The organism is Amycolatopsis sp. M39, assembly GCF_001651785.1.
Lineage (GTDB): Bacteria > Actinomycetota > Actinomycetes > Mycobacteriales > Pseudonocardiaceae > Amycolatopsis > Amycolatopsis rubida.
The window spans coordinates 1-56,358 of the sequence record NZ_LWSF01000025.1 but is presented as its reverse complement, the minus strand read 5'-3'; the positions used below and the strand labels follow the sequence as shown (position 1 = coordinate 56,358).

The following is a 56,358-nucleotide window of genomic DNA, read 5'->3' as shown; positions in this document are numbered from 1 at the left end:
GGTACGCGCGGTGGTCGAGCAGGAACTCGTGCACGACCTTGTCGATGTCGTCGGTCGTCGCGCCTGGTTTGACCGCCTTGCCGCCCTCTTCGAGCGCCTGTGCGGCGATCTTCGACGCGACCCGCATCGCCTCGATGACCTCGGGCGTGCGCACTCCGTTGCCGGTGTCCCGTTTCGGCGCCGGCCGGTCCACGTACTCGGGGCGGACGATGTCGGCGGGGACGGCACGGCGCGGCGTCTGGACGCCGGGCTTCAACGGGGCGCGAACGGACATGTCCCCAGCCTACGACCTCGCCCGGCCGCGGCGCAGCCAGCTCAGAACAGCACCGTCGCGTACTGCCCGACCTGCTGGAAGCCGATCCGCCGGTACGCCGCCAGCGCGGGCGCGTTGAACCCGTTCACGTACAGGCTTGCGGTCCGGCCGAGGCCGTGGACCAGGCGGTTCACCACCGCCGCGGTGCCCGCGGTGCCGAGCCCGCCGCCGCGCCGGTCCGGATGCACCCACACGCCCTGGATCTGGCCGACCCGCGCGGACATCGCGCCGATCTCGGCCTTGAACACGACCTCGCCGTCCTCGAACCGGGCGAACGCGCGTCCGGTGGAGATCAGCTCGCTGACCCGGGCGCGGTAGCTGGCTCCGCCGTCGCCCGCGCGCGGGTCGACGCCGACCTCCTCGACGAACATCGCCACCGCCGCGGGCAGGTAGCGGTCCAATTCGTGCGGCCGGACGGTGCGGACCTGCGAATCGGCAGGCACCAGCGGGTCGCCTTCGAGGGCCATCAGGGGCTGGTCGCCGCGCACCTCGCGGGCTGGTCCCCATTCCGGGGACAGCTCGTCCCAGAGCCCGAGCACCTGCGGCGCGGGCCCGACGAGCGAGGAACAGGTGCGCTGGCGGCGCAGGGCCCGGTCGGCGAAGGACCGCAGCGCCGAAGCGTTGCCGCGCAACGGGATCAGGTTAGGCCCGGCGAAGCACAACCCGGTCAGCCGTCCGGCGCGCACCGGACGGGAATCAGCCGCCCACAGCTCGCCACCAAGACGCCACGGGTCGAGACCGGCCGCCTCGACCCGGGCGCTGACCATGCAGCTGCCCACCGGGTCGGCGGCGAGTGCAGCGCGCACCGCCGGATAGTCCCGATCATCGAGCAGCCGTGCACCTGCAAGCCGCAACACGGGGTCCAGAGTGCCAGATGAACCGGGTGAACGGAACGCGAGCCGGCCGACACGCTGAGATGAACGGCCCTCGCACCCGAACGGCGGCGCCCCGGCGGGCTCCGCCGCCGACAACGCCCGGCTCCAGGGGGAGGCGCCTCCGGAGCCTCCCCCTGGAGTCCGTGAGGGTTCCCCTCACGGACGGCTGGAACGGCCGCCGGGCATCAGTGCTGCCGCGGAACCAGGTGCAGCAGCCGCGAAGCGTGCGGTGCCAGCGTCGCGGTGAAACTGTCCCGGCTCACTCCCAGGTTCCGGTGCGTCCACAGGTCCCGCACCGCTGCCGGGCCGCGCAGCCCCAGGTCCGGCCAGGAAGCGGTCACCGGGGCCTCTGTCGAGCCCAGGTTGAACAGCGCGACCGTCACCCCGCCGCGACCGTCGGGGCTGAACCACACCTGCTGCTGGGTCGCCTGCGAAACCGGACGCGCCGGCCGTCCTGCCTGGTCGACGGCCAGCACCTCGCGGTTGGTGAGCAGTTTCAGATCGGCCGGGTCAAGCTTGGTCAGGTCGGTGCCGAGCAGCAGCGGCGAGGCTTCGATCGCCCACAGCGTCATGACGCTCTGCCGCTCGTCCGGGGTGATGCCGTTCGCGTCACCGTTGCCGATCTCGATGGAGTCCAGGTCGTTCCAGTGGCCCGGGCCCGCGTAGCGCGTCCACTTGGGAGCGTCGGCGAAGCGCAGTTTGACCCGGACGTCCCAGTTCGTGAGGCCAACACAGTGCGAGTAGCACTCGATGTCGCCTTCGATCCGCCAGCCGTTGCTGTAACGCTGCCAGGTCGCGGCCTCGGCGATGCTGAGCGAGTTCGACAGTTCCCAGTGGATCGCACGGCCGCTGGCCCGGATCGCCGCGTGCCACTGCCGGAGGTCCTCGCGGTTGTCCGCGGGGATCTTTCCGCCGCCAGGTCCGACGAAGTCCATCTTGATGTAGTCGACGCCCCACGACGCCAGCAGCCGAGCCTGCGAACGGACATACGCGGCCGCGCCGGGCTTGCCGAAGTCGAGTTTCGCGGATTTGTCGTCCGCGGTGTTGCCCGCGCCCGCCATGACGATGTCGTGCACCCGGTACGGCGTGCCCTCGACCGGCGAATCGGCCGCGACCGCTTGCGCCGGAACGCCGGGCACCAGGTAGATGCCGAATTCGAGGCCGCGCTGGTGCAGGTACCGGGCCAGCGACGCGATGCCGTCCGGGAACTTCTTCGGGTCCGGCGCGACCCGGCCGAACTCGTCGACGTGGTCGTTCCAGCCCGCGTCGATGTTGAGATAGCGGTAGCCGTACGCGGCGAGCCGGTCGTGCATGACGTCGGCCTGCGCCTTGAGCGTTTCCTCGGTGAACTTCCGGCGCAGCGCGCTCCAGCTGCTCCAGCCCATCGGCGGCGTTCTCGCCACCGGCGTCCAGGACTCGATCGAGTGACTGTCCGCGGCTGCGGTTCCCGCCAGCGCTCCGGCCAGCACCGCCATCGCCGCGGCCAGCACACCGATCCGACTTCGCTTCATCGCGACCACCTCTCCCGGGGATCGCTTCGTTGTACGCGCGCCGAACCTGAGTCAGCAATGATTCATCGGATCACTGATCGCTAACCGGGACAGCACCCGCCGACCAGATCAACCCTGTTCACCACCGTGAATGCCAGGAATATCCCAGGAAGACCTCTCGACACGACCGCAAATAGATCCTATCTTTCTTGCGGCGCGCCCCAGCGTCGTTCACTGGCGAACACGGAGGTCCCGGATGAAGTTCAGACCAGCGCGCACCCTCGGGCTCGCGGTAGCGGCGCTGACCGCGACCGCGCTGCTGCCCGCCGGTGCGGCCGCGGCGTGGCCGGGCAGCCAGGACGTGTACGTCTCGCCGTGGGGCAACGATTCCGGGTCCGGCGCCATCTGGTCTCCGGTGCGCACGCTGCCGCGCGCCCAGCAGCTGGTCCGGCGACGCGCACCGCACCTGAACTCCGACCTGACCGTGCACGTCGCCTCCGGTACTTACCGGCTCGACAAACCGCTCGAACTCGACGCGGCCGATTCACCCGCGGACGGCCACCGGGTCGTCTGGCAGGGCTCGCCGGGCACCGTGGTCAGCGGCGGCAAGCAGGTCACCGGCTGGCATCCGGTCGCCGGACGCCCTGGTCTCTACTCCGCTCCCGCGCCCGCCGGGCTGGAGAACACTCGCCAGCTGTACGTCGACGGCGTCCGCGCGCAGCGAGCGTCCGGACGGCTTCCAGTGACGGTGAAGGCGACCGGCACCGGGTACACCGCGTCCGCGGACACCATGGCGCACTGGCGAAACCCGAGTGACCTCGAACTGGTGTACACCAGCGGCGAGGAACTGTGGAACGTCGAGCGCAATGGCCTCGGCCAGTGGACCGAGCCGCGCTGCCCGATCGCCTCGGCGCGGGGCACGACGATCACCATGGCGCAGCCGTGCTGGGACAACTCGACCCGGCGCGTGATGTTCGCCGACATCCCCGGCCGTTCGGTCAACATGGTCGGCCCGGGCGATCTCACCAACGGACGGCAGCCGTCCTACGCGGAGAACGCGTTCGAGCTGCTGGACACTCCCGGCGAGTGGTATCTCGACCGGTCCGCGCACACCGTGTACTACCTGCCGCGCAAGGGCGAAAACCTGCACTGGGCCGATGTCGAGATGCCCGCGCTGGAGAAGCTCGTGGACGGCCGCGGCACCGCCGAAGCGCCGATCCACGACATCTCGTTCCGCGGCATCCAGTTCTCCTACGCGACCTGGCTCGAACCGTCGTCGCCGGAAGGCTTCTCCGAAATCCAGGCCGGCTACCGGATCACCGGCGAACGCGGCTGGGCCACGCAGGGTCTGTGCCAGTTCACCCCCGGCGGCACCTGCCCGTACGCGGACTGGACGAAGGAACCCGGCAATGTCTCGATGTCGCACGGGCACCGGATCGAGTTCCGGGACACCGTGTTCGCACACCTCGGCGCGGCCGGGCTCGACCTCGGCGAAGGCGCGCAGGACAGCAGCGTGTCCGACAGCGTGTTCACCGACATCTCCGGCAACGGCGTCGAGATCGGCGGGGTCAGCAAGCCCGCCGCGGCTGGCGCGGACCTGACCGCGCGGGTCAAGGTGACCAACAACCACCTGTACGGCATGCCGCGCGAATTCACCGGCGGAGTGCCGATCGTCAACGGGTATTCGCAGGACAATGTCGTGTCGCACAACCAGATCGACCACGTCGCGTACTCCGGCATCTCGATGGGCTGGGGCGGCTGGCCGGACAAGATCAAGCAGGCCGCGACGCCGAACGTCTCGCGCGGCAACGTGGTGTCGGACAACCTGATCCACGACTACATGCTTTCCCTCGACGACGGCGGCGGCATCTACACCCAGGGCATCACCGGCCCGTCGCAGGCGGAGGGCGAGAAGGTGACCGGGAACGTCATCTACGACCAGTGGGGCCTCGGCAAGTCGGTCTACACCGACAACGGCTGCACCTACGAAACCGTTTCCGGCAACGTGCTTTACCACGCGGCGTACGCCAACGTCGCCTCCACGCACGTGGACTACCGCGATTCGCTCGGCAACAACGACCCGACCGTCATCTCCGGAAACTACTGGGAGCAGGGCGATCCGGACGGCACCAAGAAGGGTGTCATCACCTCGGGCAACCACCTGCTGAACAACCCGGCGGCCGCACCCAAGTCCATTGTGGACAACGCGGGGATCGAACCGGGCCACCGCTGGGTGCTGAACCGCCGGACCGACGGCGCGTCCGCTCCGCAGGCTCCGACGCGGATCGGCACCTTCTCGGTGTCCGGCCGGCTGTACGCGACCTGGAACCCCACTGTCGCGGAAAACGGCGCGCCGGTGCAGGACTACGTGCTGACCGCTTCGGACGGCAAGCACAGTGTCACCAGTTCGGTGTCTGCCAAGGACTTCGCGCAGACCGGATACACGGTGATCCCGAAGCTGACGGACGGCCGGACGTACACGGTCACGGTCGCCGCGCGCAATCGGCATGGGGTTGGCCTGCCGTCGCTGCCGTCCGCGCCGGTCACCGTCGCGCAACCGGGGACCCAGCTCGCTGCCGTCCCGACCGGGGCGAAGGCGCTGCCGAGCACCGACGCGGCGAGCATCCGCTGGACGCCGCCGAAGGAAACCGGGTCGACCCCGGTGATCGGCTACCGGATCACCGTGTCCGACGGCCGCACCATCGAGATCACCGGACGAGACACGATCGTCAGCCAGCCCACGCAGAAGGGCCTGACCCGCGTCGTGGACGGGCTGAAGTCCGGCACCGCGTACACGTTCACCATCGCCGCCGTCACCGGAAACGGCGCCGGCCCCGCGGTGACGGTGCACGCCACCACCGCGTAACCCGGTGGTCGGCGCGTACCGGACCGCCCTGCCGGTGCGCGCCGATCACCCTATCCGGAAGGCCCTTCGATACGCCCCCGGCGTCGTCCCCACCTGCGCCCGGAACCGGCGCCGCAGGTTCACCGCGGACACCAAGCCGACCCGCGCCGCGATCGCGTCCACCGGCAGATCGGTCTCCTCCAGCAGCCTCCGCGCCTNTCCGCGCCTCGGCCACCCGTCTCGACAACAGCCACGCACCCGGGCTCGTCCCGAACTGATCGGCGAACCGGCGCGCCAGCGTCCGCGGCGAAATCCGCAAGCGGGCAGCCAAATCCTCCACCGACAGCGGCGTGCCCAACCGCTCCCCCGCCCAGTCGAGCAGCCCGTCCAAGGACGCGTACGCGGACGCCTGCCGCGGCACGTACTGCACCTGGCCGCCTTCGCGATGCGCCGGCATCACCATGTGCCGCGAGATGAGCGCCGCGTGCGCCGCCCCGTGATCGCGCCGGACCAGGTGCAGGCACAGGTCGATGCCCGCTCCCGCACCCGCGCTGGTGGCGACGTCGCCGTGGTCCACGTATAGCACGTCCGGTTCCACCCGGACTTCCGGGAAATCCCGCCGCAACTGTTCGAGCCGCGCCCAGTGCGTCGTCGCGGTTCTTCCGGTCAGCAGCCCGGTTTGGGCCAGCGCGAAGGAGCCCGAGCAGATCGTGACCAGCCGCGCGCCTCGCTCGTGCGCGCGGAGCAACGCCCGGCGCACCTTCGGCGAGAGCGGCGTTTCGACGGGCGTCCAGCCGGGGATCAGCACCGTGTCCGCCTTCGAGAGCGCCGAAAGCCCGCTGGAGACGTGGATCTCGTATCCGGCCGTGGTCGGCACCGGCCCGGGGTTTTCCGTGCACACCTCGAATTCGTAGTGCTGCGGCACCCCGCCCCGGGTCGTGCCGAACACCTCCGCGCCGCAGCCGAGTTCGAACGTCGACTGCACCGGCTGGACGAGAGCCACCACGCGATGCATGGCAAGAAAGTACCCGATGACGTCTTTTCTGACACTGTCCTGCCGGTGCCGGGGAAGCCAAGCTGGGACCCATGCACTCGGAAATCCTCGCTCAGCCGGGCTACATCTCGGTCCCGGTCGGCGAAGCCCCGGTGAAGGACCTGTTCCCCGGCATCCGCCTCCGTCCGCTGTGGAAGGGCGAAAACGGCGCGCACGCCAACGTGGTCGAGTTCGATCCCGGCAGCACGTGGCCCGAACGCGACGTGCACGAGCCCGGTCCCGAAGAGGTCTTCGTCGTGTCCGGGACTTTCAACGACGGTGCCCGCGACTATCCGGCAGGCACGTTCATTCATGCCCCGGCGGGGTCGTGGCATGTTCCGGCGACGGAGAGCGGCTGCACGTTGTTCGTGTTCTATCCCGAGGGGTAGTCGTGAGCGGCAATCCCGGTTCTCACCGGGATAACCACTCCCGAGTCCCCTCAGCGCCGCGGTAACTCCCGATAGTCCAAGCGTTCCCCTCGGGGTCGCGGACAGTGAACGTGTGCGAGCCGTAGTCGGTGTCGTGCAGCTCCATGCTGATTTCGGCACCGGCTTCGCGCACACGGGCGTGAATCTCGTCCACCCGGTCCGAGACCACGTACACCGCGCTGGCCCCGGGTTTCATCTCGTCGTGCACGCCGTCTGCTGGGCCGCCGCAACTGCCCAGCATCACCGCGCCGCCTTCGGGCCAGCGGAGTTCGGCGTGCGCGACACCGTTTTCCCCGGGCACCACGAGGGTTTCTTCGAAGCCGAGAACGTCGGCGAGGAAACGGATCGCGCCGCGGGCGTCGTTGTAGCGGAAAGCGGGCCAGACCGCTGGTTGTGGCGTCATGCTCCCGATTCTGCGGCAGCGGTCTTCGTTTCGTCTTGGAGAAACGGGAGCTCCTCCGCCATCCAAGTCCGCGGCGAACACCCCGCCAGCGCGCGCCATTCGTTCGAGAAGTGCGCCTGGTCGTAATACCCTGCGGCATAAGCGATCCCGGCCAGATCGCGATGCCCGGTACGCAGCAACCGCACCGCCCGCTCGAACCGCAGCACGCGTGCCGCCTGTTTCGGGGCCAATCCCAGCTCCGCGCGGAACCGCTCCCCCAGATGCCGGCGGCTCCAGCCGACCTCGTTCGCCAGTTCGCCGACCCGCACCAGCCCGCCGCTGCGCCGCAACTCGTGCCACGCGCGGTCCAGCTCCGGCGGCTGTTCGGCGCGCTCGACCGCACGCGCGGCCAGCACCTCGTCGAGGATCGCGAACCGGGCGCGCCAATCGCCGGCCGAGGCCAGCCGGTCCGGCAGGCGGGCGAGGTCGCCGCCGAAGTCGGCGAGGTCGGTCACCCGGCCGGTCAGCTCCGCGGCGGTGACGCCGAGCAGCGTCCGCGCCCCCAGCGGATCCAGCTCCAGCTGCACCCCGCGCTGCACCCGGCCCTGCGTGATCAGCGCGGGTGCGGTGTGCAGGCCGCCGACCACGCTCTGCAGCGCTCCCGCCCCGGCCAGCCCGGCGTACCGGATCGGCTCTTCGAGGCTGATGGCCAGCGTGATGTGCCGCGAGGGCAGCCCGCGGTGCACTGCGAAGCCGACGTTTTCCTGCGCGTAGCCGATGTAGCGCGTGACCAGGCCCCGCAGCACCGGATGCGGCGGCCGGGCGGCCCAGCTGTGACTCACGCGACCAGGCTAACCCCGCCCCGGGCGAATTCTGCTACCACGGGAGAGCGGTCCCCACGATGAGGAGAAGCCCGATGACGATCCAGGAACAGGCCCAGCAGCTCGAACTGCTCGCCGACCAGGTGCCGACCGGAATCGCCCTCGCCACCAAGGGCGAACTGGAAGATCTGCAGGCCCAGGTGCTCGGCTTGCTCGGCGAAACCGGCTCCGCGACGACGATCCAGGGGTCGGTGCAGATCGCGATCCGGCAGATCGACGAGGTCGCGGCCTCGCTGGAGAACGTCCGGATCCAGATCCGCGAGGCCGCCCAGCATCACCTGCGCGGCTGACGTGGCCGGGCTGCTGGCCGCGCACGCCGGCGAGTTCGCGGAGGTCGCGCTGACCAACGTCGTGCGCGAGTATCCGCATTACGAGAGCCACTGGCGCATCGACGACACTCCCGTACCGGCGATCCGCGAGCTGCATCCGTGCTTCTACGGCAGCTTCGACTGGCATTCGTGCGTGGAAATGTTCTGGGTGCTGGTGCACCTGCTGCGCCGATACCCGGCGCTCGTCCCCGCCGACGAGATCCGCGCCCTGCTGAACGCGCACCTGACCGAGCCTGCGCTGGCCGCCGAAGCCGCGTACTTCGCGCCGGAGCGGCACCGCACGACCCAGCGTCCGTATGGCTGGTCGATCCTGGTGGCGGTGACGTTCGAGACCGCCACCTGGGACGATCCGGACGCCGCGCGCTGGTCTGCCGCACTGCAACCGTTGAGCAGGCTTTTCGTGACCCGCTTCCGCGACTGGCTGCCGAAGGTCACGTACCCGATTCGGTACGGGCTGCACGAAAACGGCGCTTTCGGACTCTCTCGCGCGCTTCCCCACGCTCGTTACCTCGCCTCCCGCGGCGAGCCGCAGTTGCTGCGGGCCCTCACCGAAACGGCCTGGCGCTGGTTCGGCTCAGACCGCGGCTACCCCGGTGCCTGGGAACCGTCCGGAGCCGATTTCCTCAGCCCGGCCCTGGCCGAAGCCGAGCTGATGAGCCAGCTGGTGCCCGATTTCGGCGCCTGGCTGGAGGCTTTCCTGCCCGGAATCGCCGACCGGAACCCGGCGGCGCTGTTCACCCCGGCGGTGGTGACCGATGCTTCCGACGGGTTGATCGCTCACTTGCACGGGCTCAACCTCCACCGCGCGTGGTGCTGGCAGCGGATCGCGGCGGCGTTGCCGGAGGGGGACGACCGGGTCGCGGCGATCGACGCGGCTTCGCGCGAGCATGCGCAGGCCGCGCTGCCGCAGGTTACGGGGGGTCCGTATGCGGTGGAGCATTTCCTGGCTTACTACGCACTGCTTCTGCTGAGCGACGCCGAAGCGGGGAAGGCCTGATCTGTGTCGGATCCGTGGTTATCCATCGAAGTGCTCGACGGAGAAGTCCCGGCGAGCGATTGGCGGCGCACCTACTCCGACGCATTGCGCAAAGCCGCGATCACCGACCGCGCTGTGCGATGGTCCTGGCGGACGCACGAACGCGGCGTCGTCTTCGAGATCGCCTTCACAACCGAGGCGATCCGCGACGAATTCTGCGACCAGCCGTCAGTCCGGACGGCGCTCGGCGCTGTGCCGGATCCGCGCCACGGGATCACCATCGCCTCCGGCAGTTAGCTTTCCGGCAACGGCTCCCGATGCTCCGCCCGCAATCCGTCCAGGGAAACCAGCAGCAGCCGGTTCCACATGTGCGGCCGGCACGCGTCGGTGAACTGCGCCGCATACCCCAGCGAAATCAGCAGCAGCACCAAATCATCCGTCGTAACCCCGGGTCTCAGCAGCTGCGCCGCACGGGCCCGCAGCTCCTCCAGAACCGCGCGGAGCTGCGGGATCCCGGTCGGATCGGGGTCGGTCCAGGTCAGCGCGAAGCTCTCCATGAGCGCGCGGTGCCGGGCGCAACCGGACAACGCCTGCCGATAGAAGTCCGTCAGCGCCGCCCACGGGTCCTCCGCCTCGACCGCCGCCTGGCGCGCGGACTCGGCCCACCGGGAGAAGTCCTGGTCCAGGACCGTCCGGACGAGGTCTTCCTTCTTCGGGAAATGCCGGTACAGCGTCCCCATGCCGACCCCGCCGCGCCGGGCGATCTCGCGGACGTCGACCGCGGCTCCCTGTTCCGCCATCACCTCGGCGGCGGCTTCGACGATTGCCTCCCGGTTGCGGATCGCGTCCGCGCGCGGGGCGCGACGGCGGGTGGGGGTGTGCGGTTCAGCCACGGCCATGCGCCGAGCATACTCGCTTACCCGGAGCACATGCTCCGTCTAGTGTGCTACTTTGCGGAGCAAGTGCTCCGCCTAGCGAAGGAGAGGTCGTGCCCACCCTCGACGACTGGAATGTCCGGATCCTCGCCGAATTCCGGGAGAACGCCGGATACGTCGCCTGGAGCAGTCCGGAGGAATTCGCGGCGGGCCGGCCCGTTCCGCCGTACCTGCCGGGATTTCCGGAGCGGGGGATGCCGCTGATTCTCGTGCACCACGTCGGGGCGAAAACCGGGAAGGCGCGGATCAGCCCGCTGTTCTACCGGCCGGTCGGCGACAGCTGGGCGGTCTTCGGCACGCACGGCGGCAGTCCGCGCGATCCCGCGTGGTACCGCAATCTCATGGCGAATCCGCGGACCGTCGTCGAAGCCGGCGCGGAAGAGATCCCGGTCGAAGCACGGCTGACCGCCGGGAAGGAACGCGCCGAGATCTGGGCGGGCCAGATCGCGCAGGTCCCGAAATTCGCCGAGTTCGAAGCCGCATCCGGGAGGCAGGTCCCGGTCGTCCTGCTGGAACGCCGCTGAAACGAAGGGGCTCCCCGACCGAAGCCGAGGAGCCCCTTCGCGGAGAGAGAACTCAGCCGACGGTGACGCTCGGCGCGCCCTCGCCGATCGACTCGCCGGATTCCTCGGCGATGCGCATGGCCTCTTCGATCAGGGTCTCCACGATCGCGTGCTCCGGCACGGTCTTGATGACCTCGCCCTTCACGAAGATCTGGCCCTTGCCGTTGCCGGACGCGACACCCAGATCGGCCTCGCGCGCCTCGCCCGGGCCGTTCACTACGCAGCCCATCACCGCGACGCGCAGCGGGATCTCCATCCCCTCCAGCCCGGCGGTGACCTGGTCAGCCAGCGTGTACACGTCGACCTGCGCACGCCCGCACGACGGACACGAGACGATCTCCAGCTTCCGGGGCCGCAGGTTCAGCGACTGCAGGATCTGGGTGCCGACCTTGACCTCCTCCACCGGCGGCGCGGACAGCGACACCCGGACGGTGTCGCCGATGCCCTGGCGCAGCAACGCGCCGAACGCGACGGCGGACTTGATCGTGCCCTGGAACGCGGGCCCGGCCTCGGTGACCCCGAGGTGCAGCGGATAGTCGCACTGCTCGGCCAGAATCTCGTACGCCCGCACCATCACCACCGGGTCGTTGTGCTTGACCGAGATCTTGATGTCGTGGAAGTCGTGCTCGGCGAACAGCGACGCCTCCCACATCGCCGACTCGGCGAGCGCCTCCGGAGTGGCCTTGCCGTACTTCTCCAGCAGCCGCTTGTCCAGCGACCCGGCGTTGACGCCGATCCGGATCGGCGTGCCGCGGTCCTTCGCGGCCTGCGCGATCTCCTTGACCTGGTCGTCGAACTTGCGGATGTTGCCCGGGTTCACCCGCACCGCGGCGCAGCCCGCCTCGATCGCGGCGAACACGTACTTGGGCTGGAAGTGGATGTCGGCGATCACCGGGATCTGCGACTTCTTCGCGATCGCGGGCAGCGCCTCGGCGTCGTCGGCCGACGGGCACGCCACCCGCACGATGTCGCAGCCCGCCGCGGTCAGCTCGGCGATCTGCTGCAGGGTGGCGTTGACATCGGAAGTCAGCGTCGTGGTCATCGACTGCACCGAGATCGGGTGGTCGCTGCCGACTCCCACCGACCCCACCATCAGCTGGCGGGTCTTGCGACGCTCGGAGAGAACGGGCGGGGGCAGAGCGGGCATACCTAACGCGACGGTCACGCTTCCAGCGTACCCACCCCACCCGGGCGCGTTTCAACGAAGTCAGCCGACGCGGTGAGCAGCGTTACCCCCGGTCGGGCGGCCGGGGACGCCCGCGTGCCCCGGCCGGTACGCGCGGTTACTGCAGGCGGATCGGATTGACGATGTCGGCCGTGACCGTGAGCAGCGTGACGCCGCCGCCGATCACCACCAGGACCATCGTGATCGCGGACAGCTTCGTGTAGTCGACCGGGCCGCCCGCGGGTTTGCCGCGCAGGCCGCGCAGCCAGTCGCGGACGCGTTCGTACCAGACGATCGCGATGTGCCCGCCGTCCATCGGCAGCAGCGGCAGCAGGTTGAACACGCCGATGAAGAAGTTCAGGCTGGCCAGCAGCAGCAGGAAGACCTGCCACAGCCCGGCCTCGACCGCCTCGCCGCCGAGCCTGCTCGCGCCGACCACGCTGACCGGGGTGTCCGGGTCGCGCTCGCCGCCGAAGATCGAGTTGAAGACCGCCGGGATGCGCTTCGGGAAGGCCATCAGGCCGTCCCACGTGCGGGCGAACATGTCGCCGGTGAACGACGCCGCGCCGCCGAACGCGCCGCCCACGCTGTAGTGGATGGCCGTGGCGCGGGCGATGCCCACCGCGCCCACCGAATGGGTGCCGCCGTTCACGGCGGGCCGAGTCACCTTCGGAATGTCGACGGTAAACGTCCGCTCGGCCCCGTCGCGTTTCACCACCACCGGCACCGGACCGGAGAGCGACTGCACCTGGTTCACCATGTCGTCCCAGGTCGGAGTGGGTTTGCCCGCCACTGACAGCACCTGGTCCCCCGGGAGGATCCCGGCCTTCTTGGCTGGCGCCGGGTCGCCCGGCTTGCAGACCGGGTTGTTGGCCTGGTCGACCGTGGTGGCGTTCTGCACGCAATCGGAGACCTGGGCGGCGATCGGCTTCATGTCCACGTTCGGCAGGCCCATGGTCGCGGCCATGACGAACAGCACGATGAAGCCGAGCAGGAAGTGCGTGATGGAACCGGCCGACATCACGACGGTCCGCTTCCAGGCCTTGAACCGCCACATCGCGCGCGGGGCCTCTTCGGGGGTGACCTCGTCGAGCGCGGTCATGCCCGCGATGTCGCAGAAGCCGCCGAGCGGGATCGCCTTGAGGCCGTACTCGGTCTCGCCGCGCCGGAAGGAGAACACCGTCGGCCCGAAGCCGACGAAGTACCGGCGGACCCGCATGCCGAACATCCGGGCGGTGACCATGTGGCCCGCTTCGTGCAACGCGACCGAAACACAGATCGCGAGCGCGAAGAGCACCACGCCGATCACATAGGCAAGCACGGGCCCTGCACCTCACCCCTCAGCCGCGGCCCGCGATGCGGTGGCGGCAGGTTCGTTCGTCTTCCACGGCTCCAGGCGGTGAGACCACCCGAGAAAGTTCCGGGTTCAAGTATCCGCCGCCAGCGTGAAGCCAGTGTTGCATCGCCCGGCGCGGCCGCGCGCACCGGTCGCGCTCATCCCAGCAGCTCGGCGGCCCGCGTGCGAGCCCACTGCTCCGCGGCCAGCACGTCCGCGACGTCGCGGGGTTCGCGCCGCCATTCGCCCGCGTCGGACACCACCTGCGACACTGTGTCCACAATCGAGAGGAACTTGGCCTTGCCCGCCAGGAACGCGGCCACCGATTCCTCGTTCGCCGCGTTGTACACCGCGGGAAGGCAACCGCCCGCAGCACCCGCTTCGCGAGCCAGCTCGACAGCCGGGAACGCCTCGTTGTCGACCGGTTCGAAGGTCCAGCTCGCCGCCGTGTCCCAGGAGCACGCGGCGGCCGCGCCGGGCACGCGGTGCGGCCAGTTCAGCGCCAGCGCGATCGGCAGCCGCATGTCCGGCGGGCTGGCCTGGGCGATCGTGGAGCCGTCGGTGAAGGTGACCATCGAGTGCACGATCGACTGCGGGTGCACCGTCACGTCGATCCGCGCCGGTTCGATGCCGAACAGCAGCGACGCCTCGATCAGCTCCAGGCCCTTGTTCACCAGGGTCGCCGAGTTGATGGTGATCAGCCGTCCCATCGACCACGTCGGATGCGCCATCGCCTGCTCGACGGTGACCTCGCCGAGGTCCGCGCGCTTCCGGCCGCGGAACGGGCCGCCGGACGCGGTGAGCACGAGCCGCGCGACCTCGTTGTCCCCGCCGGAACGCAGCGCCTGCGCCATCGCCGAATGCTCGGAGTCGACCGGCACCAGCTGTCCCGGCTTGGCCGCGGCGAGCACCAGCGGTCCGCCGGCGATGAGGGATTCCTTGTTGGCCAGCGCGAGCGTCGCGCCGGTGGCCAGCGCGCGCAGCGTCGGGTCGAGGCCCTGCGAACCGGGCAGCCCGTTGAGCACGACGTCGACCGGCACCGAGTCGATCAGCTCGGCCACCGCGTCCGCACCGGCGAGGATGCGCGGGAGGCGGAACTCGCCCTTCGCGTACCCCCTGCGCTGCGCCTCGGCGTACAGGGCGAGCTGCACGTCTTCGACTGCCGTGGGCTTTGTCACGGCGATGGCCGCTACTTCGTGCGCGATCGCCTGCTCGGCGAGTGCCGCCGGATCGGAACCGCCGGCAGCGAGGCCGGCGACAGTGAACAAATGCGGGTTACGTGCGGCGACGTCGAGCGCCTGGGTCCCGATGGACCCGGTGGAGCCCAGCACGAGGACGCTTCGCGAAGTAGTCATCAGCAAGCATTATGGCCCGGGTCGTGTCCGCGCGGCGGCCAGCGGTGTGGGATCATGCGAAGGCACAACATCAGGGGAGTTTGAAGGAGTGGTCGTGGCAGGCAAGGCGGTCGAGAAGCGCCCCGAGGTCGACCCGCGCGACGAGCCGTCGGCGGAGTGGGGCTGGCACGGCTCGTTCCCGAAGGCCACCCGCATCGCCGGCTGGCTGTCCGCGGTCATCCTGCTGCTGATGATCAAGGGCAACCACGAGAACAACACCGAGAACGTGTGGCTCGTCGGGCTGGCCGCGTTCATCGTCCTGCTCCTGCTGCTCGACCTGCGCAAGAGCCGCACCGCCTGGCGCAAGTAAGCCCTGGCGCCGGCGACCCCTGATTCGCTAGTTTCCGGGCCCATGAAGCCACGCTGGGCCGCGCTCGCGGCCGCCGTCATCGCCGGTCTTTCGCTGGGCACCGCGGCCCCGGCCAGCGCTGCCCCTCCGGTGCGGCCGCCGGTAGTGCAATGCACCTTCACGCCGACGCCGGAGAACCCGGCGGCGCGTCCCGTGCTGCGCCCGCTGCCGTTCGCGCTCACCCGCGGAACGATCGACGTCACCTTCCACTACAACTACGGCCCGGTCACCGTCCGTCTCAACAGCGGCGGAGCGGCCCCGTGCGCCGTCGCGAACATGGCGAGCCTGGTGCTGCAGCACTTCTACGACCGCTCGCGGTGCTGGCGGCTGTCGAACTCCGCGCGCCTCGGCGTCCTGCAGTGCGGCGACATCTACGAGGTCGAAAAGGGCGGCCCGGGATACAAATTCCCGGACGAGGTCACCGGCGAGGAGACCTACGAGCGCGGCACTGTCGCGATGGGCAACCAGGGTCCGGGAACCAACGGGTCGGAGTTCTTCATCGTGCACTCGTTCGCGCACATTCCGGCGAACTACTCGGTGCTCGGCAAGGTGGTGCGCGGCATGGAGGTCCTGGACCGGATGGTCGCCGACGGCATCGTCCCGACCGACCCGAACGGCCCGCTCGACGGCGCGCCCAAGCATCCGGTGAAGATCCGCTCGGTCAGCTTCGGCCGGTGACGCCCGGCGCGTAAGCGCGGAGGAAAACGCCGACGCCGGACCGGACCAGCGCTTCCCAGTCCTCCCCCGGTTCGGCCGCGGCGGCGCTGCCCGCGGTGAGCTGCACGAGGTGCACCGCGGCCAGCGACGGGTCTTCCAGCTCCACGTGGCCTTCCGCGGCGAGCCTGCGGAGATGCCCGGCCAGCGCCAGCCGTACCCGGGTCGGGCCGCGCTCCTTCCACGCGGCGACCGTCTCCGGGTCGATGTGCTCCAAGTCGGCCTGGATCTGGCGCACCAGCGCCCAGTGCGGTGCGGTCTCCGGATCGCGTTTCGCCCAGCGGAGGCCGAACTCGACGAGGTCGGCCTCCAGGTCGGCGATCCGGCCGAGCAGCTTGTCCGCGACCGCGATCTGCCGCTCGGCGACCCGGTCGGAGCTGTCCAGGATCACCGCGCGGAAGAGCCCGGCCTTGTCGTCGTAGTGGTTGTAGATCGTCCGCGACGACACGCCTGCCTCGGCCGCGAGCACGTCGATGCTGGCGCGCGAGTAGCCGTCCCGCGCGAACACCCGCAGGGCGCCGTCGAGCAGAGCACGTTGTTTGTCCGTCCGCACCGGCTCAGTATGCCGAAGTACAACGGTCGTTGCAAAAACTACAACGACCGTTGTACCTTTGCGGCATGACTTCTCCGCTTCGCATCGCGGTCATCTCCGGAAGCACCCGCCCCGGCCGCCGGGCGACGCAGGTCGCCGAATGGACCCGCCGTTCCTGGACGAGCCGATGCCCGCCGCGATCGGCGGCTACCGCAACGACCACACCCAGCGCTGGGCCCGGCTCGCCGACGGCTTCGTTTTCGTGACCCCCGAGTACAACCACTCCCTGCCCGCGGCGCTCAAGAACGCCATCGACTTCCTGTTTTCCGAATGGGCGGGCAAAGCCGCCGGTTTCGTCAGCTACGGAACCAACGGCGGCACGCGCGCGGTGGAGCACCTCCGGCTGACGCTCGCCGAGGTGAAGGGCGCCTGCGTGCGCTCTCCAGTCGCGTTGGGACTGTTCACCGACTTCGCCATTCCGGACCTGGCCGAGCCCGGCACCTTCACCCCCGCCGAGCACCACGAAGGCATCCTGACGCGGATGCTGGGGGAACTTGCCGACTGGTCGACCGCGCTGCGCACCCTCCGAGCTTCGCGTTGACCGCTGTCGCCGCTCCCCTCGACCGCGCGACGTGGCGGATCTGCTGGATCATCGTGTCCGGCGCGTTCGCGAGCGGACTCGACGCGTCCGTGGTGACGATCGGCCTCGACTCGATCAGCAGCGATCTGGGCGCGGATCTCTCGGTGACCCAATGGGTCGCGAGCGGCTACCTGCTCGCGCTGGCCCTGTCGCTCCCTTTGACCGGCTGGCTCGCCCGGCGCTTCGGCGCCGGCCGGGTGTGGCTCGTCGCGCTGGCCGCGTTCACCGTCGCATCCGGCTTGTGCGCGGTCGCGCCGGACGTCGTGCTGCTCATCGTTTTCCGGTTCCTGCAAGGTTTGGCGGGCGGAGTCCTGATCCCGGCCGGGCAAACGGTTCTGGGCCACCAGGTCGGCGCGGCGCGGCTGGGCCGGGTCATGGCGACGCTCGGGATCGCGGTGAGCGTCGCGCCCGCACTCGGCCCGCTCGCCGGAGGCTTGATCCTGCACGGGCTTTCGTGGCCGTGGCTGTTCCTGATCAACCTGCCGATCGGGGCGGCCGGCCTGCTTCTCGGTCTCCGGTACGTGCCCCGCGGCTCTCGGGAGAGCACTGGCGGGATCGATTTCGCCGGCCTGGCCCTGGTCTCCGCCGGGCTGCCGTTGGTCCTGTACGTCGTCACCACGTGGGGCGCGACCGGACGGCTCGAATGGCCGATTCTGGTTCCTGGTCTCGTTGTGCTGGTTTGGTTCGTGCTGCGGTGCCGTCGGCATCCGCGTCCGCTGCTGGACTTTTCCCTGTACCGCAACCGGCTTTACCGGGCGGCGAGCCTGGCTGCCGCGTTCAACGGTGCGCTGATCTTCGGCAGCGGGATCGTCGTGACGCTGTACTTCCAGCTCGGCCGGCACCTGGATTTCGTCGGCACCGGGCTGAGTTTGCTCGGCTTCGCCGGTGCTACGGCCGCGATCGCACCGGTGACCGGGCGGGCGGTGGATCGGTACGGTGCCGCGCCGGTCGCGTTGGCGGGCGCGGTGCTGGCGGCGGTGAGCACAGTGCCGTTCGCGTTCCTGCCGGTGGACGCGCCTGGCCTGGTGGTGCAGGTTTTGCTGGCGGGGTATGGGGCTTCGGTCGCGTTGGTGAGCATGCCGATGGGGATCGCGGCGTACAAGACTGTTGAACCGTCCCGGCTTCCGGATGCTGCCGCGCAAGTGACGATCCTGCTGCGGGTGGGCGGATCGCTCGGGGGCGCGGTGTTCGCGGTGCTGATCGCCCGTCGGTTGCCGGATGTCGACGGGGCGTTCCGGGTGGGGTTCGCGGCGATCAGCGTGGGCGCGGTGGGGTCGCTGGGAACGGCATGGCTGGTGCGGAGGGCCTCGTGAGCGGCGATCCCGGTTAGAACCGCGATCGCCACTCACGACACCATGACCGCATGAACACGCCCCCGGACGGTCTTCCCGCCTACCGAGTACTCACCGGTCCCGACGACTCCGCCTTCTGCCGCCGGGTCAGCGAAGCCCTCGCGCTCGGCTATCGCCTGCACGAGGGCCCCGCCTTGACCTTCAACGGCGAGAACGTGATCGTCGCCCAAGCCGTGCTCTGGCCGGAACCCGCTACCGGTCGCTCCGGGGAGAAACCAGCTCGCTAGGCCCGCCGCCGGATTCCCCGGCCACCGCGGCCAATTCCTCGCCCACCGACTCCGACGGCTTCTTCGTGTCCTTCGTCAGCAGCGACGCCACCGCGCCGATCAGGCACACCACGATCGCGAAGCCGAACGCCACCGCGAGGCCGTCCTGGAACGGGCCCGAGATCAGGTTCGGGAAGAAGCTGCGTCCGGTCAGGAAGCTCGCCTGGTCCGCGGGCAGACTGCCCAGCTGGCCGCCCAGCAGCTGCTGGATCGGGTTGTATCCGAGGAACGCCGCGAACAGCACCGCGACCGCGGGCAGGTGCGCGACCTGATTCGCGGCGTCCGGGGCCACGCCGTGCGCGGTCAGGCCCTGCGACATCGCGATCGGCAGGTGGTCGGACAAGCCGGCGATGATCAGGCTGAAGAAGAAGCCGATCGACAGCACCATCGCCGCGTTCTGGAAGGTCGTCATCATGCCCGCGCCGGAGCCTCGCGCGTCGGCCGGAAGGCTGTTCATCACCTCGGCCCGGTTCGGCGAGGAGAACATGCCCATGCCGATGCCGTTGAGCAGCAGGATCCCGGCGAACGCCCAGTAGTCGAAGTTCACCGGCAGCAGCGTCAGCAGCAGGAAGGTGACCGCGGTGATGACCAGGCCGCCGGAGGCGAGCACGCGGCTGCCGATGCGGTCGGACAGGATGCCGGACGTCGGCGCGGCCACCAGGAAGCCGATGGTCAGCGGCAGCATGTAGATCCCGGCCCACAGCGGCGTCTGTTCGAAGGTGAAACCGTGCTGCGGCAACCAGATTCCCTGCAGCCAGATGATCAGCACGAACTGCAGCCCGCCGCGGCCGAGCGACGCGGTCAGGTTCGCCAGGTTGCCCCAGCTGAACGAGCGGATCCGGAACAGCGACAGCCGGAACAGCGGGTTGGGCACCTTCGTCTCGATCACCACGAACGCGATCAGCACCGCGACCCCGCCGATCAGGCAGGACAGCACCATCGGGCTGCCCCAGCCGGTCTGCGAAGTGCCGTACGGCTGGATTCCGTAGGTGATCCCGACCAGCACCGCGATGAGGCCGACCGCGAAGGTGATGTTGCCCCACCAGTCCATTTTCGCGTGCTGGCGGACGCCGGTGTCGTGCAGCTTGAGGTACGCCCACACCGTGCCGATGACGCCGAAGGGCACCGACACCAGGAAGATCAGGTTCCAGTTCACCGGCGCGAGCACGCCGCCGACCACGAGGCCGAGGAACGAGCCCGCGATCGCCGCGACGCCGTTCATGCCGAGCGCGAGCCCGCGCTGGTTGGCCGGGAAGGCGTCGGTGAGGATGGCCGACGAGTTCGCCATCAGGAACGCGCCGCCGACGCCCTGCACGATCCGCCAGCCGATCAGCCACAGCGCGGCCGCGTCGCCGCCGAACCAGGTGATCGCCAGCATGATCGAGGAAACGGTGAACACGGCGAAGCCGAGGTTGTACATCCTGGCCCGGCCGTACATGTCGCCGAGCCTGCCGAACGCCACCACCAGCACCGCGGTGACCACGAGGAAGCCCATGATCATCCACAGCAGGTAGCTCGTGTTCGACGGCTCCAGCGGGTTGATGCCGATGCCCTTGAAGATGTCGGGCAGCGCGATCAGCACGATGGAGGAGTTGATCGTCGCGATCAGCATCCCGAGCGTCGTGTTGGACAGCGCGATCCACTTGTACCGCGGACCGAGTTCCGCGATCGAATACGTCCTGCGCTCCGCCACTGTCGAAAACCCCTCTCCCAGCCGTTCCCTTAGCTAGGCTAAGCAAGTTGCTTGCGGTAGGCAACCAACAAAAGAAAACGACTGGGAGACAAGGGTCACAAACGGATGACTATCCTTTGTGGACTGTTTACTTTCACTCGGTCGAGTTACCGCCGCACGGGACCTCCGACAACCTTTCCCGGGTTGAGAATCCCGTGCGGGTCGAGGGCGTTCCTGACCGCGCGGTGCAGGTCGAGAACCGCTGGTCCCAGCTCTTTCTCAAGCCCTGGCCGCTTCAGCAGGCCGACGCCGTGCTCGCCGGTCACTGTCCCGCCGAGTTCGAGCGCGTCGGCGACGATGTCGTCGAACGCGGCCTGCGCGCGGCGCTGCGCGTCGTCGTCCCCGGCCGGCGTAATCAGCAGCGGATGCAGATTCCCGTCTCCGATATGCGCGATATTGGCGATTTGCGTATTGTGCCGCTGCGCCGCCAGATCGATCCGGGCGAGCATTTCCGGCACCAGATGCGTCGGCACGCAGACGTCCTCGGTGAGCACCGGGCCGAGCCGTTCGAGCGCCGGGTACGCCAGCCGCCGGGCGGCGAACAACGCGTCCGCCTCGGCCTCGTCGGTCGACTGCGCGGCCCAGGTCGCGCCCGCCTTCTCGAAGCACTCCACCATCACCGCGGCCTCGTGCCCGCCCGGCACGTCGCTGCGGCCGAGCAGCACCACGTTCGCGTCGGCGGACAAGCCCATGTTCTTCCAGGCGTCGACCGCGGCCAGGCAATGCCGGTCCACCAGCTCCAGCGCCGACGGGACGATCCCGGCCGCGCGGATCGCCGCCGCCGCCTCCCCCGCCGCGACCGTCGAGTCGAAGTAGCCCGCGACGGTCGCCTCCGGCGCGCGTTTCGCCCGCAGCCGCACGGTGATCTCGGTGATGACGCCGAGCGTTCCCTCCGAACCGACCATCAGCCCGGCGAGGTCGTACCCGGCCACGCCCTTCGCGGTCCGGCGGCCGAGCCGCACGAGTTCGCCGGTGCCGGTGACGACCTGCAGACCGAGCACGTAGTCGCGGGTCACGCCGTACTTCACGCAGCACACGCCGCCCGCGTTGGTCGCGACGTTGCCGCCGATCGTCGACCACGGCGAGCTGGCCGGGTCCGGCGGGTACCACAGCCCGTGTTCCGCACAGGCCGCACGGAGATCGTCGTTGACCACTCCCGGTTCGACGACGGCGAGCCGTTCCACCGGGTCGATCTCCTTGATCTCGGTCATCCGGTCGGTCGCCAGCACGACGCAGCCGGCCAGCGCGTTCGCGCCACCGGACAATCCGGTTCCCGCCCCGCGCGGCACCACCGGCGTGCCGTGCTTGATGCATTGGCGCACGATCGCCCGCGCTTCGTCCGCGGTGCGCGGGCGGACCAGGACCGCCGGTTCGCCGTACGGGGCCCACTCCGCCTCGTCGTGCGCGAAGCTGCGCAGCACATCGGGGTCCCGCACGATCCGGTCGTCCGGCAGGACGGTGTGCAGGTCGTCGATCAGCATGGGGGCTCCCGCGTTCTTTCCGGTCCGCTTCTCCCCGCCAGGTTAGGTCGAAATCCGGGCGGCTCGTTCGACGTATCGGCGAGAGCGAGCTTCGAGGAGGCAGCCGTGCACAGCACCGGCCCCACCGTCACCCGCCGCGGGATTTCGATGCTGCGTGCCGTCGCCGCCGGGCGCGGACGCCTGACCTGCGGCTGCGAACCGGATCTGTTCGTGGGCGGCCTGCCGTGCGGCGACCAGTTCACCGCGCACGCGCTGGCGCGCCGGTCTGCTGCGCGCGCGGGAACCGGGGCCGTTCGGGCAGCCGGTGCCCGCCGTGCTGACGCCGGCCGGGGAAGCACTGCTCGCCGCCGCCTGACCCGGCTACGCTGACCAGCGAGAAACGGGAGGGCGGAGCAGATGGCGTCCGGAGCATCCGGAACGGAGACAGCGCGGCGCAGGCGGCGCACCACAGTGGCGCTCAAGGAGTCGCTGCGGGAACTGCGCAATCAGCTGTCGCTGCTGAACCACCAGGTCGGCGGACGGCTGAAGCTCAAGGACGTCGACCTCGACTGCCTCGAACTGATCTCGACCGCCGGACCGCTGAGCCCGAGCGCGCTCGCCCGCCGCGCGGGCTTGCACCCGGCGACCGTGACCGGCATCCTCGACCGCCTGCAGCGCGGCGGATGGGTGGTGCGCGAACGCGATCCCGAAGCGGCCGACCGGCGCGCGGTCACCGTGCGGGCGGTGCCGGGACGCACCCAGGAACTGTTTCGCGTGTACGGCGGGATGAACTCGGCGATGGACGACCTGTGTGCCGGATACACCGAAGACGAACTCATGCTGATCGCCGGATTCCTGCGCCGCACCGCCGAAGCGGGCCGGGCGGCGACCGGCGAACTCTCCGCGGAATGACGGCAGGGCCTCGCCGCTTCGCCCGAGCGCGAAACGACGAGGCCCCGGTATCCGTCGGCGCGGCTCAGCCGTCGAGCGTGCCGTACACGATGATGTTGTCGAGATAGCTCTTCTTTTCGGCGTCGAACGCGCCGCCGCACGTGATCAGCCGGATCTGCGAATCGGTCGTGTTGCCATACACGGCTTCGGTGGGGAACGTCTTCTTCGCGATCTGGTCCACCTTGGTCACCGTGAACGAGGCCTTCGACCCGTCCTTGCGGCCGATGACGACCTTGTCGCCCTTCTTCATCTCGTGCAGCCGCCAGAAAATGCCCTTCTGGTGGTTGCCGTCGATGTGACCGAGGACGACCGCCGGTCCGACCTGGCCCGGTTTGGGTCCGAAGTGGTACCAGCCCGCCTGCAGCGGCTGGTCCACCGGCGGCACCTGGACAGTCTTGTCGTCGTTGAGGCCGAGCGGCACCAGCGACGAATGCGCGTCGATGCTGGGAACGTCGAGCGAGACCGGGTCCGCGACCTGCTGCGCGGCCGCCGCGGAACTCGCCGGGGCCGCGGCGGGCGGGACCTGATCCGCCGAACCGCAGCCCAGCAGGGCGAAGTTCGCGACGAAAGCCAGCAGCAGCGCGAAAAGCCCGAACCGGGAACGCGTCACCGCACGGTCACCGCGGCCAGCGTGCCGTCGCCGGTCTCCGGCGCGCCGACCGGAACGACCGTGACCTGGCCGGGGCCTTCGGCGGGCGGGGCGGGCTTGCTCGGCTGGGTGGTCGGCGGCGTGGTGGGCGGGGTGGTCGGGTTGCCCGCGACCTTGGCGCAGGTGGCCGAGGCGAGGACGATGTCGCCCTTGCCGAGCGCGCCGGTGACGGCGCCGCCGAGCAGCTTGATGTGCAGCGCGTTGACGGTGAGGCTGCCGTCGGAGTGCTTGATCTGCTCGTTGACGATCACCTGGAGCACGCCGTCGATGCCGAGCTTCTGGTTCGGCTTGGTCGACACCGGGAGCTTGCCGATCTTGCCGAGGTCGAGGCCGGCCAGCTCGGACGAGGCGGTGATGCCGTCCGGGGTGGACTTGCACTCGGAACTGATCACGCGGGCCTTGGGGGTGGAGCCGGCGAGCGGGGCGAGCACCGGGAGCGCGGCGTCGACGATCGAAGCCTTCGCCTCGACCGGGCCCTTGCTGCCGTCCTGCTTCGCCGAGCTGCTGACCGCCTTGGCCGTGACCAGGCCCTTCAGCGGCACGTTCACCACCTGCGCGGACTCCGGGCCCTCGGTCGAGGAGGGCGCGATCTTGCCGGTGTCGACGGTGATTCCCTTGTCGCCGAGCACGCCGGGCAGCAGCGAGACCGAGGCGGACGCGCCGTAGGCCGAGCCGGCGGGCGCCTCGGCGGCGAGCGCCGACGGGGCGACGGCGGTGGCGAGCAAAGCCAGCGCGGGAACAGCGACCGCGACGGTCCGTCCGCGCAGCAGGGCAGAACGCATGAATTGTCCTTCCGAACATCAAGAATGGAGCCGCCGCACGGATCCCCGAATCCACGCGTGACCGAGCACAACTGTCGGTCCCTGGCAGAGCGCGACATTATCAAGACGCCCAGGAAACGCAAAGCAAGATCCGTCGCGCACCGCGCCCGCCCGGCGGTTCCGGTGACCACAATTATCGCAATTTAACCACTAAAGAGTGATGTAACGCGGCGTTGCCGCCGCGTTTTTCTCACGCTGAGCCACCAGAACCGGGGCACCGATGGCGGATTGCCCCTCGCCCCACTCGGAGGGGTGATCCTGCGGAGGGTAGTCGTTGAACACCCTCCGCACTGTGACCGCTACCGCTCATTCCCGGCCCGCCAATTCGTCCCGCGACCGAGGGCCGTGCGGGCGGAAATTGTCCACAATGGAATCGACCGGAGCGGAACGAGCGAACGGGAAAAAGGGTACGAATTTCTTGCCCGGGGCGGTGACCAGCGGTAACGCTCAATCCGAGGCGTCGCTCCGCACCGGCCGGACCGTGTTTCGTCCGGCAGTCCTGCCGCGACGAAACACGGTCCGGCCGGTCTGGTCTTCTTTCTGCCTGTCCGGCTCACTCCTGGTCCGCGCCCGAGCTCCCGGGGTGGGCGACGCGGTCGGTACGCTCCCCCGGCGCACCAGGATCCGGCCAGAGCAAAGCCGGTTCAGCGCCGTCTTGCGGCGAGCCGGAGCCCGGCCTCCCGTCCGAGTTGTCTTGCTCTGCATCCGGAGCCCCTGGCTGTGTGCCGTCGCCCCCGCTGTCCGAAACCGGATCAGGCGTCTCGTCCCGGCCGAACTCCGCCTTGTCGTCAGGAGCTCGGACAGCCATGACGTCGCGAGGCGACCCAGCATCAGCGTCGGCACCTTCTTCGTCCCGGTGAAACCATGCCCGCGCAGCCACATTGTCTTGAGCCTGCTGAGCGTGATCGTCGTACGCCGGGGAAGGCGAGCGGCCTTGGGCCGATCCGTCCTGGGGCAGCTCCTCCTGAACCGGTCCGGACGGCGACGGGTCCGGGTCCAACGCGCCAAAGGCCTCACGGACCTGATCGGCCAGGTCTGGTTTGCCCGCCCCGGCGAAAGAGCTGGCCAGCCGTTCAGCCAGCAGATCCCGTTCGGGTGCGTCTGCGTCCAGGCCAATCCCGTTCATCAGAGCTTCGACAAGATCGACCACGCTGTCCCGTGGTGATGGGTCGGAGACCGCTGGCGTGCGCTCGGACGCGGACACGTCCTCCGGAAACGCCATCTGCCCATAGCCCAGTTCCCGACCCGTCGCCGCCCGCACGTTGTTGGCGGCCGCCGTCAGCTCGGCGAGAGTGTTGATGTCCTTCACTACATTCGCCACGTCGTTGTTCTGCTTCACCAGCCACCAGACGACCGCACTGCCGGTGTCGCTGAGAACGTCTTCTCCGAGATAACGCCGCCGGTCTTCCTCATGCTTGCGCTCGTACTCCCACACCAGCGCGTCTTTGCGCGTCTTCGCGAACAGCTCAAGCCGCTCGCGGTCGGCAGTCTCAAGATCGAGCCGCACGTCGGCAGCCGAAACCTCGACGAATCCGGATTTGTCCGGCCCTACCTTGCCTAACACGCTGTTCAGCCGATGCCGGACCTGTTCGTGGTCAAGAGGCAGTTCACCCGCCGTGATCGCCTTCGCTCGTTCCACGACTTCGTTGATCGCTACCGCACCCGGACTCGCGTGCACCGGCCCGCGCACCTCCGGGCATAACCGCCACCACACCGTCGCCGAGAACAGGAACCGGTAGTCCTCGCGCCTGCTCGGCAACGCAGTCGCGGTCACCTCCGTCCGCTCGAACCGAACCGGGGCTGGTTCCGGCACCGGCTCCGGCGCGGGCGGTTGCACAGCAGCCAGGTGCGCCGTCATGCGCCGGTCGACCTCGGACTCGTAGGCGATCCGGGCGCTGATCCGCTTGTGGACAGCTACTGGAATGATCACCAGCGGAAGCATGAGCAGAAGCCACAGCAGGGAGTCCAGTCCGATCGTGAGACCGATCGGAACACCGGCGCAGACAAGCAGTGCGATAGAGAGCGTGGCCTTGTCCGATGAAGTCATGATCGGCCTTTCTTCTCGCGGAGCGTGGTGGTATCCGAATCGACCACGCCCTGCGCTTCGTTGATCAGCTGGATGACAAGGAGCGCGAAGCGGGCACGTGACACGCGATCACCGCTCCGCGCCCAATCTCTGGCAGTCACATAGACGGTGGCGAGAGTCCGGGGATCGCCGCCCGCTCCGGCGAGCACCTCGCGAACGAGCAAGGCCGCGTCCGGAGCGTCCGCACCGGCGCATTCGCTCAGCCAGGTCCGCAGATGCTCCTGCCATTGCGGCGCGGGCAGGTTCGTCATGAGCGCGCGCCAGACCGCCTCGATGCACCTGCGCACAGTGGGATCGGACCCGAAGCGACGGCCTCGGACGTCAGTGCTCAGCACCAGCTTCGGACTGAGCACTCGCAGCGCCAGCTCTGTCTCGGATCGCCCCCGATCCGGCCGGGGAGGATGCTGCCGCAACCGCCAGGCGAGACGGCGGTAGAGCCGGAGATCGCTCGCGACCAGTTGGAGCAGCCGCTCCAGCGCATAACTGTCGACGCGGTCTCGATTTCGCTTGACCAAGTGGTTGAGCCTGGTGAGCGCCTCTTCCGGGTACTCCGCCGCCATCTCCGCCGCGCACAGATCGGCCAGCACCGCGGCAAACTGGCCCGGCAAGTCGCGCGCCCGCGCCCAAGTGTAGAACTGCTGCCGGAAGAACCGGCCGTGCCGCGAATGTGCCAGCCCCCTCGACAGGACGGTCTGCACCTGATCTGGCCAATCCCGCGCCGGCGGCCAGTTCCTGACCAGCTGCGCCAGATCGTCTTGCAGATCTGCATCAAGCAGTTGAATCGCCATCCGGTCAGCCAGCCGAAGCCGGGACGACCTGCTCAGCTCCTCCATGCCCACGAGGCTGGCGCTCCAGTCGTGGAGAACATTGTGCAATCGCGGGTACTCCCGCCAGAAGTAGGCGGCGACCGCGGCGCCGTATCCAGCTTCCCGGAACCGGATCCCGCCATGCTCGTCCGCGGGCACCGCGGTGACCTCGCCCAGGTAGCTGGACAGCGAGATACGTTCCAGCAACGGAACCTCGCTCTCCGGATGCTCCACCTGCGTCAGCAGCTTGGCCGCAGCCGCGAAGACCACCCTGCGATGCTCGCCCTCCAGCATCGCCAAGGCCAGAGCGAGCGCGCGGACCACGCCGTCCTTCTTGCCGTCGAGAAGCTTCCGCGCTTCTTCAGTCCGGTCGGCAACCGCCTGCTGTGCTTCCCTGAGCAGATCCAGCAGCCGTTGGCCGCCTCGCGCCGACGACCGCGCCCTCTCGGCAAGACGTGCCAGATTGTTCATACTCGACGAAACCAACGAAGCGCAGAAGGCCTGGTACTCCGCCGGATCGAGGTCGCCGGACAGCCCGTCCGCAGCGAGATGCCGCCGCAGCACCACCGCCGGGTCCGGCCGCCCCAGCGGAACCAGGAACTGGCGGCTCTCGTCGAATTCGAACTGCTCCTCCACCGCCCGATCGACGATAATCACCAATCTGGTCGATCTGGCTTTCGTGTGCGCCCGGAGATAGAGCGCCTTCTCCTTGAGCTTCGCGTAGTGCTCGCTCTCGACCGAGGAAAGGTCAAGGAGAAGCAGGTCTCCGTCGGCAACGCTGTCCGGGTCGAACGCGTCTTCCTCCACTTCAGTCGGCAAGACCCGGAAAAGATGACTGGAATCAGCGTAAGTGCGCAGGAGCATCTTCGCCGCGGTCCGCATCCCGGCCCCGGCCGGCCCGGAAATGAGGACCAGCCGGCACTTCTCCAGCTTGTGCTGAGCCTGCGGAAAGCCTTCCGGTGGCTCGAACCTTCGATAAAGCCAGCCCAGATCCGACTCGTGGAGCAGGCCGAACGGCCGGCGCCGGTTGTGCGGGCCGGGGGTGTCGATGTTGTTGATCTGGGTGTATTGAGTGACCGGTGAACCCACGCCTGGCCGGGGAAGCGGGCCGGGCGACTCGCGCTCGCCCGCAGTCAACGCCGCCCCTCGCCCTCCGCCGAGCCGTCGTCTTCCCTGACGTTGATGGTGCGTGCGTTGTTGAACGTGCCTGTCCCCGCATGGGTCGGACCATTGAACTGCGAACCGCCGACCACGTCGCCGTTGTACTGGTTTCCCGGGCCGCTGATGATCGTCCCGATCGACGGGTCGCGCCAAACCCCGCCTACGCCTCCGCCATGGACTTCGTTCCGCGTGGCGGATTCGCCTGTCTGCTTCGCGGGCTCAGTAAGATCTTTCAGCTCAGGGACGAAATCGAGCACATCCTGAGCGATCCGGTTCAGCNTCAGCAGGGTGTCAGGATCCCGGTGGTGGTAAACCTGGTACTGCAGATCCGCCAGCCGCTTGAGCCGCTGAGGCAACTCTTTGACCGGCAGCGGCGACTTCGCACGTTCGTCGACCACAGGGATCACCCGCACCCCGTGGTCGAATGCCATCACCAGCTCGCGGTGAATCCAGTCTTCCGGATTGTCGATCTTGCGCCGTCCGGTCCCGTCGGCGGCGGTCAGCCAGGTGGGTCCGATGACGCACAACAAGACTTTGCTGCCCCAGACGCCGTTCTCCAGCGCTTTCTGGAACACTGCGCCTGCCTGAATCGACCGATGGTCCTTGAAGATGTGTTCGTCGCCGAATCGACGGCGCAAGTCCTGGTCGATGATCGTCGCCAACTGCTCGCCGTCCCCGGTCCGGTAATTCAAAAATACTTTAGGCATGCTAAATAAACCTCCGTACACAAAGAACTCAACAAACGGGCACGCTCAGTGCGACTAGCCCAGTTGGCCGGTCAGGAGCGGATAGATGTTTCGGACCGATTTGTGTCCGTGGAAGCGGGCAAGCGTCCGCCGCAACCGACGGAGGTCCTGGGCCACGGTCGCCGAGCCGATCGCCTGCAACGGCCCCTGCAACTCGGCGGTGATTTCACAGGCTCTTTCGACCTCGTTCTGCATCGCGTACGCGAGTGCCCTTCGGACGCCGTAGCGGGCTCTCGTCCGCAGCGCATGCTCCGGCACCGTTTGGAGTTGCCGGTCGAGCACTGCGGCGGCTTCCCGAGGGCGGCCGAGATCGAGCAAACACCACCCTGCCGCCATGGCCACCGGGTCCTCGAGGTGCATGGCGCCCAGCACCGGCAGGGCGGAATCGCCGCGGTCGTCCGGTATCACCAGCAGCGAACGCGCGCGGTCGAGTACTCGCATGCACGATTCGTAGTCACCGGCCAGCGCGTGCCCTTGCGCCTCCAGCTGTGCGGCCAGGCCTTGGATTCGCGCCGGCGTCGGCCCTGCCTGTGCCTCGCGGCTCAGTGCGATCGTCTTCCCGGCATCCTCCTGGTACAGGGCGACGACGGCCTTCCGGACGAGCGCGTAGCGGGCCAGATGACGGTCTCCTCCGGATTCTGCCATGCGCACTGCCTGATCTGTCCACCACAGCGATGCCCGCTCGTCCCCGCTTTCCTGCGCCATCCAGCCCACGTACTCTGCGGAGCGGGAAGCGAGCAGGAAAAGCTCCGAGTGGTCGCTGCCGACCGCCTGCCTGGCCAGCTCGCGAAGGGTGTGCGTCTGCGCGATGACGGTGGGGATGACCGCGCCGGGGCTCGCGACCTGCCCCAGAGCCCGCATTTGGTCGAACTGCAGGCGAAACACGGACAACGCCGTTCCCCCGGCCGAACGCGCCAAAGCGGGCGCCCCCACGCTGAACCCCAGCCCGGCACCCAGCACGATCGCCTCGCGTCTCCCCATCGGACGGAACCAGCTGCCGTCCCTGCCGTCGAGATTCACCATCCAGGCCTCTCCGTCGTCAGCCTCGTCGGCCCGTTCGGTCCGGTGCTCCCCGGTTTTGACCAAGGAAGCAAGCCGGCCTCCTGCCCGCAATTCGACATCGCACCGGCGCGCGAGGTCGGGATGCGCTCGTTTCAGCCCGTTCTCGATTTTGCTCAGATAGCCCTTGCTGTAGTGCACCACGACCGCAAGATCTGCGAGCGATACTCCAGCTCCGGTGCGCCACCGCCGAAGCTCGGCACCGAACTGTGCGCGGCTATCCGCCACCGATCCCTCCCCGTTGCCTGATGCCCGTGGCGAAGGACTGGTCGAAAGCCTCCGCGCGGTGCTGGAACCGCGGCACTTCGCACAGTCCAGCACAGCGACACCCCGCTTGGGCAGACGAACTCGGCGATTTACAACGGATGGAGTCATGAATTGACAGCCGGCCAGCGCGAAACAGCACGAACTCGCGCTCACCGGCGTGGAACAGTCAGCTGCTCCGTCGTCCTCGTGCTTTCCAATCCTTTTCCGCATGTCGCGCCTCAGAGCGCCCGAAAGAGCCTCGGCTCGCGTGCGCTGAATGACATCGTCCACAGCGAAGATTTTGCAGATCACGACAGTGCGGCACGAGCGTGAAGCGAGGGTTTCCCGGTGCCTGCTCGATGGGAAACGGGAAACCCCCTAGTCGCGTCGCTTGCCCGACAGCGAGCCGAAGCCGGTCAGGAAGGTTCTCCGCTTACCGGGTTACTCCGCGGCGACGGTGACCTGATAGAAGATCCCGGTCCGGTCCGGGAACACGAGCGCGCCCCGTTCGTCGACCATCTTCCACAAAACGTGGCAGACGCCGGTGCCGGTCGGCGTCACCGGGACGCTCACCTCGACCAGCTGCCCCGGTTCGGCGTCCGGGACCGGGACGCGCGGCGGCGACGGGCACAGCACGGTGGTGCCGCCGGCGACCTGCAGATAGCGGCTGCGCCACGGCACCGAGCCGGTGTTCTTCAGCCGCCAGATCTTCGTGAACGTCTGGCCGTAGCGGGCTTTCGCGCCGTCCGGGAAGGTGACGTCGCCGGGCAGGCCGTCGCCGCCGAAGCCGGACGAGTCGCCGGGAAGCGGGTAGTGCGGGACGGCGGCTTCCTTGTCCCGGGAGGACGGAGTGGCCAGGACCACGACGGCGGCCACCAGTCCGAGAACGACCAGCACCGTCGCGACGACGACGATCGAACCCCAGCGGCGGGTCTTGGCCGCGGCCGGTTCGGGAGCGGCGGACGGAGCGGCGATCGCCGGATCGGCATCGGGCGACGGTTGCGGCGCGGGAGAAGGTTCGCCCGCCGGAGACGTCCAGTCCCCCGCGCCGGGCCGCTCGGCGGACGAAGCGCCTTCTGCCGGGTCAGGCCCCCGGCCCGCCGGAGACGTCCAATCCCCCGCGCCGGGCCGCTCGGCGGACGAAGCGCCTTCTGCCGGGTCAGGCCCCCGGCCCGCCGGCGACGCCGCACCCCACGCCGGATCCGCCGGCTGCCCCTCGGCCGCCTCTTCCCAGCGCGCCAGCCACGCGCGGCGCACCGTCTCCTCGTCGCGGCCGAGGCCGGTCACCGCGAGGCTGCGGACGAACTCCCAGGTCGTCGGCCAGGACGGCATGCTGCGGCCGCGCGTGGCAGCCGAAAGAGCGGACTTCGACGCCGCCGCGCCGAGTTCGGTGCGCATGCGGTCGTAGGACGGGTCGCCCGCTTCCCGCTTCAGGTCCAGCAGAGCGCGAGCGAAACGGGCCACCGGGCCCGCGCCGGCGTCGGGCACGATGTGCTTGCGACCCCGGCGGGTCCCGGGCTGCCCGGCCGCGGGCTCGCTCATGCCACCTCCAATGATCGACATCGACCCTTGGAGGTTGCCAGGCGGCCCGGAGCGGTGCAGCCCCGGGCCCGCCAGCCGGTTCAGCGACCGAGGCTCAGAGCTTGCAGCCCTTCTGGATGCGCGCGACCGTGTGGTCCGCGCCGATGTGGAACTTCTTCTTGCCGCTGGTGCCGCCGTTGGTGGTCATGCACTGCACGCTCAGGGCGCCGTCCATGTCCTTCACCACGATGCCCGCGGACACCTTGTGCGAACAGTGGTTGTTGAAGTAGACGGTCACGTTCGTGAAGCCGTCGCCCCAGGAGTAGTTGGCCTTCTTCCCGGACGGCTTCGTGCACTTGATGCTCGCGGTGTGCTTGCTCTGCGCGCTCACCGGAGCCGCGGTGTCCGCCGACGCGGCGGGCGCGGCGATCCCGGCGAATGCGATCCCCAGCGCGGAGGCGGCCATCAGCGTCTTGCCGATCTTCATGGGTGTCCCCTCGGACGAATCGGAATGGAGTACAGCCGGGAAATCCCGGTGCGCTCATCCCAGCGCGCCGCCCGCCCTGTCCTCAACCGCTGACTGTCCACGGTCAATGGCCGGGGTTGTCCACGCAGGTCAGCGAATTGTCCACGGCTCAGTCAGCCGGGCCGCGCAGGGTCAGGACGACGCGTAAGACGTGTTCGACCGCCGACTCGAACATCGCGGCGCGCAGTTCGCCGCGCGTCTCGAGGTTGCGCGCGGCGAAGTCGAGCATGCGGTCCGGTCCGGCGCGGCGGACGAGCAGCGCCGCGACCTCCTCAAGGTCGAGGCTCGGGTTGTCGAGCCGGGCGAGGGCGAACTCGATGATGAGCTCTTCGTCGGTCACACCTGCCAGGGTAATCACAAATCGGGGTTCAGCCGTCGTTCCGATAGCGGCCGTAGGGATAAGCCTCGACCAGCGTCACCCGCACGAGCGCACCACTGGGCACCTCGTACTCGCGCCGCTCCCCCGGCTTCGCTCCGTGCAACGCCCGCCCGAGCGGCGAATCCGGCGAGTAGACCTCGAGCCCGCCGCCGACCTCGTCGCGCGCGGCCAGCAGGAACGTCTCGGCCCCGCCGTCGTCGTAGCGGACAGTCAGGACCATCCCCGGCTCGGCGACCCCGTCGTCGGGCGGATCCTCGCCGACGACGGCGTTCTGCAGCAGGTCCTGAAGCTGCCGGATCCGTGCCTGCCGGTGCTGCCTGCGGTCGAGCCGGTCGTGTTCGCCCGCCCCCTCGTCGAGGTCGGGTTCGCGCTGCAGGGCGGCGAGTTCCGCGGCGAGGCGGGCGTGCGCGTCGGCGGTCAGCCNGTCAGCCAGGGACGCGAAGAGGTCGTCGACATGAGAGGTGCCTTTCGGATGACGTCCGTGGGGGCCGGGCAAGCAGGAGGCGCCCAGCCCCCACGGACTTTCGAGGAGTCCCGCGGCGGTCAGCGGGGCTCGGGCTCGGTGCGGCGGTCGAGCACGCCCGCGTCGGCGGCGAACCAGCCCGCTGCCTTCACCAGGATGTCCCTTTCGGTGCGCAGCAAGGCGTTCTCCGCGCGGAGGAAGAGCAGTTCGGCGTGCTCGTCCCCGGTCAGCGGGACGGGTTCGGCGGACACGCGCGGGTCACCGCAGCGGGTCGAACGGCCGCAGCGCTTCCGGCTGCCTGCCGGTGACCATCTGCTCGGCGAGCAGCTTCCCGGTGATCGCGCCGTGGGACAGGCCCCACATGCCGTGCCCGCCCGCGACGTACATCCCGGGCGCGCCGGTCTGGCCGATCACCGGCCGCCCGTCGGCGCTGACCGGACGCGAGCCGACCCAGACGTCGGTGCGCTGGTCCCAGCGCAGGCCCTTGAGCAGCGGCCGGGCCGAGGCGATGATCGCGTCGACGCGCGCCGGGTACAGCGGGTCGTCCGGCTTGCGGAACTCCATCGTCCCGGCCACCCGCAGCCCGCCGCGGTACGGCGTGCAGGCGACCCGGATGTCGGGCAGGTACATCGGGCTCGGCACCGGCTCGTCGGCCGGCACGGTGAAGGAGTACCCGCGGCCGGCGCGCACCGGGACGCGCACGCCCCACTTGTGCGCCAGCTCGCCCAGCCAGGCGCCGGTCGCGAGCACGACGGCGTTGGCGTTGACGGTCTGCCCGTTCGCCGACAGCACGGTGTAGGCGTACTCGTGCCTGCGGATCGCGGCGACCTCGAACCGGTGCCGGATCGTGCCGCCGCGGCTGACCACCGCGCGGGCGAGCGATTCGACGAACCGGCCGGGGTCGGCGTACCGCTGGCCGTCGAGCCGGATGCCGGTCCCGATCCGGTCGGTGACCTGCGGGAAGTGCTCGCGCAGCTCCGGTCCGGCGAGCTGGGTCCAGGACACCTTCTGCCCGGCGTCGCCGAGCCGGTCCAGTTCCTTGACCAGCGTCTGCGCCTTCGCCGACGTCTCGAACAGGGCGGTGATGGGTGCGTCGACGGTCGGTGCGTCGACGCCGTTCGCGGTCAGGATGTCGAATGCTTCGAGGCATTGCTCGTTGAACGGCAGGTTCGCGCGCACCGCCCGGTTCCAGGACCGGTGGGTGCAGTTCGCCGCGAAGCGGGCGAGGAACTGCCACAGCCGCGGGTCCGGAGTGGCCGGGACGTGCAGCGGAGCCTGCCGGTCGAGCAGGGTGCGCAGGCCGTAGCGGAGCACGGCGGGTTCGTTGAGCGGGATCGCCAGCCCCGGCGAAAGCCAGCCCGCGTTGCCCCAGGACGAGCCCGCCGCGATGCCCTCGCGGTCGACGACCGTCACCCGCACGCCGCGTTCCTGCAAGAACCAGGCGGTCGACAGGCCGACAATGCCCGCGCCGACCACGATCACCGAACGCGGCCCGCCGTCCAACCGGTCGAGATCGCTCATGTGTTCCTCCGCCGAAGCCGTGCCGCTGGTTGTGCTGGTGCGGCCAGGATGACCCGGATCCGGCGGACGGGCTTTGTCGAGTTCGGCCAAACGGATCAAGCCGGTTTGTCCGGATCGGTCAATCCTGCGGATCGGCGACAGCGAGTTCGATGATCATCGCCAGCCGTTTCGCGGGCAGGTCGAGCCGCAGCGGCGTCACGTCGGCCATCTTCCGCAGCCGGTAGCGGATGGTGTTGGGGTGCACGCCGAGCCGTTCGGCGGCCTCGGTGAGCTCGCCCTGGGTCTCGAGCCACGCGCGCAGGGTCGCGACGTAGCTGGTCGAGTTGGCCGCGTCGTGCCGGGCCAGATCCGCGATCGGGCCGCGCGCCGGTGCTCGTCCCGCTGCCGCCGCGGCGCGCAGGCGAAGGATCAGGATGTCGTCCCAGGACTCGTCGTACGCGAAGGTCGCGCCCGGCTTCGGGCGGACGTCGTGCAGCGCGAGGCATTCGTCGGATTCCCGCCTGCTCGCGGGCAGCTCCGCGGTGGACGCGGGCGCGCCGATTCCCGCCGCGACCGTGACCTGCGCGGGCAGCGCGGCACGGATCCCGTCGATCCACTCGCGGGCGGTTTCGCCGTCCTCGCCGGGCAGAACGGTGTAGACGGTGTTGCTGAACAGCGTGCTCCGGCCCGGCCGCGACCAGCCGAACCCGGTGGTCNACCACGCGGAACCGGCCGGGCGGCAAGCCGAGCCTGCTCAGCACCGCCGCCGCGTCCGGAGTGCCTTCCAGCAGGCGGATCACCAGGTCCGATTCGACCTGCCGTTCGAGGTCAGCGCTCGCTCGCGACCGCAGCAAATGCAGCCCGACCGTGCGGGAACTGTCGTGCAGGACGGTGCGCCGGACGTCGGACAGCGGCTCCTCGCACTCCACCCAGATCGACCCGAGCGTCTCGCGCCCGGCCCGGACCGCGACGACCATGCGCCCGGTGAGCCCGTGTCCGGGATCGGCCTCGACGAACAACGGCTCGTCCGAAACGGCGAGATGCGCGAACACTCCGCGGCGCTCGAACAACTCGCGCACCTGGTCCGGCACTCGCCGCCCGAGGATCGTCTCCAGCCGCACGCGGTCCGCACCCTGCTGAAGGCTGGAGTACGCGAGCACTCGCGACAGCTGGTCCTCGATGGTGACCGCGCTGCCGAGTGCGTCGGCGAGGCTGTCGGCCAGCGCGAACAAGTCGGTCGGGCCGCGGCCGGATTCCGTCTCGCGGCCTTCGAGCACCAGGCCGTAGACCACGCCCGCGAGCTGTCCCCACGACACTTCCGGGTCGACGAGCAGCACCGCGACCTGGCTGTCCGCTTCGGGTCCCGGTGGCGTCGCTCCCCGCACCAGCACGACCGACGCCCGCGCCGCGGTGGCCCGTTCGACGGCTTCCCGCACTGAATCGACGCCGACCGCGAGGTAGACGTCGCCGCGCAACTCGCGCGGATCGGCGGGGTCGTCCATCACCACGTCCCGCAACGCCACTTCGCGCGCGACGGGACAGCAGCACAACCGCGCGCCGTACCCACCGAGGACGTTGACGAGCCGATCCAGTGTGACCATGCCCTGTTCATACCTGACGCGGCGCGACTGGAGTCGTATCGTGCAGGTCATGCGGGCGCGGGTCGAGGACGTGCACGAGCTGGCGCTGGGAATGCCCCACGTCACGGTGGTGCGCGGCTCGCGCGAGAACCCCGTCTACCAGGTCGGCGGCAAGTCGTTCGTGTTCTTCCGGACGCCGCGGCCGGACGCCTTCGACCCGGAGACCGGGCAGCGGTATCCGGACGTCATCGTGTTCTGGGTGCCGTCCGAATCGGACAAGCAAGCGGTGGTCCAGGACCCGGACAGCCCGTTTTTCACCACTCCGCACTTCGACGGCCACCTGTCGGTGCTGATCCGCGCCGCACACCTGGGCTCGTTGACGCGGCAGGAACTGGCCGAGGTCGTCGAGGACGCCTGGCTGTCCCGGGCGTCACCGCGCCGGCGCGAAGCGTGGCTGGCGCGGGCTCGTTAAGCGATCAGGAATCAAGAAGCATCCGCGGTGGCGCCGGACTTAGCGTTTACGGCATGACCTCCTTCGACTTCGTCACCCTGGACGTTCCCGATGTCGCCGCCGCCGAGCGCTTCTACACCGCCGCGTTCGACCTGGGCGACCGTCTCCGCTTCCGGCAGGCCGCCGCGCCGAGCACCGGTTTCCGCGGATTTACCTTGTCGCTCACCGTTTCCCAGCCCGCCAACGCCGTCGCTTACCTGGACGCCGCTCTCGCCGCGGGCGCTACCGCGTTGAAGCCGGCGGCCAAGTCGCTGTGGGGTTTCGGCGGAGTGGTGCGGGCTCCCGACGGCGCGATCTGGAAGGTCGCGACTTCCGCGAAGAAGGACTCCGGCGCGGGCGTTCGGGAGTACGACCAGATGGTATTGCTGCTGGGCGCGTCGGATGTGGCGGCGGCCAAACAGTTTTACGTCTCGCACGGGTTTGCGGTCGGCAAGAGCTACGGGCGCAAGTATGTGGAATTCGAGACGAGCCCGATCAAGCTGGCGCTTTACGGCCGGAAGGCTTTGGCGAAGGACGCCGGGGTGCCGGAAGCGGGTTCGGGCTCGCATCTCCTGACCGTCGGCGGGGACGCGGGGCGGATCACGGACCCGGACGGATTCGGCTGGGAGGCTTCGGTTCTCGCTGAAGGGTGCGGGCCCGCAACGCCCCCAGACTGATGTCGACGATCGCACGCAGTTGCTCCGCACCAGCCCCAGCCCTGCTCATCACCGCCAGCGACTGATTGACCGCCGCGAGATGAACGGCGAAGTCATCCACGTCAGCCAGCTTCGCAGCCCGCAAGGCGGCCCGCAGCCGCGCTTGCTGAAGCCCCAGCACTTCGGTCGCACGCGCGGCGATGTCCGGACTCAGCACCGGGATCGCCATCGCGGTCTGAGCGACGAGGCATCCGTCCGGCAGCTCGGGGTCGGCGATGCGCTGCAGCGTGACTTCGAAGAACTCCCGTACCGCCCGCAGCGGATCCTCAGCCGCGCTTGCCAGTGCCTGGTCGTACCGTTCCCCATAACGCGCGGCGTAGCGGTCCAGGCAGCGCAAATACAGCGTGTCCTTGTCACCGAACGAGGAGTAGATCGAGCTGCGGTTCAACCCAGTCGCCTGGGAGAGATCGTCCAGAGAAGTGTCGGCGTACCCCGCTCGCCAGAACCGGACCATCGCCGCGTCGAGCACGGCGTCGATCTCGAACTGCTTCTTTCCTGCCATCACGCGGGCCATGCTAACTCATCTTGAACTGATCGGTTCAAGATGAGTTAGGCTCCGGCCATGAACCCGCTCCCCGCATTGCCGCTGCCCGGCCTGGCCGGATTCGCCCACCGCTGGGTCGACGGGATCCACGCCGTGGACGGCGGTCAGCCGGCCGGCCCCGCCGTCGTCCTGCTCGCCGGATTCCCGCAGACCTGGTGGGCTTGGCGCAAGACGATGCCCGCCCTCGCCGAACGATTCCGCGTGCTCGCGATCGACCTGCCCGGACAAGGCCATTCCGCCCGCCCGTACGACAGCTACGACACGCACACCGTCGCCTCGCGAGTCCAGGCCGCGGTGACCGCGCTCGACGTGCCGCAGTACTGGCTGGCCGCCCACGACATCGGGGCCTGGGTCGCTTTCTCGCTGGCCCTTCAGCACGAAGAGCGCCTGCACGGGGTCGCCCTGCTGGACGCGGGCATCCCCGGAGTCACCCTCCCCGAGTCCATCCCGACCGACCACCGAGCCTGGAAGACCTGGCACTTCGCGTTCCACCTGGTGCCCGACCTCCCCGAGACGCTGCTCACCGGTCGCGAACGCGACTACGTCGACTGGTTCCTGAAGGCCAAATCCCGGTCCCCGTTTCGACGATGCGGAGGTCAGCCATTACGCCGCCGCGATCGCCGCCGAGGGAGGGCTCCGCGCGTCCCTCGCCTACTACCGCGATGCCGCGGAATCAGCACGCGAGAACCGCGACGCTCTCGACCGGCAGCACCTGACCGTGCCCGTCCTCGGAATCTCCAGCTCCCATGGATCGATCCCCGACATGGCCGCTTCCCTCCGCCCCTGGGCGGACGACGTGACCGGCGTCGTCATCCCTGACGCCGGACACTTCATCCCGGACGAACAGCCCGACGCGGTCGTGGCCGCCTTGACTGCGTTCATCGAAAACGCGGGGTAATGCCACGTCGGATTTGCGCCAGCGAGAGCGTCGTCGCGGCGCGAGACTGGCGGGCGTGATCATCGGCCGGTTCGCCGGACATCCGTCCGCTCCGATCAGTGGACGGCCCCGACGCCCTGCGCGGGATGGAACGTGCGTCAACTCGTCAACCACCTGGTCCGAGGCAATCTCAACTACGTCGACCTCCTCGCCGGCGGCACCCGGGAGAGCCCGCTGGGCCAGGTGACCGGACACCAAGCGCGGGCAGTGCGCACCACGGGTTCCGCTGTCCACGCTGGGGATCTGGCCCAATCCCTTGGCGTCGACAACCGTCTCGACCCTGGTCTGGTCGCGTGGATCAGCGAGGACCTCGAAACGATCTACGCCGGTCTGGCGGAATCCCCCGTCGCTGCCGACACGACGCACCGGTTCTTCGCCGCGCCGCGGACGGTCAGCGAGTCAGGGTCCCGACAGGACCGGTTGCTGCACTTGATGGGCCGGAGCCCGCGGCGATTTCGTGCCACCGGGAGACCTCGCGGGCCGCGAGGTAGCCGACCGCGAAGGCGCACATCAGGGCGTAGGTGAAGCTTCCCGAGTCAAACCGCTCGCCCAGCAGGGCGCGGGCCACGTCCACCTCGGTCTGGCGGCCGTTGACGTCAACCCGCGCACCTGCTGCCGGCGCGGCGGTGAACCGGAAACCGTTGCGGTCTCGACGTGGTGCATGTCCTGGCTCACGGCGAAGCGATGACCGGCCGAAAAAACGTTCTGCGTGCGAGAAAACCGAAGTCCGCGCCGTCTTCCACTTCGTTTTTACCGCACTGGGAAACGCTTCGGCGGCTTGCGGCGATCAACGAAACGACTGCAGGCCGTCAGCGGACAGCCGGGATGACGCGCCGGGGAGGAATGTGCCAGTGGCGGATCAGGCGGCGGCGTTGCGTGAGGTGTGGGAGAGAATGGGCCGCGTCGATCCGTTGTGGGCGGTGATGTCCTACCCGGAGCGACGCGGCGGAAAGTGGACGGTCGAGGAATTTCTGGGCGCGGGCGTGCGGGATCTGGCGTTCGTGCGAGACCTGATGGACCGGCACGGAGTCGGACTGGGCGAGCGGGTGCTGGACTTCGGCTGCGGCGTCGGGCGGCTGAGCAAAGCGCTCAGCACCCACGTGCCGAAGGTCGTGGGAGTGGACATCGCCGACTCGATGCTGCGGCTGGCGCGCGAATTCAACCCCGACCCCGGGCGGACGGAGTTCCTTCGGATCGACGGACGACGGCTGCCGTTCGAGGACGACAGTTTCGACAGCGCGATCAGCCTCACCGTCCTGCAGCACTCGCCGCCGCAGGTACAGATCGCCGTACTGGCCGAGCTGGCACGGGTGATCCGCCCGGGCGGACTGCTCGCGATCCAGGCAGTGAGCGCACAGTGGTCTGGACGACCTCTGGGAGCCGAGGCATGCCAGGCCGAGATCACGATTCTGGAGGCGCCCGCGTCGATCCGCCCCGGAGCCGCGGGCCTGGTTCGAGCGCGGGTGACCAACCGCGGAACACAGGTGTGGCCCGTAGACGAGGAAATCCGGCTGGGCAACCACTGGCTCCGCGACGAAGCCACCACCGTCCGCGACGACGGCCGCACCGACCTTCCCTATCCCCTGCGGCCGGGAGAATCCGCGGAGCTGACCTTGTCCGTGCGGGCACCGCAGTCCCCAGGCGGCTACGTGCTGGAACTGGACATGATGCAGGAGCTCGTCGCCTGGTGGGCGCAATACGGCAGCCCCACCGCCCGGGTTACTGTCGAGTGCGCCGACGAGGCCGAGCCCGCCCAGCACACCCCGCCCCGCCCGCTGGTTCCGCCCGCACCCGACCTCCGCGACGGCACCGAAGGCATCGAAATGCACCCCATCCCGGTGTCGCTCCTGCAAGCGCTCTTCTCCCACTTCGGCGGGCACGTCCTGACCACCGAACCCGATCCGTTCAGCGAACCGCCCTGGGACAGCCGGACCTACCTCGTCACACTCTGATCCCGAGCCACGGCACCCCCTGAGCTACCGGAGGGCACCCACCTCGCGCCGGTGTGGTCGCCGGTCGATGAGCATGCGACGCCCCGGCGCGGAGCGCGTTCATGGACCTCCGCGCGTGCGCGAGCCGACTCGCCGCGGATTTCGCCACGACCAGACCTCCTGCCGGCTTTCGCTACACAGGAGAGGTCCGGTCCAGAACACCGCGCGGCACCGCCTTTGCCCGCGACCACCGGTCGATTCTCCCACCGCGCAACGGATCTGGCGCACATCACCGGCCGAGCCCTCGACAACGGCACCGAAATCCTTCGCTGACAGCCGAATCCGCGGCCCTGTCAGACCCAGACATCTCCCGTGGGTGTTTCACCCAACCGGATAGGGCCAGTCCACCGCCTTCGCTCCACCGGAGTGACGCAATGGGGGTTTTCGGTCACCTGGGCCTGTTCGCTGTGCCGAAGCGGGCGGCGGCGGCGATGAAGCCGTTTGCATGATCGTGTTCCGCCGCGCCGTTCTGGTGTCGTGCACGGCCTGTAGACCTCGGGCCTGGTTGTTTCCGGCTCGGTTCGTGCCGCACTCAGTTGGTTCCAGGGGAAGAATGCGAGGCACAGATCCGCGTTGGCGGTTTCCGCTGTGACCAAAACACCGACCGGCGACGGGAAGCATTCCTTCCGGCGCATCTTATCGCCTTGTCCAAAAATCGATTGAGTGAGAAATACATTCGAGAACCTTCGATACTCCGGCACACCACTCGCAAACCTGAATAATCTCGGCCGGACGCGGCGTCATCACCTATACCGAAGAGAGTGGTCGTCGAAATCCTCATCGCATCCGTCGCAATACTTGCAGCCCTCTCGCGCGAAAAGAAATCCATCGTCACGGGGTACATCAGCGGGCAGGCTGCCGCGCTCCTGCTGATCCCGGCGCAACGATCGGCGCACCAAATCCCAGCACACGAACCCCCAGGGCGGAGCCATGACCAACCCAACACCGGAGACAAACCGGTTCCACCACCTCGACCACCACCAGTACGACGTCGACATGCCGCTCGGCTACCGCCGGTACTTCCCGGCCGGGGCCGCTTCCTCACCCCCGGCCCCACAGGAGGGAGCTTCAAAGGAACTGTTCTGGGCGCGTTCATGGGGCTCACAGAAGAAGCACAAGATCGCATCGATGACCAGGGCAGTCGTTCTTCTGATATCCATGGCTTTCGCAGCATTCTTTGGATTTACCCCGATCACCTCCGCTGTCCTGGCAGGGGTATTCTCCAGCCTCTTCTCAAGAGGGAAAATAGCGACGATGGGCGAGGACCAGGGCAGCCGCCAGGCTTGACTGCCCGGCCTTCCGGGCCCTGCGCTCGGACGGCGCAGCCGAAGGCGACTGCGCCGCGGTCACGACCGCACGGACTGCTCAGGGCTTTCGTACCGGTTCACCAGCGTCCTCTAGCTGCGTAAAAGCTCTCAGGGGCCGGCTGACGAGGAGGCCGGTCTCGTCACCCGCAGACGTCGGCCAGCTGCAGCCAACTTGAGCAACAGATCGTTGGCCCTGAGATTGGCCCCAGGGCGTGACCGGGATCGGCGGCCGCGCGGACCTCGCGCAATGAGTTCTTCGGGAATCCGAACAAACGCGAGCGAGTGCGGCGACGCCATCAGGCCATCGTCGTCGAAGCCCAGTTCGTCCAGCGGCACCAGGAAATACGGCTCCGAACGGCTGATTGGGTTTTCTCCAGGGTCGGTCCGCGACTCAGTACGGTGTCGACATACTGCTGGGCTACCGCGCGGACCTGATCGAATAGCCGCACCGGCAACCGATCCACGGGTGCCCCAACAGCCGAGCGAGCCATCGGCTACCTGCTCCGGCACCACCTGCGCTGCGCTGCCTTATGCGGCGTCGAAAGCTTGCCGGACCCGTTCTCCGACCGCGTCTCGTCGGCGTCCGACTCCACCGGGAGCCCGGTACAGTTCCGGCCGTTGCCGCCTCGCACTCAGTCGAAGTCCCGGCAGCGATGGAGCCCGAGGTGCCGACCCGGCCGGCAACCAAGACGCATCTCGTCGACACCAAGCCAACGAGATNCAACGAGATCGCTAGGAAGCCGATTGCCCGCCGCCCTGTCCCCCGACGGCGATCGGAGTGGTCAGCGGGCCAGCCACGGGGCCAGCAGCTTCTCCAGATCGGCATCCGACAACGCCCGCGGCCCGCCATGGAACTCATGCCACCGCGACGCATCACGTGCCACCGTGTAGTCGACCTCGAACGCCCGCATCAGCACGTACATGAACGTCACCGAACTGAACCGCTCGCCCAGCAGCGTCCGTGCCTCGCGAGCCACCTCGGTCGCACCACGACCCACCACATCGGCGAGCCGCAGCTCCTCCGCAGCCGGTTCCAGCAGGCTGGGGGCATACATCACGACAGACACTCCATCATCGAAACCAGCAACTCAGCCTTCAGCGGCCAACTGACCACACGCCGCCGCAATATCCTGACCACGCGTGTCGCGGACCGTGCACGCGACACCGCCCGCGTTGACCAGCCGCACGAACTCCCGCTCCACCGGCTTCGGCGACGCGTCCCACTTCGAACCCGGAGTCGGGTTCAACGGAATCACGTTCACATGCACCAACTGGCCCAAGTGCTTCCGCAGCCGCTTCGCGAGCAACTCCGCCCGCCACGGCTGGTCATTGATGTCCCGGATCAACGCGTACTCGATCGACACCCGCCGTCCGGAAGTATCCGCGTAGTAGCGGGCGGCCGAAAGCACCTCGTCCACCGACCAGCGATTGTTCACCGGCACCAGCGTGTCCCGCAGCTCGTCGTCCGGCGTGTGCAGCGACACCGCCAGCCGAACCTGCATCCGCTCGTCCGCCAGCTTCCGGATCGCCGGAGCCAACCCCACCGTCGACACCGTCACCGAACGCTGACCGATACCCAGACCGCCCGGAGCGGGATCAGTGATCCGACGCACCGCGGCCACCACCCGCTTGTAGTTCGCCAGCGGCTCGCCCATGCCCATGAAGACGATGTTCGACAGCCGGCCCGGGCCACCCGGCATCGAGCCGTCGCGCATGACTGCGGCGGCGTCGCGGACCTGGTCCACGATCTCCGCGGTCGAGAGGTTGCGGTCGAGACCGCCCTGGCCGGTCGCGCAGAACGGGCAGGCCATCCCGCAGCCGGCCTGGCTGGAGATGCACAGCGTCGCGCGGTCCGGGTAGCGCATGAGCACGCTTTCCAGCAGCGTCCCGTCGTGCGCGCGCCACAGGGTCTTGCGGGTCGCACCGCCGTCCGCGGCCAGTGCGCGCACCTCGGTGAGCAGCGGCGGCATCAGGTCGGCGACGAGCTTCTCGCGCGAGGCGGCCGGGATGTCGGTCATCTCCGCCGGGTCGACGGTGAGACGCGAAAAGTAGTGGTTCGACAACTGCTTGGCGCGGAAGGGCTTCTCTCCCAGTTCGGCGACGGCCTCGGCTCGCTCGGCCACCGTGAGGTCGGCGAGATGGCGCGGCGGCAGGCCGCGCTTGGGCGCGTCGAAAACAAGAGGGAGGGCAGTCATGACCGATCAAGTGTCTCATACGCGCGAACCCGCCGCCCCACCCCCTCGGGAGCGGCGGGCGAACCGGCTCAGCGGCGGGCGCCGGCGCGATCCGGCCGCCGGGTCGCCGGAACGGCGGTCGACGAAGGACGGGCGCGGTTCAACGGAAAAACACCCTACGAAAGTCGGATTGCTTAATGCTTTCCGGGATGAATTCCCTTATAGTCGACGCCGGGCGCGCAAATAATCGACCGGCGTAGAAATATCCGCCGCGGCACTTCGGCAACGGAATACCCCCGTTCGTCGGTAGTCGCCGCAAACTTCGCGCGCGTACCGTTCCCGACGCATCTCCCCTTCCCCACCGGCCCGGGAATTCCCCCGGACCGGCCGGGCTTCCCCGTTGGAGGATCCCGTGAAAGTGCGTTCTTCGATTCTGCGCGCAATAGCGGCGGTCGCGACCGCCGCGACCGCCGCGCTCGCCGTTCCCGCCGCCGCGGACGCGGGCGAGACGAACATCTCGATGCAGGCCCAGCAGAAAGACCAGTGGTGCTGGGACGCCAGCGGCAACACCATCGCCGCGTTCTGGGGCCATTCCCTGACCCAGACCCGGTTCTGCCAGATCGCGCACAACGAGTCCGGCAGCGACTGCGCGAACAACCAGGGCTATCTGAGCGACCAGCAACGGGTTTTCCGCTACCTCGGGTTCCGCAGCGTCGGCACCTACAATTCCAACGGCTACCGGCTCTCCTTCTCCGGCATCAAGAACCAGATCGACGCCGGGCAGCCCATCGGCACCCGGATCGGCTGGACCTCCGGCGGCGGCCACATGCACGTCCTCTACGGCTACGACGACTCCAACGGCCGCAGCATCGTCGAATACGGCGACCCGTGGCCGTCGAACAACCGCTACAACTCGATGAACTACAGCTCCTACGTCTCCAACAACCAATTCGCCTGGACCCACACCGTCTACGGAATGGTGGGCTGACTCATGCTGCGAACCATCCTCCGCACCACCGTCGCATCGGGAGCCATCGCCGCCGCCGTGTTCGCCGCGAACCCGGCGTCGGCCGCGCAGTCGCCGACCGGACCGTCTTCCTCGGACACCGCCGCGATCTCCGGCCTGCTCGCCAGCCCGGACACCACAGCCCGCCTCGCGCACACCAAGTTCCCCGGTGCCGCGCCGGCAGCCGCGCACGCCACCCGCGCCGCGGCTGAAGCCAGCACCCAGATCCCGGTCTACGAACCGACCGCGGCCTTCGTCAACGGCGAATCCGACGTCCCGGCCGCCCTCGCGTACGTCGCGTCCCCGGCTCACCTCGCCGACGGCCGCGCCGCGACCGTGTGGGCCCAGCCGAGCCAGAACGGGTGGCAGGTCATCAACGTCGCCTCCGGCAACGACGAACAGGCCCACGCGGCGGCCGCGCACGGCGGCTATCTGCTGCACGAACCGCAGGTCAACGCCTGGTATTCGGTCAACGGCGACACCGTGACTGTCCTCGACGGCGCAGTCTCCGGCGTCCCGGCGGGCACCCGCGTCACGCTGGCGGCCTACCGAGCCGAACTGCAGAAGCGCTACGGCGACAAGCTGCCCGGCTCGATCTACGACAAGACCGGCGCGGGCGGCGGTTACGCCGTCGCCGTTCCGAACACCGGCGGGGACGGAAGCCCGGCCACCGCACTCGCCATCGGCGGGGCGGCCGCGGCAGCCGCGGGCGGCGCGTTCCTCCTGCGCCGCCGCTCCCAGCACAGCAAGTGATCCCTCGGCGGCAGGGGTACGCCCCTGCCGCCGATCACTGCCCGGCGACCGGGAGAACGTCCGCCTGCGACACGAGCGGCCGCAGCGCGCCGAACGCCTCGCGGCCCGGCGTCGTCAACGCGTAGGGCGATTCGCCGGTCTGGTGCACCAAACCGGCCTCGCCGAGTTCGACCAGGAATCGCCGCAAGACGCTCGAAGACATCCCGTCGTACCGTTGCCGCAGAGCGCGAAACCCGAGGGTGTCGATCTGCAGCTCCCCCACGATCCGCAGGCACCACCGCCGCGCCTCCTCGTGCTTCGATTTCCGAAGCAGGTCTGCGCCACGCTCGGCATCGACGTGCCGATCGGCTCCGCGAGCGGTCTCGAACGCGAGCGGTCTGGGACGCTCGCGCTCACCTGGACCGACCCGGACGAGGCGATCCGCCGGATCCGCGAGGTGCGCCGCCGCACCGACCGTCCGTTCGCGGTCAACCTCGTGCTCGGCTTCCCGATCGGCGACGTGCTCGACGCCTGCCTCGCCGAGGAGGTCCCGCCAGGATCTCCGCACGTGTGAAGGACACGCAGCTGATCCACACCGCAGGTTCGGTCGCCGGAGCACGACAAGCGGCGGAGGCAAGCGTCGACGCTCGTGCTGGTGGACGCGGTCGACCCGATTCCCGTGCTCGCCGCAGTACTCGCCCTCGGAGCGCAAGGCGGCTGGCCCGGCGCGCCGCACCGCGTCTTGCGCAATTCGACGCTCACGCAAGGGCAATCGGCGGGCCAACCGCGAACGGACCGTCCCGGCGAAGGCGGCCGGAAACCCAGGGCATCGCTACGCTGACATGATTCCCGTGCCGGGCATGACCGGAGACCTCGAAGCTCTGGCGCACTACGCCGGGCGGTCCGCGGGATTGGTCCGGAACATCGCCCCAGCAGCGGAAATCGCCGGCTAAGCTTGTTCCACCGCCGCCGGAAGCCCGACCGGCTGCCGCAGCGCGTCGAGCACCGCGTTCACCGCCGCCCGCCGCGGCGATCCACGCCGGGTGACCGCGACGATCGTGCGCGTCACCGGCGTCGCCAGCGCTTTCGTCGCGACCCGGTACCGCGGGTCCACCGCCAGCCCGGGCAGCAACGCGAGCGACAGCCCGGCCTCGACGTGCTGCAACGTCATCAGGTAGTTGCTGAACCGGCACACCACGCGCGGCTCGAATCCCGATTCGCGGCAGAGCCGCAGCGTCAGATTCGCCATGTAGGACGGGGGAATGTCGAGCGCCCACGGTTCGCCCGCGTAGTCCGCGAGCACCGCGGGCCCTGGCGGGCACGGCCGGTCGAGCGCGGTGACCAGCACGATCGGGTCGGTCGCCAGCCGGATGATTTCGAGGTCGGGGCCGAGCGGCAGGTCGGCGAAGTCGGTGGTGGTGATGACCACGTCGCTGTCGCCCGCCCGCAGCGCCGGGACGCTTTCGTGCGGTTCCCGTTCCGCCAGTTCGGTTTCCAGCCGCGGATAGGTCCGCGCCAGACGGATCACGGCGGGCACGGCGAAGGCGTGGATCGCGCTCTGGAACGCGCCGATCCGCACCAGCCCGGCCGGTTCGTCGCCGCGCAGTTCGGCCTCGACCGCGTCGAGATGGTCCAGGATCGCCCGCGCCTGCCGGGCCAGTTTCTCCCCGGCCGGAGTCAGCCGGACGCGGCGGCCGGTGCGTTCCAGCAGCCGGGTGCGGGTTTCGGTCTCCAGCAGCGCGAGCTGATGCGAGACCGTGGAGGCGCTCAGATTCACGTCCTGCGCCACCGCGCGAACCGTGCCCAGCACGGCGAGCCGGCTCAGCAGCCGCAGCCGCCACGGGTTCAACATGACCCCATCGTTGTTCGACGCCATCGCACAGGCAAGCGGAAACTGTGAGATGGACACGGCGCTCGGCGCGGCTCTACCGTCGAAGCCATGGCCACCGACACCTTCTGGTCCGACGTCGACCGGCACCTCGTCCGCTACGCCGGCCCCGGCTCGTTCACCGGCGAGATCATCGACCGCGCCGAGGGCAGTTTCGTCTTCGCCGAGGACGGGCGGCGGATCCTCGACTTCACGTCCGGGCAGATGAGCGCGATCCTCGGGCACGCGCATCCGGAGATCGTCGAGACCGTCCGGAAGCAGGCCGCGAAGCTCGACCACCTGTTCAGCGGGATGCTGAGCCGTCCCGTGGTCGACCTCGCCCGGCGGCTCGCCGAAACGCTGCCGGCCCCGCTGGAGAAGGCGCTGCTGCTCACCACCGGCGCCGAGTCCAACGAGGCCGCGCTGCGGATGGCCAAGCTGGTGACGGGCAAGCACGAGATCGTCTCGTTCGCCCGGTCCTGGCACGGGATGACGCAGGCCGCGGCGAGTGCCACCTACAGCGCGGGCCGCAAGGGCTACGGCCCCGGCGCACCCGGCAACTTCGCCATCCCGGTGCCCGGCCCGGACTGGGAGCACCAGCTGGACCTGGCGTTCGACCTGATCGACGCGCAGTCGGTCGGCAGCCTCGCCGCGTGCCTGGTGGAGCCGATCCTCAGCTCCGGCGGGATCCTCGTTCCCCCGCCGGGCTATTTCCCGGCGCTGCACCGGAAATGCCGGGAACGCGGCATGCTGCTGATCCTCGACGAAGCACAGACCGGCCTGTGCCGCACCGGAACCTGGTACGCCTTCGAGCACGACGGCGTGGTCCCGGACATCCTCACGGTGTCCAAAACGCTCGGTGCCGGGCTGCCGCTCGCCGCCGTGCTGACGAGCGCGGAAATCGAGCAGGAAGCCCACGAACGCGGATACCTGTTCTTCACCACGCACGTCTCGGACCCGCTTCCCGCCGCGGTCGGAAATACGGTGCTGGACGTGCTGATCCGCGACCGCCTCGACGAACGCGCCCGCGAACTCGGCGCCCGGCTGCGCACCGGGCTGGACGACATCGCGGCGCGGCACGAGGCAGTCGGCGAGATCCGCGGGCGGGGACTGCTCGCCGGACTGGAACTGAGCGGCGGCGGGCCGGACGCGGACAAACTCGGCGCGCGCGTGACGCAGCGGTGCCTCGAACTCGGGCTGCACATGAACATCGTGCAGCTGCCCGGGATGGGCGGGGTGTTCCGGATCGCGCCGCCGCTGACCGCCGCCGACAGCGAGATCGACCTCGGACTGTCCATTCTGGACGAGGCGATCGGCAGCGTCGCGCGAGGCTGATCGGGGCGATTGCCCCTACTCGTCCCGTTCAGGGGTAGGCCCCGCCCCCGGCCGCCGTTAGCGTGCGCTTGGTCGTCGCTACTGCCGGGGGTGGGGAAATGCGGTCCAAAGCTACCGTCCTGATACTCGTTCTGACGCTGCTCGGCACCGCGCCGGCCGCATCGGCGAGCACCGGGAACACCGTCGCACTGGACGGCCTTTCCCGCCCGGTCGACCTGCTCGTCGACAAGTGGGGCGTCCCGCACATCTACGCCGCCAACACCGCGGACCTGTTCTACGCACAGGGATTCACCGTCGCCCGCGACCGGCTCTTCCAGCTCGACACCTGGCGCCGCCGCGGTCTCGGCCTGCTCAGCGAGGTCCTCGGCGAGTCCTATGTGGACCAGGACCGCGCTGCCCGGCTCTTCCTCTACCGCGGCGACCTGCGGAAGGAATGGGCCGCCTACGGTCCCGAAGCCAAACTCGCCGCCACCCGGTTCGCCGCGGGGATCAACTCCTACCTCGACTGGCTCGCCAAGCACCCCGAAGCCGCCCCGCCGGAGTTCGGCAGGCTCGGCTACCAGCCGTCGCGGTGGCAGCCCGAGGACATCGTCCGCATCCGTTCGCACGCGATCGGCGAGAACCTCACGTGGGAGGTCGCCCGCGCGCACATGGTGTGCCACGCCGGGCCGAACGCGAGCAAGTACCTCCGCAGTCTGCACCCCGACCACGAGGCCGCGGTGCCGGAAGGACTCGACCCCTGTTCAGTCCCCGACGACGTGCTCTCCGTGTACGACAAGGCCACCGCGGGCGTCACGTTCCCGAAGGGCGTCGCCGGGAACAAGGACATCGCCGACGCCACCAGCGGCAGCAACTCCTGGGCGATCGGCCCCGGCCGCACCGCCACCGGACGGCCGATCCTCGCCAACGACCCGCACCGCCGCTCCGACTCGTTGCCCTCCGGTCGTTACGTCGCCCAGCTCTCCGCGCCCGGGCTGAACCTCACCGGGGCGGGCGAGCCGTGGAACCCGGGCATCGCCATCGGGCACAACGATTCCGTCGCGTTCGGCCTGACGAACCTGCCGGTCGACCAGACCGATCTCTACGTCTACGACCTCGATCCCGCCGACCACAGCCGGTACCGCTACCGCGGCGGCTGGGAGCCGATCACCAAGCTCACCGAAACCATCCCGGTGCTCGGCGGCCGGCCGGTGACCCGCGAACTGTCCTTCACCCGGCACGGCCCGATCGTGAAGATCGACGAAGCAGCCAACCGGGCGTTCGCCGTGCGCACCGTGTGGACCGAACCGGGCAGCGCCGCCTACCTCGGCAGCCTGAACTACCAGCGGGCCCGCGATTTCAGCGAGTTCTCCGCCGGAATGCGCGAGTGGGGCACGCCTGGATCGAACCTCGTCTACGCCGACGTCCACGGCGACATCGGCTACGTCCCCGGCGCGCTGACCCCGCGCCGCACCGGAGCCGGATACGACGGCCTGCTGCCCGTCCCCGGCGACGGCCGCTACGAGTGGAACGGCTTCCACGCCAACTCCGAACTCCCGTGGCAGCACAATCCGCCCGCCGGATTCTTCTCCTCCGCCAACGACTACAACCTCCCGCCGGGCTTCCCGGTGGTGTCCAACTACGAATGGCAGCTGCCCTACCGCAAGGAGCGGATCGACGAGCTGATCAAGTCGACGCCGCGCGCCCGCGTCGCCGATTCGCTCGCCATCCAGCGCGACGAAAAGTCCTTGCTGGCCCCTCGGCTCGCCCCGTTCCTGCGGAACCTCTCCGCCACGGATCCGGACACCGCGAAGGCGCTCGACGTGCTGCGCGGGTTCGACGGCGTCGCCTCGGTGGATTCCGCGGCCGCCCCGCTGTACGAAACCTGGCTGCTGAAGTACCTCCACGGCGGCTGGGCGCACGCGACGCTCCCCCAAGCCGCCGCGGATGTCCTCTCCCGCACCATCAATCCGGACTTCAGCCTGGTGCTCGCGTCCTTCGCCGACCCGGACGCGTGGTTCGGCACCGGCGGCGCGGCCAAACGCGACAAGCTGATCCTCGACACTCTCCAGCTCGCTTTCCGCGACGTCGCCGGAAAACTCGGCAGCGACCCGGCGAAGTGGCGCTGGGGATCGCTGCAGTACCAGGAGTTCGTGCACCCGGCGGGCGGCCCGAACGTCGGCCCGATCCCGGTCGGCGGCGACTACCAGACCGTCCACCCGTCGTTCTTCCACCCGTTCACCTACCAGCAGCTCAACGGCGCGACCTTCACAATGGCGCTCGACGTCGGCGACTGGGACGCGTCGCGGGCGATCAACGCGCCCGGCCAGTCCGGCGATCCGCGCAGCCCGCACTACCGCGACCTGAACGACCTGTGGGCGTCCGGCGGCTCGTTCCCCCTGCTGTCGAGCCGCTCGGCCGTCGAACGCAACCTCGACACCCGGATCCGGCTGGTCCCCAAGGTCACTTCGGGAAGTTAGCCCGCATCCGGACGAGCGGGACCGCCGCGCAGGCCAGCAGCACGGCACAGGCCGTCTGCAGCAGCAGGAACCAGGTCGGGCACGCGCCCGGGATCAGGTCGACGCCGACCAGCGCGATCGGCGCGACGATCGAGACGAACCGCGCTCGCTGATAAGCCCTGGCCGATCCCTTCGCCGCGAGCAGGACCAGCCAGTACACGATCACCGCGCTCACCGGCACCAGAGCGGACCGCGTCCACATGAAGCTGGTCGCCGTCCCGTCGGCGACGGCCAGCGCGACGATCGTGCCGAAGACGGCCGCGCCCATCGCCCCGTAAGCCACGACGAGCCCCTTCACCAAGCCGAACCGACCGTGGAGGGCGGGGCGTTCGATAGTCTGCATTGCTGTTCTCCCTTGTGGTTTCCCGTTGTGCCAGCAACGCTAGGAAGCCGCGGCCGGACCCGGTATGGGTCTGGCCGCACGAGAGGGTGGGGCTGGACCCACTCCTGTCCCGCAACGGCGGGAATCCGGCGTTTCGTGGTGCACAGTGGACCGAGAAGCCGGACAGACAAGGGGAAGAAACGATGCGACAGCTACGGTCCTGGGTGCGCGACTGCGGGGTGGGATTCGTCCGCGCCGCCCAGGCGGCCGGGGTGGCTCTGCTGATCCCGGCCGTCTGGGCGGCCGCGGCCGGGCTGTGGCAGCTGTGGGGCGGCAGCCCGTGGTCGTGGATCGCGCCGTTCATCTGGGCGGCGATCGGGACGCTGGCACTGGCCCGTCCGGTCTGCCGGATGACGCGGGTCCTGGTCGCGAACTGGACCGGCATCGTCCTGCCGCCCGGATACCGCGAACTGGCGCCGATCACCCAGCTGTCCACCGGATACTGGTGGAACGGCCACTCCTACTCGCGCACCCGCGAAGACGCCCGGCGCGAGCAGCGGCTGAAGAACTGGCGCTACGACCCGGCGACCTGGCGGGACCTGCGGTTCGCGCTGATCGCGCCGTTCTCGTTCGGCCTGGTCGCGCTCGTGCCGCTGCTCGGTGTCGTCGCGGCCGTCCTGACCTTGGCGAATCTCCCGGACGGGTACCTCGCCGGCCTGCTGGTCACGATCGCGACCGCGCCGTACGCCTGGCGGAGCGTCATCCCGGTGGCCACGCGGTTCCTGGGCGCGTCCGCCACGATGGAACTGGCCGACCGGGTCGACACCCTGACCGCCTTGCGCGCGGACACGGCCATCGCGCAGGCCGCGGAAATCCGCCGCATCGAACGGGATCTGCACGACGGCGCGCAAGCCCGGCTGGTGGCGCTCGGCCTCGCACTGGCGACGGCGGAGAAACTGATGGAGACCAATCCCGAGCAGGCCAAGGAATTGCTGCGCGACGCCCGTGCCGGTGCCGCCACGTCGCTCACCGAACTACGCGAACTGGTCCGCGGCATCAGCCCGCCGGTGCTGAACGAACGCGGCCTCGCCGACGCCGTCCGCGCGATGGCCATGGACATGCCGGTGGACGTGGCCGTCGAGACCGACCTGCCGCAGCCGCTCGATCCGCCGATCGAATCCGCGCTGTACTTCGGGATCGCCGAACTGCTCGCCAACGCGGTGAAGCACGCGCACGCCTCGCACGTGCGGATTTCCCTGCTGCAGGAAGGGAATCAGCTGTGCGCCGAGGTCGAGGACAACGGCCGCGGCGGAGCCGGAATCAATCCGGACGGCGGGCTCGGCGGGCTGCGCCGCCGGCTCGCGGTCTTCGACGGCACTCTGGAGATCACCAGCCCGGAAGGCGGGCCGACCCGAGCGTGGATGATGGTGCCATGCGCATCGTCGTAGCCGAAGACCTCTACCTGCTGCGGGACGGATTGGTCCGGCTCCTCCAGGCGTACGGCCACGAGGTGGTGGCGACCGCGACAACCGGCCCGGAAACCGTCGCCGTCCTGCGGGAACACCGGCCGGACGTCGCCGTCGTGGACGTCCGGATGCCGCCGACGCAAACCGACGAAGGCCTGCGCGCGGTGCTCGCCGCGCGACGCGAGACACCAGGGCTGCCGGTGCTGATCCTTTCGCAGCACGTCGAACAGCTCTACGCCCGCGAACTGCTGGTCGCCGGGGCCAGCGGCGTCGGATATCTGTTGAAGGACAGCGTTTTCGAGGCCGAGCAGTTCGTCGACGCCCTCGAACGCGTCGCGGCCGGCGGCACGGCGATGGATCCGGCGGTGATCTCGAAACTGCTCACCAGCGGATCGCCGGACCAGCGCCTCAGCTCACTGACCGGGCGCGAGCGTTCGGTGCTGGAGCTGATGGCGGAAGGCCTGTCCAACGCGGAGATCGCCCGGCGGCTGTTCCTGAGCGAAAGCGCGATCAGCAAGTACACGACGTCGCTGTTCGGCAAGCTCGGCATCACCGACGACGACACCGGCAACCGGCGCGTCCTCGCCGTGCTGACCTACCTCAACTCGTGAGTGTTGATCACGGTTCTCACCGTGATCAACACTCACGACGGCGTCAGCCGATCGAAGCGGCGCACCGTTTCCTCCGCGCCCAGCGCCTGCGTGATGGCGTGCAGGTCCGGGCTGCGGGTCGACCCGGTGATCGCGATCCGGATGATCTGCGAGGCCTCGCGGATCGAACCCGGGTAAGCGTCCGGGTTCTTCTTGTATTCCTTGGCGTTCTTGGCGAACCCGTGCTTCGCCGCGACCTCGCGGATCTGCTGGAACCACTCCTGCCCGTCGTCGAGCTGCTGGTACGCCGACACGAAGTCCGACGCCACCGCGCGCACGACCTCCGCCGGAACGCCGAGCGCCGCGATCCGCTCGTCGTCGGGACCGGTCGCCGCCTGGTGCAGCTGCGGGAAGAAGAACCCGTAGACGGCGCGGAACTCGCTCCACTTCTTCAGGTCCTTGCGCGGGTTCTCGACGCCCTCGCGCTCCACTGCCAGCGCACGCAACGCCAGCGCACGGGAGGACTCCAGGACTGCCTTCAGCTCCGGGTCGAACCGCTCGGCCCATTCCAGCACCGACGCGAGGATCTCCTCGCCGGACAGCGTCGCGACGTAGTCGGCGGCGAGGTCGTCCAGCTTCACCAGGTCCACGAGCGGACCGGCGACGCCGCACTCGTCGAGGTTGATCGGCGCGTCGAGCGCTTCGGCGAGCGGCATCTCGGCGAGCCGCCCGTTCGCCAGGCCGCGCAGGTAGTACAGCACCGCCGGGACCGGGTAGCCGGCTTCGAGGTAGAAGTCGACGGAGGCCTCCGGGTCCTTGCGCTTGGACAGCTTCCGCTTGCTGCCGCCCTCCTGCTTCATCAGCGGCGCGATGTGCGCGTACTGGATCGGCTCGAAGCCGAGCGCTTCGAAAAGCTGCTGGTGCGTCGGCACCGAGGAGATCCACTCGTCGCCGCGGATCACGAGGTTCACCCGCATCAGGTGGTCGTCGACCGCGTGCGCGAAGTGGTAGGTCGGCAGCCGCGGGCTCTGGTCGGAGCTCTTGAGGATCACCACGTCGTTGCGGTTGGCCTCGGCCTCGATGGTGCCGCGGATCGCGTCGGTGAAGCGCACACGCTGCCCGGTGTCGTCGGGCGCGCGGAAGCGGACCACCCACGGCTCGCCCGCGTCGAGCTTCGCCCGCACGTCGGCCGGGTCAGCGTCGCGCCAGATCGCCCACGAGCCGTAGTAGCCCGTGGGGAGCTTCGTGGCCTGCTGCCGCGCGGTGATGGACGCCAGCTCGTCCTTCGTCGCGAAGTCGATGTACGCACGGCCTTCGCGCAGAAGGTGCCGTACGTAGGTGAGGTAGATCTGCTCGCGCTCGGACTGCCGGTACGGGCCGTACTCACCGCCGCGCACCGCGTCCTCGTCGGCTTGCAGCCCGAAGTACGCGAAGCCGCGTTCGAACTGCTCCAGCGCGCCCTCGACCTCGCGCGACTGGTCAGTGTCCTCGACGCGCACCAGGTAGCGGCCCTCGGAACGGCGCGCGACGTCCTGGTCGATCGTCGCGACGTAGATGCCGCCGATGTGCACGAAGCCGGTCGGCGACGGGCCGAACCGGGTCACCTTCGCGCCGTCGGGCAGCTGCCGGGCCGGATAGCGCTGTTCCCAGTGCTCAGGCTCGGGCAGATCCGCGGGGAACAGGGCGTCGATGACCGCACGGTCCAGCATCGGAGGTCGGGTCTCCCAGGTCGTTCGGGTGTTTTCGCTAGTGCTTCGAGTATCGCCGACCGCTGTCTTCACCGGTCGTCCAGGTCCCCGGGTTGCCAACCGACCGTTTCCGATATATCGTTAACGTGTCGCAACAGTTCGAGAAAGACATCTCAGGTTCTTAGAAGTCAAGCCGCGATCGTGAGTGGAG

General features: G+C 69.2%; 56 protein-coding genes and 3 pseudogenes (1 of these 59 only partly in view). 26 read left to right on the top strand and 33 right to left on the bottom strand.

Annotated elements, in window-relative coordinates:
• From map to A4R44_RS36125, 3 genes are all read right to left on the bottom strand, one after another.
• Positions 1-274 carry the 5' portion of a type I methionyl aminopeptidase gene (map, locus tag A4R44_RS36135; RefSeq protein WP_067591062.1) on the bottom strand. 584 nt of this gene lie to the left of the window's left edge, so only the first 274 of its 858 coding nucleotides appear in the window; the start codon lies at positions 272-274; its stop codon lies off the left edge, out of view.
• Between the two features lie 41 nt (positions 275-315).
• A complete protein-coding gene (locus A4R44_RS36130; RefSeq protein WP_067591059.1) occupies positions 316-1,170 on the bottom strand; it encodes a GNAT family N-acetyltransferase in 855 nt (284 codons plus the stop codon).
• A 203-nt stretch (positions 1,171-1,373) separates the two neighbouring features.
• Positions 1,374-2,699, bottom strand: a complete 1,326-nt coding sequence (locus A4R44_RS36125; RefSeq protein WP_202506276.1) for a glycoside hydrolase family 27 protein — start codon at positions 2,697-2,699, stop codon at positions 1,374-1,376.
• 235 nt (positions 2,700-2,934) lie between these two features.
• Between A4R44_RS36125 and A4R44_RS36120 the strand changes: the two genes are divergently transcribed.
• Positions 2,935-5,544 carry a fibronectin type III domain-containing protein gene (locus A4R44_RS36120; protein WP_067591053.1) on the top strand — a complete coding sequence of 870 codons (2,610 nt, stop codon included), beginning with the start codon at positions 2,935-2,937 and terminating at the stop codon, positions 5,542-5,544.
• 45 nt (positions 5,545-5,589) lie between these two features.
• On the opposite strand, the pseudogene A4R44_RS51935 reads toward A4R44_RS36120, so the two are convergent.
• Positions 5,590-6,538, bottom strand: a pseudogene (locus A4R44_RS51935) (GlxA family transcriptional regulator).
• Between the two features lie 71 nt (positions 6,539-6,609).
• On the opposite strand from A4R44_RS51935, the gene A4R44_RS36110 reads away from it, so the two are divergent.
• A complete protein-coding gene (locus tag A4R44_RS36110) occupies positions 6,610-6,945 on the top strand; it encodes a cupin domain-containing protein (RefSeq protein WP_067591050.1) in 336 nt (111 codons plus the stop codon).
• 22 nt (positions 6,946-6,967) lie between these two features.
• Here the strand turns inward: A4R44_RS36110 and A4R44_RS36105 are convergent, their stop codons facing one another.
• Both A4R44_RS36105 and A4R44_RS36100 read right to left on the bottom strand, forming a co-directional pair.
• Complete coding sequence (locus A4R44_RS36105; RefSeq protein WP_067591047.1) at positions 6,968-7,387, bottom strand: VOC family protein; 420 nt, start codon at positions 7,385-7,387, stop codon at positions 6,968-6,970.
• The gene (locus A4R44_RS36100) at positions 7,384-8,208 is read right to left on the bottom strand and encodes an AraC family transcriptional regulator (protein ID WP_067591044.1); all 825 of its coding nucleotides are present in this window, start codon (positions 8,206-8,208) and stop codon (positions 7,384-7,386) included. Before A4R44_RS36100 ends, A4R44_RS36105 begins: the two co-directional genes overlap by 4 nt.
• A 74-nt stretch (positions 8,209-8,282) precedes the next feature.
• On the opposite strand from A4R44_RS36100, the gene A4R44_RS36095 reads away from it, so the two are divergent.
• From A4R44_RS36095 to A4R44_RS36085, 3 genes are read left to right on the top strand one after another with little or no spacing between them, the layout of a single operon-like run.
• Complete coding sequence (locus A4R44_RS36095) at positions 8,283-8,537, top strand: hypothetical protein (RefSeq protein WP_067591041.1); 255 nt, start codon at positions 8,283-8,285, stop codon at positions 8,535-8,537.
• Between the two features lies 1 nt (position 8,538).
• On the top strand, positions 8,539-9,573 hold the full coding sequence (locus tag A4R44_RS36090; RefSeq protein WP_067591038.1) for a DUF2891 domain-containing protein: 1,035 nt from the start codon (positions 8,539-8,541) through the stop codon (positions 9,571-9,573).
• Positions 9,574-9,576: 3 nt separating this feature from the next.
• A complete protein-coding gene (locus A4R44_RS36085) occupies positions 9,577-9,849 on the top strand; it encodes a hypothetical protein (RefSeq protein ID WP_067591035.1) in 273 nt (90 codons plus the stop codon).
• Here the strand turns inward: A4R44_RS36085 and A4R44_RS36080 are convergent.
• Complete coding sequence (locus A4R44_RS36080; RefSeq protein WP_067591032.1) at positions 9,846-10,451, bottom strand: TetR/AcrR family transcriptional regulator; 606 nt, start codon at positions 10,449-10,451, stop codon at positions 9,846-9,848. The two genes, A4R44_RS36085 and A4R44_RS36080, sit on opposite strands and share 4 nt — an antisense overlap.
• An 89-nt stretch (positions 10,452-10,540) precedes the next feature.
• Here A4R44_RS36080 and A4R44_RS36075 point away from each other — a divergent pair, with 89 nt between their 5' ends.
• Positions 10,541-11,011 carry a nitroreductase/quinone reductase family protein gene (locus tag A4R44_RS36075; protein ID WP_067591029.1) on the top strand — a complete coding sequence of 157 codons (471 nt, stop codon included), beginning with the start codon at positions 10,541-10,543 and terminating at the stop codon, positions 11,009-11,011.
• A 52-nt stretch (positions 11,012-11,063) separates the two neighbouring features.
• Here A4R44_RS36075 and ispG read toward each other — a convergent pair whose 3' ends face one another.
• From ispG to dxr, 3 genes are all read right to left on the bottom strand, one after another.
• Positions 11,064-12,215, bottom strand: coding sequence for a flavodoxin-dependent (E)-4-hydroxy-3-methylbut-2-enyl-diphosphate synthase (ispG, locus tag A4R44_RS36070; RefSeq protein ID WP_067591026.1), 1,152 nt, complete (start codon positions 12,213-12,215; stop codon positions 11,064-11,066).
• Between the two features lie 118 nt (positions 12,216-12,333).
• Positions 12,334-13,536 (bottom strand): RIP metalloprotease, encoded by a 1,203-nt coding sequence (locus A4R44_RS36065; RefSeq protein WP_067591023.1) that lies wholly within the window; start codon positions 13,534-13,536, stop codon positions 12,334-12,336.
• Positions 13,537-13,709: 173 nt separating this feature from the next.
• On the bottom strand, positions 13,710-14,906 hold the full coding sequence (gene dxr, locus A4R44_RS36060) for a 1-deoxy-D-xylulose-5-phosphate reductoisomerase (protein WP_067591020.1): 1,197 nt from the start codon (positions 14,904-14,906) through the stop codon (positions 13,710-13,712).
• A gap of 94 nt (positions 14,907-15,000) precedes the next feature.
• On the opposite strand from dxr, the gene A4R44_RS36055 reads away from it, so the two are divergent.
• The gene (locus A4R44_RS36055) at positions 15,001-15,255 is read left to right on the top strand and encodes a DUF2631 domain-containing protein (RefSeq protein ID WP_067591018.1); all 255 of its coding nucleotides are present in this window, start codon (positions 15,001-15,003) and stop codon (positions 15,253-15,255) included.
• A 42-nt stretch (positions 15,256-15,297) separates the two neighbouring features.
• On the top strand, positions 15,298-15,972 hold the full coding sequence (locus tag A4R44_RS36050; RefSeq protein WP_067591015.1) for a peptidylprolyl isomerase: 675 nt from the start codon (positions 15,298-15,300) through the stop codon (positions 15,970-15,972).
• Here the strand turns inward: A4R44_RS36050 and A4R44_RS36045 are convergent.
• A complete protein-coding gene (locus A4R44_RS36045) occupies positions 15,956-16,561 on the bottom strand; it encodes a TetR/AcrR family transcriptional regulator (RefSeq protein WP_067591012.1) in 606 nt (201 codons plus the stop codon). The two genes, A4R44_RS36050 and A4R44_RS36045, sit on opposite strands and share 17 nt — an antisense overlap.
• 139 nt (positions 16,562-16,700) lie before the next feature.
• Between A4R44_RS36045 and A4R44_RS36040 the strand changes: the two genes are divergently transcribed.
• The 3 genes from A4R44_RS36040 to A4R44_RS46630 are packed head-to-tail and all read left to right on the top strand — an operon-like array spanning position 16,701 to position 18,759.
• Positions 16,701-17,141 (top strand): NADPH-dependent FMN reductase, encoded by a 441-nt coding sequence (locus A4R44_RS36040; protein ID WP_157905080.1) that lies wholly within the window; start codon positions 16,701-16,703, stop codon positions 17,139-17,141.
• Positions 17,138-18,493 (top strand): DHA2 family efflux MFS transporter permease subunit, encoded by a 1,356-nt coding sequence (locus tag A4R44_RS36035; RefSeq protein ID WP_095213831.1) that lies wholly within the window; start codon positions 17,138-17,140, stop codon positions 18,491-18,493. Before A4R44_RS36040 ends, A4R44_RS36035 begins: the two co-directional genes overlap by 4 nt.
• A 50-nt stretch (positions 18,494-18,543) precedes the next feature.
• Positions 18,544-18,759, top strand: a complete 216-nt coding sequence (locus tag A4R44_RS46630) for a DUF1737 domain-containing protein (protein ID WP_093576962.1) — start codon at positions 18,544-18,546, stop codon at positions 18,757-18,759.
• Here A4R44_RS46630 and A4R44_RS36030 read toward each other — a convergent pair.
• Positions 18,725-20,491, bottom strand: a complete 1,767-nt coding sequence (locus A4R44_RS36030; RefSeq protein WP_067591009.1) for an MFS transporter — start codon at positions 20,489-20,491, stop codon at positions 18,725-18,727. The genes A4R44_RS46630 and A4R44_RS36030 overlap by 35 nt on opposite strands.
• Before the next feature lie 146 nt (positions 20,492-20,637).
• A complete protein-coding gene (locus tag A4R44_RS36025) occupies positions 20,638-22,011 on the bottom strand; it encodes an FAD-binding oxidoreductase (RefSeq protein WP_067591006.1) in 1,374 nt (457 codons plus the stop codon).
• A 105-nt stretch (positions 22,012-22,116) separates the two neighbouring features.
• Here A4R44_RS36025 and A4R44_RS36020 point away from each other — a divergent pair, with 105 nt between their 5' ends.
• Together A4R44_RS36020 and A4R44_RS36015 are read left to right on the top strand one after the other, a co-directional pair.
• The gene (locus A4R44_RS36020) at positions 22,117-22,380 is read left to right on the top strand and encodes a hypothetical protein (RefSeq protein WP_369806010.1); all 264 of its coding nucleotides are present in this window, start codon (positions 22,117-22,119) and stop codon (positions 22,378-22,380) included.
• A gap of 27 nt (positions 22,381-22,407) precedes the next feature.
• Positions 22,408-22,902, top strand: coding sequence for a MarR family transcriptional regulator (locus A4R44_RS36015; RefSeq protein ID WP_067591003.1), 495 nt, complete (start codon positions 22,408-22,410; stop codon positions 22,900-22,902).
• Between the two features lie 64 nt (positions 22,903-22,966).
• On the opposite strand, the gene A4R44_RS36010 is transcribed toward A4R44_RS36015, so the two are convergent.
• The 13 genes and pseudogenes from A4R44_RS36010 to A4R44_RS35955 form a co-directional block, all read right to left on the bottom strand.
• Positions 22,967-23,551, bottom strand: coding sequence for a class F sortase (locus A4R44_RS36010; RefSeq protein WP_067591000.1), 585 nt, complete (start codon positions 23,549-23,551; stop codon positions 22,967-22,969).
• Positions 23,548-24,372 (bottom strand): choice-of-anchor P family protein, encoded by an 825-nt coding sequence (locus tag A4R44_RS36005; RefSeq protein WP_067590997.1) that lies wholly within the window; start codon positions 24,370-24,372, stop codon positions 23,548-23,550. The genes A4R44_RS36010 and A4R44_RS36005 overlap by 4 nt, the downstream gene beginning before the upstream one ends.
• 592 nt (positions 24,373-24,964) lie before the next feature.
• The gene (locus A4R44_RS36000) at positions 24,965-26,458 is read right to left on the bottom strand and encodes a hypothetical protein (protein ID WP_067590994.1); all 1,494 of its coding nucleotides are present in this window, start codon (positions 26,456-26,458) and stop codon (positions 24,965-24,967) included.
• Positions 26,455-28,392 carry a hypothetical protein gene (locus A4R44_RS35995; protein ID WP_067590991.1) on the bottom strand — a complete coding sequence of 646 codons (1,938 nt, stop codon included), beginning with the start codon at positions 28,390-28,392 and terminating at the stop codon, positions 26,455-26,457. The genes A4R44_RS36000 and A4R44_RS35995 overlap by 4 nt, the downstream gene beginning before the upstream one ends.
• A gap of 44 nt (positions 28,393-28,436) precedes the next feature.
• Positions 28,437-29,171 carry a TIR domain-containing protein gene (locus A4R44_RS35990; protein ID WP_095213830.1) on the bottom strand — a complete coding sequence of 245 codons (735 nt, stop codon included), beginning with the start codon at positions 29,169-29,171 and terminating at the stop codon, positions 28,437-28,439.
• A 54-nt stretch (positions 29,172-29,225) separates the two neighbouring features.
• Entirely contained in the window at positions 29,226-30,806 is a 1,581-nt protein-coding gene (locus A4R44_RS35985) for a helix-turn-helix domain-containing protein (RefSeq protein ID WP_232791931.1), read from the bottom strand.
• 150 nt (positions 30,807-30,956) lie between these two features.
• Entirely contained in the window at positions 30,957-32,057 is a 1,101-nt protein-coding gene (locus tag A4R44_RS48505; RefSeq protein WP_157905079.1) for an NBR1-Ig-like domain-containing protein, read from the bottom strand.
• A gap of 94 nt (positions 32,058-32,151) precedes the next feature.
• The gene (locus A4R44_RS35975) at positions 32,152-32,523 is read right to left on the bottom strand and encodes a hypothetical protein (RefSeq protein ID WP_067590981.1); all 372 of its coding nucleotides are present in this window, start codon (positions 32,521-32,523) and stop codon (positions 32,152-32,154) included.
• A 148-nt stretch (positions 32,524-32,671) separates the two neighbouring features.
• Entirely contained in the window at positions 32,672-32,902 is a 231-nt protein-coding gene (locus A4R44_RS35970) for a hypothetical protein (protein WP_067590978.1), read from the bottom strand.
• A gap of 28 nt (positions 32,903-32,930) precedes the next feature.
• The gene (locus tag A4R44_RS35965; protein WP_067591197.1) at positions 32,931-33,374 is read right to left on the bottom strand and encodes a GreA/GreB family elongation factor; all 444 of its coding nucleotides are present in this window, start codon (positions 33,372-33,374) and stop codon (positions 32,931-32,933) included.
• Between the two features lie 110 nt (positions 33,375-33,484).
• Positions 33,485-33,655 carry a hypothetical protein gene (locus A4R44_RS49525; protein WP_037810387.1) on the bottom strand — a complete coding sequence of 57 codons (171 nt, stop codon included), beginning with the start codon at positions 33,653-33,655 and terminating at the stop codon, positions 33,485-33,487.
• A 7-nt stretch (positions 33,656-33,662) separates the two neighbouring features.
• A complete protein-coding gene (locus tag A4R44_RS35960) occupies positions 33,663-34,925 on the bottom strand; it encodes an FAD-binding oxidoreductase (RefSeq protein ID WP_067590975.1) in 1,263 nt (420 codons plus the stop codon).
• A gap of 118 nt (positions 34,926-35,043) precedes the next feature.
• Positions 35,044-36,505, bottom strand: a pseudogene (locus A4R44_RS35955) (PucR family transcriptional regulator).
• A 49-nt stretch (positions 36,506-36,554) separates the two neighbouring features.
• Between A4R44_RS35955 and A4R44_RS35950 the strand changes: the two are divergent.
• Together A4R44_RS35950 and A4R44_RS35945 are read left to right on the top strand one after the other, a co-directional pair.
• Entirely contained in the window at positions 36,555-36,956 is a 402-nt protein-coding gene (locus A4R44_RS35950) for an MmcQ/YjbR family DNA-binding protein (RefSeq protein ID WP_067591194.1), read from the top strand.
• 53 nt (positions 36,957-37,009) lie between these two features.
• Positions 37,010-37,651: a glyoxalase gene (locus A4R44_RS35945; RefSeq protein ID WP_067590972.1), complete on the top strand. Its 642-nt coding sequence runs from the start codon at positions 37,010-37,012 to the stop codon at positions 37,649-37,651.
• On the opposite strand, the gene A4R44_RS35940 is transcribed toward A4R44_RS35945, so the two are convergent.
• Positions 37,575-38,192: a TetR/AcrR family transcriptional regulator gene (locus A4R44_RS35940; protein WP_198545569.1), complete on the bottom strand. Its 618-nt coding sequence runs from the start codon at positions 38,190-38,192 to the stop codon at positions 37,575-37,577. The genes A4R44_RS35945 and A4R44_RS35940 overlap by 77 nt on opposite strands.
• Before the next feature lie 60 nt (positions 38,193-38,252).
• Between A4R44_RS35940 and A4R44_RS35935 the strand changes: the two genes are divergently transcribed.
• The 4 genes and pseudogenes from A4R44_RS35935 (at position 38,253) to A4R44_RS48500 (ending at position 42,449) form a co-directional block, all read left to right on the top strand.
• Positions 38,253-39,053: an alpha/beta fold hydrolase gene (locus tag A4R44_RS35935; protein WP_232791930.1), complete on the top strand. Its 801-nt coding sequence runs from the start codon at positions 38,253-38,255 to the stop codon at positions 39,051-39,053.
• 172 nt (positions 39,054-39,225) lie between these two features.
• Positions 39,226-39,696 (top strand): annotated as a pseudogene (locus tag A4R44_RS52770) (maleylpyruvate isomerase N-terminal domain-containing protein); the annotation flags it as partial.
• 326 nt (positions 39,697-40,022) lie between these two features.
• A complete protein-coding gene (locus A4R44_RS35925; RefSeq protein ID WP_067590966.1) occupies positions 40,023-41,123 on the top strand; it encodes a methyltransferase domain-containing protein in 1,101 nt (366 codons plus the stop codon).
• A 969-nt stretch (positions 41,124-42,092) separates the two neighbouring features.
• Positions 42,093-42,449: a hypothetical protein gene (locus A4R44_RS48500; RefSeq protein ID WP_157905078.1), complete on the top strand. Its 357-nt coding sequence runs from the start codon at positions 42,093-42,095 to the stop codon at positions 42,447-42,449.
• A gap of 802 nt (positions 42,450-43,251) precedes the next feature.
• On the opposite strand, the gene A4R44_RS35920 is transcribed toward A4R44_RS48500, so the two are convergent.
• Complete coding sequence (locus A4R44_RS35920) at positions 43,252-43,527, bottom strand: hypothetical protein (protein ID WP_232791936.1); 276 nt, start codon at positions 43,525-43,527, stop codon at positions 43,252-43,254.
• 30 nt (positions 43,528-43,557) lie between these two features.
• Positions 43,558-44,664, bottom strand: a complete 1,107-nt coding sequence (rlmN, locus tag A4R44_RS35915) for a 23S rRNA (adenine(2503)-C(2))-methyltransferase RlmN (RefSeq protein ID WP_067590960.1) — start codon at positions 44,662-44,664, stop codon at positions 43,558-43,560.
• Positions 44,665-45,055: 391 nt separating this feature from the next.
• Here rlmN and A4R44_RS35910 point away from each other — a divergent pair, with 391 nt between their 5' ends.
• Positions 45,056-45,631: a papain-like cysteine protease family protein gene (locus A4R44_RS35910; protein WP_067590957.1), complete on the top strand. Its 576-nt coding sequence runs from the start codon at positions 45,056-45,058 to the stop codon at positions 45,629-45,631.
• Positions 45,632-45,634: 3 nt separating this feature from the next.
• Positions 45,635-46,402, top strand: coding sequence for an LPXTG cell wall anchor domain-containing protein (locus A4R44_RS35905; protein WP_067590954.1), 768 nt, complete (start codon positions 45,635-45,637; stop codon positions 46,400-46,402).
• Between the two features lie 34 nt (positions 46,403-46,436).
• On the opposite strand, the gene A4R44_RS35900 is transcribed toward A4R44_RS35905, so the two are convergent.
• Positions 46,437-46,664: a transcriptional regulator gene (locus tag A4R44_RS35900; protein WP_232791929.1), complete on the bottom strand. Its 228-nt coding sequence runs from the start codon at positions 46,662-46,664 to the stop codon at positions 46,437-46,439.
• A 30-nt stretch (positions 46,665-46,694) separates the two neighbouring features.
• On the opposite strand from A4R44_RS35900, the gene A4R44_RS49520 reads away from it, so the two are divergent.
• Positions 46,695-46,955 (top strand): hypothetical protein, encoded by a 261-nt coding sequence (locus A4R44_RS49520; RefSeq protein ID WP_163069779.1) that lies wholly within the window; start codon positions 46,695-46,697, stop codon positions 46,953-46,955.
• A gap of 375 nt (positions 46,956-47,330) precedes the next feature.
• Here the strand turns inward: A4R44_RS49520 and A4R44_RS35895 are convergent, their stop codons facing one another.
• Entirely contained in the window at positions 47,331-48,233 is a 903-nt protein-coding gene (locus tag A4R44_RS35895) for a LysR family transcriptional regulator (RefSeq protein WP_067590951.1), read from the bottom strand.
• 87 nt (positions 48,234-48,320) lie between these two features.
• Here A4R44_RS35895 and A4R44_RS35890 point away from each other — a divergent pair, with 87 nt between their 5' ends.
• Together A4R44_RS35890 and A4R44_RS35885 are read left to right on the top strand one after the other, a co-directional pair.
• Positions 48,321-49,583, top strand: coding sequence for an aspartate aminotransferase family protein (locus tag A4R44_RS35890; protein ID WP_067590948.1), 1,263 nt, complete (start codon positions 48,321-48,323; stop codon positions 49,581-49,583).
• A 98-nt stretch (positions 49,584-49,681) separates the two neighbouring features.
• A complete protein-coding gene (locus A4R44_RS35885; protein WP_067590945.1) occupies positions 49,682-52,042 on the top strand; it encodes a penicillin acylase family protein in 2,361 nt (786 codons plus the stop codon).
• Here the strand turns inward: A4R44_RS35885 and A4R44_RS35880 are convergent.
• Positions 52,026-52,424 (bottom strand): hypothetical protein, encoded by a 399-nt coding sequence (locus A4R44_RS35880; RefSeq protein ID WP_067590942.1) that lies wholly within the window; start codon positions 52,422-52,424, stop codon positions 52,026-52,028. The two genes, A4R44_RS35885 and A4R44_RS35880, sit on opposite strands and share 17 nt — an antisense overlap.
• A gap of 182 nt (positions 52,425-52,606) precedes the next feature.
• Here A4R44_RS35880 and A4R44_RS35875 point away from each other — a divergent pair, with 182 nt between their 5' ends.
• Complete coding sequence (locus A4R44_RS35875; RefSeq protein ID WP_067590939.1) at positions 52,607-53,851, top strand: sensor histidine kinase; 1,245 nt, start codon at positions 52,607-52,609, stop codon at positions 53,849-53,851.
• A complete protein-coding gene (locus tag A4R44_RS35870; RefSeq protein ID WP_067590936.1) occupies positions 53,836-54,480 on the top strand; it encodes a response regulator transcription factor in 645 nt (214 codons plus the stop codon). The genes A4R44_RS35875 and A4R44_RS35870 overlap by 16 nt, the downstream gene beginning before the upstream one ends.
• A 32-nt stretch (positions 54,481-54,512) precedes the next feature.
• Here A4R44_RS35870 and A4R44_RS35865 read toward each other — a convergent pair whose 3' ends face one another.
• Positions 54,513-56,168, bottom strand: a complete 1,656-nt coding sequence (locus A4R44_RS35865) for a glutamate--tRNA ligase (protein ID WP_067590933.1) — start codon at positions 56,166-56,168, stop codon at positions 54,513-54,515.
• Positions 56,169-56,358: the final 190 nt, after the last annotated feature.

Coding starts and splice junctions, on each gene's coding strand:
- A4R44_RS36125 (WP_202506276.1), bottom strand. CDS start 2,699: ATGAAGCGAAGTCGGATCGGTGTGCTGGCCGCGGCGATGGCGGTGCTG.
- A4R44_RS36120 (WP_067591053.1), top strand. CDS start 2,935: ATGAAGTTCAGACCAGCGCGCACCCTCGGGCTCGCGGTAGCGGCGCTG.
- A4R44_RS36110 (WP_067591050.1), top strand. CDS start 6,610: ATGCACTCGGAAATCCTCGCTCAGCCGGGCTACATCTCGGTCCCGGTC.
- A4R44_RS36105 (WP_067591047.1), bottom strand. CDS start 7,387: ATGACGCCACAACCAGCGGTCTGGCCCGCTTTCCGCTACAACGACGCC.
- A4R44_RS36095 (WP_067591041.1), top strand. CDS start 8,283: ATGACGATCCAGGAACAGGCCCAGCAGCTCGAACTGCTCGCCGACCAG.
- A4R44_RS36080 (WP_067591032.1), bottom strand. CDS start 10,451: ATGGCCGTGGCTGAACCGCACACCCCCACCCGCCGTCGCGCCCCGCGC.
- dxr (WP_067591020.1), bottom strand. CDS start 14,906: ATGACTACTTCGCGAAGCGTCCTCGTGCTGGGCTCCACCGGGTCCATC.
- A4R44_RS36050 (WP_067591015.1), top strand. CDS start 15,298: ATGAAGCCACGCTGGGCCGCGCTCGCGGCCGCCGTCATCGCCGGTCTT.
- A4R44_RS36040 (WP_157905080.1), top strand. CDS start 16,701: ATGGACCCGCCGTTCCTGGACGAGCCGATGCCCGCCGCGATCGGCGGC.
- A4R44_RS46630 (WP_093576962.1), top strand. CDS start 18,544: ATGAACACGCCCCCGGACGGTCTTCCCGCCTACCGAGTACTCACCGGT.
- A4R44_RS36025 (WP_067591006.1), bottom strand. CDS start 22,011: ATGCTGATCGACGACCTGCACACCGTCCTGCCGGACGACCGGATCGTG.
- A4R44_RS36015 (WP_067591003.1), top strand. CDS start 22,408: ATGGCGTCCGGAGCATCCGGAACGGAGACAGCGCGGCGCAGGCGGCGC.
- A4R44_RS36005 (WP_067590997.1), bottom strand. CDS start 24,372: ATGCGTTCTGCCCTGCTGCGCGGACGGACCGTCGCGGTCGCTGTTCCC.
- A4R44_RS36000 (WP_067590994.1), bottom strand. CDS start 26,458: ATGACTTCATCGGACAAGGCCACGCTCTCTATCGCACTGCTTGTCTGC.
- A4R44_RS48505 (WP_157905079.1), bottom strand. CDS start 32,057: ATGAGCGAGCCCGCGGCCGGGCAGCCCGGGACCCGCCGGGGTCGCAAG.
- A4R44_RS35975 (WP_067590981.1), bottom strand. CDS start 32,523: ATGAAGATCGGCAAGACGCTGATGGCCGCCTCCGCGCTGGGGATCGCA.
- A4R44_RS35960 (WP_067590975.1), bottom strand. CDS start 34,925: ATGAGCGATCTCGACCGGTTGGACGGCGGGCCGCGTTCGGTGATCGTG.
- A4R44_RS35950 (WP_067591194.1), top strand. CDS start 36,555: ATGCGGGCGCGGGTCGAGGACGTGCACGAGCTGGCGCTGGGAATGCCC.
- A4R44_RS35945 (WP_067590972.1), top strand. CDS start 37,010: ATGACCTCCTTCGACTTCGTCACCCTGGACGTTCCCGATGTCGCCGCC.
- A4R44_RS35940 (WP_198545569.1), bottom strand. CDS start 38,192: ATGGCAGGAAAGAAGCAGTTCGAGATCGACGCCGTGCTCGACGCGGCG.
- A4R44_RS35935 (WP_232791930.1), top strand. CDS start 38,253: ATGAACCCGCTCCCCGCATTGCCGCTGCCCGGCCTGGCCGGATTCGCC.
- A4R44_RS48500 (WP_157905078.1), top strand. CDS start 42,093: ATGACCAACCCAACACCGGAGACAAACCGGTTCCACCACCTCGACCAC.
- rlmN (WP_067590960.1), bottom strand. CDS start 44,664: ATGACTGCCCTCCCTCTTGTTTTCGACGCGCCCAAGCGCGGCCTGCCG.
- A4R44_RS35905 (WP_067590954.1), top strand. CDS start 45,635: ATGCTGCGAACCATCCTCCGCACCACCGTCGCATCGGGAGCCATCGCC.
- A4R44_RS35895 (WP_067590951.1), bottom strand. CDS start 48,233: ATGTTGAACCCGTGGCGGCTGCGGCTGCTGAGCCGGCTCGCCGTGCTG.
- A4R44_RS35890 (WP_067590948.1), top strand. CDS start 48,321: ATGGCCACCGACACCTTCTGGTCCGACGTCGACCGGCACCTCGTCCGC.
- A4R44_RS35885 (WP_067590945.1), top strand. CDS start 49,682: ATGCGGTCCAAAGCTACCGTCCTGATACTCGTTCTGACGCTGCTCGGC.
- A4R44_RS35880 (WP_067590942.1), bottom strand. CDS start 52,424: ATGCAGACTATCGAACGCCCCGCCCTCCACGGTCGGTTCGGCTTGGTG.
- A4R44_RS35875 (WP_067590939.1), top strand. CDS start 52,607: ATGCGACAGCTACGGTCCTGGGTGCGCGACTGCGGGGTGGGATTCGTC.
- A4R44_RS35870 (WP_067590936.1), top strand. CDS start 53,836: ATGCGCATCGTCGTAGCCGAAGACCTCTACCTGCTGCGGGACGGATTG.
- A4R44_RS35865 (WP_067590933.1), bottom strand. CDS start 56,168: ATGCTGGACCGTGCGGTCATCGACGCCCTGTTCCCCGCGGATCTGCCC.